Origin of the sequence: Nocardia araoensis NBRC 100135, from assembly GCF_000308435.1 — a bacterium.
GTDB lineage: Bacteria > Actinomycetota > Actinomycetes > Mycobacteriales > Mycobacteriaceae > Nocardia > Nocardia araoensis.
Genome location: NZ_BAFR01000080.1, coordinates 1 through 56698, shown reverse-complemented (window position 1 = coordinate 56698; position 56698 = coordinate 1). Strand labels below are relative to the sequence as shown.

The window sequence follows — 56698 nt, the reverse complement described above, 5'->3', positions numbered from 1 at the left end:
GTTCGCGATCGAACGCGCTCTCGACGAAGGAGCGCGGCGCCTTGATCTCGACCCGGTCGAGATCCGCCGCCGCAACATGCTGCAGCCCCACGAGCTACCCCATTGGACACCAGCCATGCTGTGTCTCGACAGTGGCGACTACCGACAGCTGCTCGACAAAGTTTCCGATCGAATCGACTGGCCGCGCACACGTGCAACGGCCGCCGACGCACGCGCAGGCGGGCGACTGATCGGCGTCGGGATAGCCAGCTACGTCGAGGCAACCAACTTCGGGCCGTCGCTGACATCGGCAATGATGGGAATTTCCAATCCTGGTCATGACCGCGCCGTGGTCCGGATCGACGACTCGGGCCAAGTGACGGTGCTCACCGGACAGATGCCGATGGGGCAGGGCCTCGACCTCGTTCTCATTCAGATCGCTGCCGAAGAAATCGGCGTTCCCGCTGCTCGCGTCTCGCTCGTCTGGGGAGACACCTTGGCCTGCCCATACACCGGCTATGGCAGTGGCGGAAGCCGCGGAGCGGGAGTCGCGGGCTCGGCAGTGATGACGGCCGCGCGTCAGATGCGAAACCGGCTTCGCGCGCTTGCGACACACCTTCTCGGCGTCGAGGATACCGCCGCCGTGCACGACATCGGCGACGGATTCAGGGACGACTCCGGCAATACCCTCAGTATTACGCAGCTTGCGGCCGCCGCTTACCGAGCCACAGATCTGCCTGCAGGCATGGAGCCCGGACTCGAGACTTCCTACAGCTACGATCCGAACGCATTCGCTTTCTCCTATGGAACGGTCGCAGCTGTGGTCGAGGTTTCCACCGACACGGGTGCAGTCGACGTACAACGCCTCGTCTTCGGACACGACTGCGGCCGGCAACTCAACCCAAAGATCGTTGCCGCGCAGATACGCGGCGGCGTAGCGCAAGGTATCGGGGCCACATTATTCGAGCACCTGCCGTACACGGAAGACGGTCACCCCGCCGTCCAGTCTCTGTGGGACTACTTCCCCCCACTGGCCGCCAATGTTCCCGATATCGAACTGGTGCACACAGAAACGCCGTCACCGTTCTCGCTCAATGGTGCGAAAGGAGTCGGCGAGAGTGGCGTGATCCCGATCGCGGCCGTAATCGCCAATGCCATCCGTGACGCACTCGGACACGACAGCCAGGTCACGGACTCGGTGCCGATCACCGCCGAACGACTGCTCGAAGAGCTGGAACGCGATCGGCGGATCACCGATCCGTCGGCAACCATATAACGAGAGGACCATCCGATGAAATATGCGTCTCAAGAGTGGCTGGATCGACAGTGTGAGTTGCAACAAGCATTTACCTCACGCCCCGGTGCCTCTGCGCGAGTGCAGTATCGGCTTCTAGACGCCCCCGGTGGAGGCGAGATCCGATATTACGCCGATGTCCAGGATGGGCGCGCCGTCGAGCAGAAACTTGGAGACGACCCCCACGCGCAATGTACGATGATCTGCTCCTATGACGATTCCGTCGCGATGCTACGCGGCCAGCTTGCGCCGACCACCGCATTCATGGACAAACGAATAAAGGTGACCGGCGACGTGGCGAAGCTGGCTCCACTGATGCCGCTCACGCAAACCCAGGAATACCGCAAGCACTACGAACAGCTCCTCACCGAAACCGAGTTCTGATATGCAGCAATCGGATCCACCCGGGCGTAGGTCGCGATGACATTCTCGATTCTCGCCTACGACCCGATCGCCGGTCAGCTCGGCGTGGCGTCGCAATCGCACTATCCCGGTGTCGGCGCAGTCGTCACATGGGCCGAGGCCGGCGTCGGCGCGGTCGCCACGCAGGCCTTCGCCGATCCCTCGTACGGCCCACGCGCGCTCGCGCTGATGCGCGCCGGGATGGACGCGGGACAAGTTTCAACCCACCTTCTCGGTGCCGACGCGGGGCGCGAGACACGCCAAGTCGGCATCCTAGATGTCGCCGGGAACGTCGCAACGCATACAGGTCGGCTGTGCGTGCCCGCGCTGAGCGAGGCGCACGCGCCATACGCCCTCGCGATTGGTAACACCCTCGACAGCGATACCATCGCCGCCGCGATGGTCCACGGCTACGAAACTACGGACGGCGATCTGACACATCGCCTGCTCGCCGCATTACAGTCCGGTCAAACAGCCGGCGGCGACATCCGCGGGATGCAGTCCGCAGCGCTGCGTGTGGTTCGCACCGAACCGACACAGGACCCGTGGGACGGCGTGATCCGCGACCTTCGCGTGGACGATCACAGCTATCCGATCGCCGAGTTGGGCCGGCTGGCCGACCTGTACGACGTGTTCGATGCCATCTCCGAAGTGGTCTTCGCCCCGCAAGGTGTCGTACTCGGAGCGCGTGAAGTCCATTCTGCACATAGCTATGTCGCGGCGGCCGAGCGGCTGGTCCGCGCGGATCATCTCCTCGGGGCCAACCCGGAAGCAGCGTTCTGGGCTGCGGTTGTACACGCCCGCGCCGGACGATCCGACCTTGCCCGGCGTCTGCTCGACAGTGCTACACGGCGAAACCGCAGGCTTCCCGAGCTGTTCCGCCGACTGGTCGACACAGGCATTCTCACCGAAGCCGACGTCGACGCGTCGATCAGGACTCGGCATTAGCCATGTGCTCGGTCTTCCCAGCTAGGACAGCGATGAGATCGGCCGCCCTCAGCAGCCTGTTCGTCCTGATCTCTGCCCAGTGGCTTCGGGATCGTAGCCACGACGACTCCGTGGACCATCGTCGACCGAGTGTCAACCTCGGCTGGGCTGGTCGTGGCCGCGGTATCGCTGCCACGCGAAACAGTACGCAGAACCGCCCCACTCACCTCAGCGACAAGACCGCCGAGGCCACTCGCCAGCGGATTAGCCGGTGACAGGAGGTCCTAACGAATGCGTGATGTTCTCCCTCAACTTCTCTCCTGGTGGCATGCCGGTGAAGTGGTCGGCGTCGGCACCGTAGTCGCGACCTTCGGCTCCGCTCCTCTTCCGCCAGGAGCCACGATGATCGTCGGACCCGACGGAACCTCGGTCGGGTCGGTGTCGGGCGGCTGCGTCGAGGGAGCGGTCTACGACCTGGCGTCGGCGGCGGTCAACTCTCGAACCCCGGTCCTCGTGCGGTATGGGATCTCTGAGGAAGACGCACTGGCGGTAGGCCTGACCTGCGGTGGCACCCTCGACGTCTTCGTAGACAGAGTCAGCCGCCAGACCTATCCCGAACTCGATACGATTGCCGCCGACATCGAGGTGGGACGCGCGGTCGCGGTCGCGACCGTGATCGAGCACCCGAACCCCGCGAGACTTGGTCGCCGACTCGTCGTACGCCCCTCCGACGGGACAGCCGACCGCGCGAACACCGGGTCGAAGGGAGCCACGCCCGCCCGAACGGTATCAACGCTCGGGTCCACGCGGCTCGACGGCATGGTTCGGGACGATGTGTTGAGTATTCTCGCCGCCGGTCATAACGCGACACTGAGTTACGGGCCAAACGGTGACCGGGGTGGCGAGGGAATGCGTCTCTTTGTCTGGACCTGCGTTTCCCGGCCGCGACTAATCGTGTTCGGCGCCACGGATTTCGCGACCGCGTTGACCAGAGTCGGAGGATTACTCGGGTACCACGTTACCGTCTGCGATGCTCGACCGGTCTTCGCAACGAAGACCCGGTTTCCCCAGGCAGATGAAGTCGTTGTCGACTGGCCTCACCGCTACCTTCGCCGAGAACGCGACGCAGGCCGGATCGATCCCCGAACAGTGATCACAATCCTCACCCACGACCCCAAGTTCGATGTGCCCGTCCTGGCAGAGGCACTACGACTGCCCGAGGTGGCGTACATCGGAGCGATGGGCTCCCGCAAAACAAATACCGACCGCCTGGCTCGACTACGTGAGGCAGGACTAGCCGCCAGCCAGGTTTCGAGGCTTCACAGTCCGATCGGCTTGGACCTAAGAGGCCGCACCCCCGAGGAGACCGCGATCAGCGTCGCGGCAGAGTTCATCGCGACGCGCTGTGGCGGCACCGGCCGGCCCCTGCGCGACCTCACCGGGCCTATTCACTCCCTCGAGACGAATCGTCTCGAATCACCACGGCTGCACAAGTTTCATGAGAACGTCGAGCCTACGTTGTAACTCCAGCTCGGAATCCTACTCGTCGTCTTCCTCCTGAACTACCGCCGAATCCCTGTACCGGTTATCTTTCGGCGTCGGCAGCGGTCCCGCCCCACCCGCCTACCCGAGTTGCGCTGTGCTGACCCGATCAGCGCGCCCCACCTTTCCTCGGAGAGTTTTTTCGGAAAATCGGCACTGTCCTCCGGCAGCGGTCACCGCGGTTCCCATATCGAGCGCGGGCCGTTGGCTTCTTCCAAGATCAGCCACGTCTTGGTCGACCGGACCCCATTCAGAGCATGCAGCCGCTCGAGCACCAAGTTGCGAAGTGCGGTGTTGTCCGGTGCTCGAACCAGAACGAGGACGTCGAAATCACCACCCAGCAATGAAAAATGCTCTACGAACGGCAGAGCACTCAACTGACTGGCAACCCCTTTCCACGAGCCCTGCCGGATTGAGAGCGCAATAAATGCAGACGCGCCGAAGCCTGCTCGCTCGTGGGCGATGCGGGTGGTGAATCCCTCGATCACCCCCACCTTCTGCAGTCGCTCGATTCGTACGTAGGCGTGGGCACGGGAAATGTGCACTTTCTCTGCGAGTGCCCGCACCGAGATTCTGCTGTCGTCAACGAGTTCCTGGATTATCTGCCGGTCAATCGCATCGAGTACATAAGGGTCGTTTGTGTCGGTGGCCATCTGTCCATCTCGGCGTGGTCGCTCACACGGCAGTGAGACATTCTGTCACGTACTCGGACATTGTAGTCCGTTTGCCTTCGTTTTCCGCATAGCGTTGTCGTTTAGCCGCTTGCTTGCGAGGATCGGCAGGACACAATGTATTTGGAGGCAATGTGACGCTCGTGGAGCCTGTCGATGCGCTGCAGTACCGGAAGTTCCTCCCGGCGGATACCGCGGTGCAGTACCTGGATGCGGCGGGTCAGCCGAAACAAAGTGAGGCACGGTATCCGCGCCCGGACGATGACCGGCTCATCGAGATGTATCGGAAAATGGTGCTCGGGAGGCGGTTCGACCAACAGGCGACCGCCCTGACCAAGCAGGGGCGATTGGCCGTGTACCCGTCCTCCCGTGGACAGGAGGCCTGCCAGATCGCGGCAGCGATGAGCCTGCAGCCTTCGGACTGGATGTTCCCCACTTACCGAGACTCCGTCGCCCTGGCCGCCCGCGGGATCGATCCGGTAGAAATCCTCAGCATGTTTGCCGGTGACTGGCACTGCGGCTACGACCCCGCCACTCACCGCACCGCCCCGCAGTGCACCCCTCTGGCAACACAGCTACTGCATGCCGCCGGCCTGGCCTACGGCGAGAACCGCAATGGCAACGACACGATCGCGCTGGCGTTCTGCGGAGACGGCGCCACCAGCGAAGGCGACTTCCATGAAGCTCTGAACTTCGCAGCCGTGTTCAAGGCGCCGGTCGTGTTTCTGATACAGAACAACGGATTCGCGATCAGCGTCCCCCTCGCGCGACAGAGCGTCGCACCCAGTCTCGCGCACAAAGGTGTCGGCTACGGCATCGGCTCCGAGCAGGTCGACGGCAACGACCCTGTCGCGATGCTCGCGGTGATGGACGAGGCAGCACGGTTCGTCCGCGCGGGCAACGGGCCCGTTATCATCGAGGCCCACACCTATCGGATCGACGCGCACACCAATGCCGACGACGCCACCCGGTACCGGGACTCCTCCGAAGTCGAGCAGTGGCTACAGCGCGACCCCCTTGCACGTTTGGAGACCTACCTGCGCGGCAAGGACCTGATGGACGACGCGTTCGCCGCCGCACTCGCTGCCGAGGCCGAAACAGCTGCCGCGGAGCTACGGTCAGGAATGAACATCGACCGTCCCGCCGATCCACTCGACCTGTTCCGGTATGTCTTTGCCGAGCCCACCCCACAGCTGCACGAGCAGCAGGCGCAGGTGCAGGCCGAACTCGCTGCAGAGTCCGAGGAGAACTGACATCGTGCCCACACTCACCATGGCGCAGGCACTCAACGCCGCGCTACGCGACGCCCTGACCGCGGACAAGAACGTCGTAATCTTCGGCGAAGATGTCGGCACACTCGGCGGCGTGTTCCGAGTAACCGACACGCTCGCTCGTGATTTCGGCGACGACCGCTGCTTCGACACCCCGCTGGCCGAGTCCGGCATCATCGGCTTCGCGATCGGCATGGCGATGGCCGGATTCAGGCCCGTGGTCGAGATGCAGTTCGACGCATTCGCCTATCCGGCCTTCGAGCAGATCGTCTCGCATGTGGCGAAGATCCGGAACCGCACCAAGGGCGCTCTGTCTGTCCCGATGGTCATCCGCATTCCCTTTGCCGGAGGTATCGGCGGCGTCGAGCACCACTGCGATTCCAGCGAGGGCTATTACGCCCACACTCCCGGTCTCAAGGTGGTCGCGCCCTCCACTGTCGAGGACGCCTACACCCTCCTGCGACGAGCGATCGACGACCCGGACCCGGTGATCTTCCTCGAGCCCAAGCGCCTGTACTTTTCCCGAGCAGACGTCGATCTCGCCATCGGGTCACCGATCGGGAAGGCTGCCGTGCGCAGGACAGGCAGCGACGCAACTCTGATCGCCTACGGGCCGTCAGTCGTGGTCGCACTCGAAGCCGCCGAGGCCGAAGAAGATCACCATTCTCTCGAGGTGATCGACCTGCGCTCGATCGTCCCGTTCGATGACGAGACGGTAATGGAGTCGGTTCGTAAGACCGGACGTTGCATCGTGCTTCAAGAAGCACAAGGATTCGCCGGGGTGGGTGCCGAGATCGCCGCCCGCGTCCAGGAACGATGCTTCCACCACCTGCAAGCTCCGGTCCTGCGGGTCAGCGGATTCGACATCCCCTACCCCGCCCCGAGATTCGAGAGGTTGCATCTGCCGGGCGTCGACCGAGTCCTCGACACTGTCGACCGGTTGCAGTGGAACGACACTGTCGATACCCGCTGGGCGGTGACCGCATGAGCCACCAAGTATTCCTGCTCCCCGATCTGGGTGAGGGCCTGACCGAAGCCGACATCGCCGAATGGAAAGTCAAGATCGGCGACACCGTCACTATCGACCAGGTGGTCGTCGAGGTCGAGACCGCGAAAGCGGTCGTCGACGTGCCGATCCCGTTCGAGGGCACCGTCGTTGCCCTGCACGGCGACGAAGGCGCCACGCTGCAGGTCGGCACACCTCTAATCACTGTCAGCTCTGTCGGCGACGCCGCAGCAGAAGACGATCTCCGGGCTGGATACAAGCAGTACCGGATCGAGGAGCGCGCCGGATCCGGCAATCTCCTCATCGGCTACGGCACCAGCGAGGACACCCGCAAGCTCCGTCGACGCGCGAGACCGACCGCGAGCCCCCCGGCGACCATCGCACTGGGAGGAGAAACGAAGCCCACAAATTCACCTCCCACATCGATGGCCACCACCTACGCGGTCCGCGTGATCTCGCCCGTCGTGCGAAAGCTCGCCCGCGAGAACAACATCGATCTTGCGCACGTAACGCCCACCGGTCCCGGCGGCACCATTCGTCGCGCCGATCTCGAACTGGTTCCTGCGGGCGCCGACTCCTCGAATGGGTCAGTCGCGCGAGCAAACCGGGGTACCCGGCGGATTCCGCTCAAAGGCCTGCGCAAGGCCGTCGCGGAAAAACTCTCGACCAGCCGCCGAGAGATTCCTGATGCCACCACCTGGGTGGACGCCGATGCCACCAACCTCGTGCAAGCCCGTCACACGATCAACGCATCTCTACCCGAAAACGAGCGAATCAGTCTCTTGGCCTTCCTGGCGCGGTTGACCGTCGCCGCACTGCAGCAATTCCCGGAGCTGAACTCAACCGTCGACCCCGATCGCGAAGAAATCATCCAGTTCGCACACGTACACCTCGGCATCGCGGCCCAGACTCCGCGTGGCCTGGTCGTTCCGGTGATCGAGCACGCCGACTCGTTCACGACCACCCAGCTCACGCGGCTGCTACAGGAGACCACTTCGCTCGCTCGCGACGGCAAACTTCCGCCGGCACAGCTGGCCGGCAGCACATTCACCTTAAACAACTACGGGACCTTCGGAGTTGACGGAAGCACTCCGATCATCAACCACCCAGAAGCCGCGATTCTGGGCGTCGGCCGCATCATCGACAGGCCCTGGGTGCTCGACGGTGAGCTGACCATCCGCAAGATCACCCAGATCTCGCTCAGCTTCGATCACCGCGTCTGCGACGGCGGCACCGCCGGCGGATTCCTCCGGCTGTTCGCGGACTATGTCGAGAACCCCATCGCGGCCTTGGGAAGGCTGTAGATGACCGGCACACACAGCGACGTGCTCATCCTCGGCGGCGGCTCCGGCGGCTATTCCTGCGCGTTCCGCGCCGCCCAGCTCGGGCTGTCCGTCACATTGATTGAGGCCGACAAGGTCGGAGGCACCTGTCTGCACCGCGGCTGTATCCCTACCAAAGCACTGCTCCACGCCGCCGAGATTGCCGACAACATACGAAACAGCAAGTCGTTCGGGATCAGGGCGACGTTCGACGGAGTCGACATCACGGCGGTCCACGAATACAAGAACAGCACCATCGACCGCTTGTACAAGGGATTGCAGGGGTTGGTGGCCCACCACAAGATAACCACCGTAAAAGGCCGCGGCACCTTCATCGGTGACCGGACGATCGCTGTCGATGGCATCCGCTACACCGGTACCTCGATCGTCCTGGCCACCGGGTCCCACGCTCGCACCATTCCGGGCATCGCGATCGGTGAGCGGATCGTCACCAGCGATCACGCGCTCGATCTCGACTTCGTACCCGAGTCGGCGATCGTGCTCGGCGGTGGCGTCATCGGCGTCGAGTTCGCCAGCCTGTGGAACTCGTTCGGCGCCGACGTCACCATCGTGGAAGCACTCCCCCGTCTCGTCCCTGCCGAGGACCCGTGGTGCTCGAAACAACTCGCCCGGGTCCTCCGCAAGAGCGGGATCTCGATCCGTGTCGGAACCAAGATCGCGGCAGCGAAGGAGTCCGCCGACGGTGTCATCGTCGAGCTCGAAGGCGGCGAGACACTCGAAGCGGTTGTATTGCTGATCGCCGTCGGTCGTGAACCTCGCACGGTCGGTAATGGTCTCGCCGAACACGGCATAACCCTCGACCGTGGGTTCGTTGTCGCCGACGAGCGCCTACATACCGGTGTCGACGGGGTATATGCGGCCGGTGACATCGTTGCCGGGCTTCAACTCGCGCACCGGGGGTTCCAACACGGCATCTTCGTGGCCGAAGAGATCGCGGGGCTCGCGCCTGTGCCTGTGGCCGAGCATCTGATTCCAAGGGTGACGTACTCGCATCCCGAGGTCGCATCCGTCGGGCTCACCGAGAACGCGGCGCGTGAGAAGTACGGCGACGTTACCGCCGTGGTCTACGACCTCGCCGGTAACGGTAAAAGCCAGATCCTGAAAACCACAGGTGGTATCAAAGTCGTCCGGGCCGGGGGTGTGGGCACGCCGGGACCGGTAGTAGGGGTGCACATGGTCGGCGATCGTGTCGGTGACATGATCGGCGAGGCTCAGCTCGCGGTCGGGTGGGAGGCACTTCCCACCGACGTCGCGTTGTACATTCATGCCCACCCCACACAGAACGAGGCACTCGGGGAAGCCATGCTTGCCCTCTCAGGGACCCCACTTCACGCGCATGGCTAATTGATAGGAGGTAGTTCAGCTGCAAACCTGCCAGCTCCATGCGAGGACAGCTCACACCCCTGGCCTCGCTCATGGACATCTCTTCTGTCGCTGTTACATTACTGTGGTCGTCGGTCAGACAGCCGGATGTGGGCGTGTCATCTGCGGCCCCGATGTCGCAGACGCTCCCGATTTGGTGGGCCGGGCGCGTTGTCCGCGATATGGCCTTGTTTTGCGCGCACCTGAATGACCACAGGTTGCGGGTCGTGGCCGGCCTCCACCGGGCAGATCGGCAACTTGGGCACTGTTGCCGCGTAGTTGAGTATCACCGTCGACCACGGCGCCTCTATCACCACGCTCGGTCTCGCCGCTCCTCGGTTACCTGCGCTGCACAAGCTGCGGGAAGCATCACGGCAACTGAGAAAACGGCAGCTTGCATGCATTGATGTCCAAATGGCCTCATGGGCACCGGCGGATGCCGAATCAGTAACGGTTCCGCAGGCAGCATCCCCCTTCGATTCCCGACACAACCCAACATCTGCGTGGCGACAACTACGAAAGGCTGATTCATGAGTCTGCACGACACCCTGCGCTGGCAGGGGGAACTGACAGCGACCCGACACGACCCCCAAACCGGGGCATCGTTCGTCATCCGCATCTCCTCCACAAGCCTCGGACCAGCAGCCGGCGGCACGCGGGCGGCTCAGTATGCCTCCTTCGCAGACGCCCTCGCTGATGCCGGCAAACTCGCCGACGCGATGACCTTGAAGATGGCTGTGAGCAATCTGCCCATGGGGGGTGGCAAATCGGTCATTGCCTTGCCTGCCCCGCGCAAGGACATCGATCAGGCCACCTGGAACCGGATCCTAACACTGCACGCGGAGAACATCGACAAGCTCAAGGGCAACTACTGGACCGGACCCGACGTCAATACGAACTCCGCCGACATGGACACTCTCAGCGAAACAACGAAGTTCGTCTTCGGACGCTCCCCTGAGCGCGGGGGCGCCGGGTCGAGCGCGTTCAACACGTCGCTCGGGGTGTTGGCGGCGATGAAGGCAACGGCTGCTTACCGTGGCCTGGGGACCCTTGACGGGCTCCGTGTGCTGATTCAGGGACTGGGGGCAGTCGGCAGTGGAGTGGCCAGGCTTGCGGCGGACGCCGGAGCACGCCTCCTGGTCTCCGACACCGATCCGGCTCGAATGGCATGGGCGCAGCAACGCGGATATACCGTCGTCGGCGTCGACGAGATTCTGCGGACACCATGCGACATCTTTGCGCCTTGCGCCATGGGAGCGGTCATCGGCACCGATGTCGCCGCGGAGCTGCCAGCTTCCGCCGTCGTCGGTGCAGCCAACAATATCCTCGCCGACGACCACGCAGGGGCCATACTCCGTGAGCGCGGCATCCTCTACGCCCCAGACTTCGTCGCCAATGCCGGTGGGGCATTCCATCTTGTCGGCCGGGAGGTGCTCGGGTGGGGCCGCGAGACCGTCGAAGAACACACCCGCGGGATCGGCGACATCTTGACCGAGGTGTACACGTTGGCGGAAAGCAGCGGGATCACAACTGATCTTGCTGCACGCGCCGTGGCTCGCACCCGCCTTGAGACAAGCCGCGCCGAGACTGCCGCTTGAAGCTGGCGCCGCCACCACCCGGCAAGTAGCCATCGCGGTACGAAAGTGTCCACCTGGCTCGGCACTTGACGCTCTCTATCGGCGCACCCCGTCGGGAACCACAGGTACCAGTCGATCGGCACCGGGTCTGTCAGGAACCTTTGGGGATGGAGGTGATGATCCCGAACAGGTGCTGAAGCAGCCTGCCGCCGCTTCTGCGAGGAGGATCACCGTGAACGACAACACAACTCGGTCTGCTAGTGATGGGTTGGATGTTCGGATCGCGCATGAACTGGTAGAGCAGGCCCGCTGCGAGGAGCTGTCGTTGACCGGGCCGCTGGTCTGTTGACGGCTGTGCCCCGCCGCGTCATAGAAGGCCGCTCTGGAAGCGGAGATGCCGAGCATCTCGGATACGCCAAGGGCGATCGTGTAGTGACGGCCGAGATGGAGGCTGACAATCACCGCAATGGCACCAGCCGCACGATCGTCCATACGATATCGGCCCGGTCACCGTGGAGGCGCCCCGGGACCGGGCCGAAGAGTTTGGGCCACGGATGGTGCCCGAGCATGCGCGGCGGGTCACCGGGTTCGACGAGGCGGCGGTCAGCCTGTATGTCAAAGGGTTGACGACTGGGGAAATTCGCACTCATCTAGCCGAGATCTACGGCGCCGACGTCTCACGGGAAACGATCTCGAAGATCACCGACGCCGTGGCCGCCGAGTTGGCCGAATGGCACGCTCGATCGCGCCGACGCCGATTTCAGAATTGCATTGGCGCGCTCGAGTTCTGCGTTCTCACGCCACAACCGCTTCGGCTCCGCGGACTCAGCAGAAGTGACGCCCCGGAAGGCACCGACGTCGATCTCGGCCTGCCACACCCGCGTCCGGACCGTTTCCGGATGCGTGGCTCCCAGCAGTTCCGCGACCGCCCGCATCGCAGACCACTCCGACGAATGCCGGCCATGGACCTCCACGAACATCCGCACCGCCCGCTCACGCCACTCGGCCGGATACTTCTTCCTCGACGACACGGCCAAGATATGCAGTCTCTCTACCTGCCAAGGCGACCCAGACGCACCTCGTAATGCCGGTGCTGGACGACGGCGTCACCGATTGAAGCCACTGGCCGACGTCAGGTCTGCTGTGCGCCTGCTATCAGCGGGGCCAGAGAGTGCGTAAACCGAGTCAGACCCTTGAGGCCCTGCTCGGAACATCAACACAGCCGGGAAGAGCGGACGAGTGCCGAAAATTCTCTGTGGTGAAGCCAGTTCTCAGAGCGAGAAGTCGAGAATCAGCCGCTCCCTCAGACCACCTGCCGCCAGCAAACGATGCGCTTCTGCAGCCTGCTCCGGTGCCATCGCCCGGGTCCGGAGTGGACTCAGTACACCCTTGTCAACCTGTTGCCGAAGACGATCCAGCGCGTCACCATCCGTCAGGCGCAGATCCACCCGAGCCCGCAGCACCGAGATCCCCCGCCCCGGTTCCGGCCCTTCCCACGGACGCACTACCGCCAGTCTGCCACCGGTTCGGATCGCCGGCACCACTGCCTCACCCAGCACCGCCGCATCCACCAGCGCGTCGACGCCGTTCGGTTCGACCTCGCGGATCCTCTCGGCGACCTCGGGCCCCCGGCGAACGACCTCGTCCGCGCCGAAGGAGCGCACTAGCACCTCGTCGTTATCGGCGGCGTCGGCAATTACCCGTAATCTCTCGGCCTTCGCGAGCTGGATGACATATGCACCAACGGCACCGGCAGCACCGATCACCGCGATCGTCGCCCCCGGTTGCAGATCGAGCCGATCGACGATGTCGCGCGCCGTCAAGCCGTTCATCGGCAACGTTGCGGCATCAGTGAAATGCAGGCCGCTCGGTATCGCTGCGGCGGCTTCGGCAGCGACAACCACCCAATCCGCATAGGACCCCCCACCAACCGCCATCGTGCCCTGGGCAGTCGCAACCATCACCCGCACACCGGCACGCCATGACGCGCCGGGGCCTACCTCGTCGATCACCCCAGCGGCATCCATACCAAGTACGTATGGCGGATCCCACTCGGGTCGGCCACGCCGACCCGCACGGATCACGGTGTCTGCGGGGTTCACTCCCGCCGCATGGACTCGGATTCGAATCTGCCCCGGTCCCGGATGTGGTTCGGACAGATCGAGAACCTGCAGTTGCTCCGGACCGCCGAACTCGTAAATACCAACAGCTCTCATGATCTAGGCAACGTTCCGCAGGTGCCGATTAGTCCCCACCCGGACAACCCGCGGGATTCGGTTGTAAAGCAATCACGTATGAACCGCCTTTTCTGCTGTCGCCTGCCAAGGTGATGGGTTCTGGCACAGATAGTGTGATCATTACGAGGGTCGCCGAATTTCGGCAGTCGAGCAGGACAGTTGTGGCTGAGTAGTGCTCGCTTCCGGAGCATGTCCAGGTTTGATCATACAAAGCACTGCTGTTTGAGGGCCTTGACCTTGTTCACGGTGCCCACAGTTGGACCATTGCTTCCAGGGCAGGGTGAGCCCGGCAGTGACTGCGGCGAGATCGTGCTCGAGGCCGGCCGCGAACGAATGCAGCGCGGAAAGGTCGTCGGCGCTGACTGGTCCATCCATTCGGATAGCGGGTCACCGCGCCGGTCACGCATCATGACCGCGAACGCGCCGATGTGGCGGCGGGTGGTCGCGAGTTCCGGACAGCGGGCCAGGATCTGGTTCAGTTGTTCGTTGTCGTCGCCTGTAAGGGTTTCAGGGTCGCGCATGATCCAGGGAGGTGGCAGCGGCAATCACCTCGTCCGGTGAGGCGGCAATGACAAAGCGCCGCACTTCTTTCCGATCGAGGCTGAGTTCCTTGGTCACGGAATCGTTCTTCACGACGTCCAAGACGGAACTCGTGCACATTCGCTCCCGGCCGATGCTGGCCCAGTTTCGGAAAGAGACGTTCGACTGAATCGAGAACTACTACAACACTCAGCGAAGGCACTCTACGCTGAATTATTTGTCACCAGAAGATTATTCGTCAGGGTACAGAGAAATCAGTCAGATTGCGGCTTGGTCCGGTGTCCACGAAACCAGGAACACTTTAGCGGAACTTCCTCCGGATAGGGGTTGCACGATCTACTCGTCGGCGATGATGGTGCGTGTAGTAGCTATACGAACCGTCGAATACCGATTCGTATAGCGGCGTAGCGTTCGGACGAAAGCCTCCTCAATGACTCTGCCCGGCAGCGAACCACTCCGCCGCCGACGGCGCTCCGTTTGTCACGAGGGTGCCCGTTCGCTTGGCTCTACCGATCCTACTTCGGGCGCCTGTCTACAAGCCGTCGCGCTTTACCAACTGACCGCTCGATTGAGTCGGGGGGCAGGACATCAACGACGACACTGACCCCGATTCGCTGCTTGATCAGCTGTTTGAACACTACAGCTGCGGCCGTGCGGTCCTCCGAAGAAGCCTCGGCGCGGCTTTCCACGCGAACGGTCAGGCGGTCCAGGCGTTCGGGGCGGTCGAGGACACACTGGAATTGGGGCGACAGTGCGGGGACCGTCAGGATGAGCTCCTCGATTTGTGAAGGAAACAAATTCACGCCCCGCAGGATGATCATGTCGTCACTGCGGCCGGTGATCTTCTGCATCCGCCGCATGGAGCGGGCGGTGCCAGGCAGCAGCCGGGTCAGGTCCCGGGTTCGATACCGCACTACCGGGAACGCTTCCTTAGTCAGCGAGGTGAAAACCAGCTCGCCCTCGGTACCGTCGGACAGCACCTCGCCGGTCTCTGGAGCGATCACCTCCGGGTAGAAGTGGTCCTCCCAGATGTGCAGGCCGTCTTTGGTCTCCACGCACTCCATCGCCACGCCGGGCCCCATGATCTCGGATAGTCCATAGATGTCGACGGCCTGAATGCCCAGCTTCTGCTCGAGCTCGGTCCGCATGGACTCGGTCCACGGCTCGGCGCCGAAGATGCCGGTGCGCAGGGAGGTGGCGGCCGGGTCGATGCCGTGCTCGATCATGGCGTCGATCATCGTGAGCATGTAGGAGGGGGTAACCATGATGGCGTCGGGCCGGAAGTCCTGAATTACACGGATTTGCCGCTCGGTCATGCCGCCGGACATGGGCACCACCGTGCACCCCAGGCGCTCGGCGCCGTAGTGCGCGCCCAGCCCGCCGGTGAAAAGCCCATAGCCATAGGCGACGTGCACCATGTCGCCGCGGTTCACCCCGGCGGCGCGCAGGCTGCGGGCGATCAGGTCGGCCCAGTTGTCCAGGTCCCGGCGGGTGTAGCCGACCACAGTGGGCCTGCCGGTGGTGCCGGACGAGGCGTGGATGCGGTTCACCTGGTCGCGCGGCACCGCGAACATGCCGAACGGGTAGCTGGCCCGCAGTTCGGCCTTGGTGGTGAACGGGAAACGCGCCAAGTCGGACAGTTCCCGCAGGTCCGACGGGCGCACGCCCGCGGCATCGAAGGCCGCGCGGTAGTGCGGAACATTGGTGTAGGCGTGGTTCAGCGACCAGCGCAGCCGCTCGAGCTGCAGAGCCGCGAGGCGGTCGCGGTCGGCGAACTCGATGTCAGTGTCGGAGAGGTTCTCGGGTGCGGGAGCGGCGGTGCTCATGGCGGAGTCCTTCATGAACGCGGTCAGCAGTCGAAGTCGACCGTGAGGGTGTCAGTGGTCGGATAGGTCTGGCAGGTGAGTACGAAGCCGGAGGCGACCTCGTCGTCGTCCAGTGCATAGTTGCGGCGCATGTTGGCCTCGCCTTCGCAGATCAGCGCACGGCAGGTGCCACAGACACCGCCCTTGCAGGCGAAGGGCAGGTCGGATCGGATCTGCTCGGCCGCGTCCAGGATGGTGCGGTCGCGCGGTAGGTCGGCGGTGGTGGAACGCCCGTCCGAGGTGATGGTGACACGGCTGGTGGGACCGGTCTGCGCGGCCTGCGGGTGCCGGTCCGGTGCTGGCGGCGCCTCGCCTACGTAGAACAGCTCGCGGTGGATTCGTGCCCGGTCGAGACCGAGCTCGGCGAGCACCGTCGTCGCGTCGGTGACCATTCCCAGCGGACCGCACAACCAGGCGTGATCCACGGCGTCGAAGGGAACCAGATCCGTCAGGATGGCACGGATCCGGTCGGCGTCCAGGCGTCCGGAGAACAGCTCCACGTCGCGCGGCTCTCGTGATAGGACGTGGATCACCGACAGTCGGGGACCGTAGCGATCCTTGAGGTCGGCGATCTCATCGGTGAACATCACCGACTGGGTGCGCCGATTGCCGTAAAGCAGGGTGACGCGCGCACCGGGGTCGGTCAGCACCGAGGCCGCGATTGACATCAGCGGTGTGATGCCCGAGCCGGCCCCGATCAGCAGGTGACGAACGCCGCCGACCGGGTCAGCGGTGAAGGTGCCAGCCGGTTCCTGCACTTCCACACGGTCGCCCTGCGAAACTTCGCGTACGAGCCAGCGGGAGAACAACCCGGCCGAGACCTCCCGTACCCCGACACGCGGAGCGTGCCCGACGGGGGCGCAGATCGAGTACGAGCGCCGATGCTCGACGCCGTCGACCTCGCGCCGCAGGGTCAAGAATTGTCCGGGTCGGAAGCGGAACCGCTCGCGCAGCTCATCGGGCACCGCGAAAGTGACGGCCACGGCGTCGTCGCACAGCCGTTCCACCGCCGAGACGGTCAACATGTGGAACGCCGTCGCCCGCTGCTGGGGCGCGGGTCGCTCCGTTGCGGTCGTCATCTCAGATCTCCTTGACGTGGTCAAACGGCTCTTGGCACGTCCGGCACCGGTAGAGCGCCTTACACGCGGTGGCTCCGAACTCGGAGATGCGCTCGGTGTCCGGCGAGTCACAGCGTGGGCAGCGCACCCGCCGTCGGGCGGGGATCAGGGTCAGCGCGACCGGACCCCGGCGCGGCGCCGGGCCCGGTGTCGAGTAGCCGTGCTCGCGTAGCTTGCGGCGGCCGTCCTCGGTGATCCAGTCGCTGCTCCAAGCAGGGGCGAGCACTGTGTCGACCCGCACTTGCGGGTAGCCGCTGCCGCGCAGCGTGCGAGCTATATCGGCGCGGATCTCGGCCATGGCCGGGCATCCGGAGTACGTCGGCGTGATCGTCACGACAATGGTCCCGTCCACGTCGGAGCGCACATCGCGCAGCACACCCAGGTCGGCCAGGGTCAGTATCGGCATCTCCGGGTCCGGCACGGCCGCGGCGAGTTCGCACGCGGTGTCGAGGGTGTCGGCGGCCACGCTCACCACCGCCCTTCAGGATGGGCACGGGCCACGCTCTGCATTTCGGCGAGCAGGGCGGCGAGGTCGCCAGTGTGCTCGCCGATGCGCCCGATCGGCGCGGACGCTGCGGCGGCCGGCAGCGTCAGGTCGGCGGCACCGAGGATGGTGGCGACGCTTCGGTCGAAGTCCGCAGATAGCTCGGCCGGATCGGCAGCGATACCGGCGCCAGTGAGTTCCCGCTCCTCGTCGGTGGTGGCGAACAGTTCCGCGATGTACGGGGCCAGCGCCCACAGCCCGTTCTCGATGCGGCGCCGCGACTCCTCGGTGCCGTTGCCCAGCACCACCACCCAGCGCCCGGCGTAGTCGCGATGATAGGTGAGCTCCTTGAGGCCCTTTTCCGCGACCGCCGACAGTACCGGGTCACCGGATTCGCGGAGCCGGTCGAACAGCAGGGTCCGCCAGGTGATGAACAACAGCATCCGGGTGACAGTGTGGGCGAAGTCCCCGTTGGCGACTTCACACATCCTCACGTTACGGAAGTCCGGCGCGTCACGGAAGAACGCCAACGCATCCTCAGCAGGGACGGGTGAGGTCTGCGAGATCACCGGCACTACAGCGGAATCCGCGGCCGCCGCGCGGGCGAACAGTAGCCGAGCCTGTCCGAGCAGGTCCAGGCCGATGTTGGCGAGGGCGACTTCCTCTTCGAGTTCGGGCGCGTGGGTGCACCACTGGGTGAGCCGCTGGGCGCTGACCAAGGCGTCGTCGGCGAGCATCAGGCAGTAACGCGCCAGGGCGGTGCGGTTCACACCCTCGGGCACCGAGGCGTCGACACCGGCCAGTGGGTCGTCGAAATCGCCGCCGAAGGCCCACCGACCGTGGTCGTCGCCCTCCAGCAGGCCGGAGTAGGCGTTGTCGTGATCGATCATGGCTGCCTCACATATGCGGGACGTTGTCGGGGATCTCGTAGAAGGTCGGATGGCGATAGACCTTGTCCCGGTTCGGGGCGAAGAACGGGTCCTTCTCGCTCGGGCTGGAGGCCGCAATTGCCTCTGAGCGCACCACCCACAGGCTCACGCCCTCGTTGCGCCGGGTGTAGACATCACGGGCGTGCCGCAGCGCCATTTCGTCGTCGGCGGCGTGCAGGGACCCCACATGCACGTGGTTGAGGCCGCGCTTGCCGCGCACGAACACCTCATACAGCGGCCACTCCCCGCGAATCCCGTTGCTGCCGAACATCATCGGGCTCGTTTCGATTCGTGCTGAGCGAACGCGGCCGCGGCCTCACGCACCCAGGCTCCGGCGTCATCGGCCGCCCGGCGCACCGCGATGCGCTCGGCATTGCACGGGCCGTCACCGGAGATGACTTTGGTGAACTCGTCCCAGTCCGGGGTGCCGAAGTCGTGGTGTCCGCGGCTTTCGTTCCACCGCAGCTCGGGGTCGGGCAGGCTAACGCCCAGCGCCTCGGCCTGCGGCACGCTCATGTCCACGAAACGCTGGCGCAGTTCATCATTGGTGTGCCGCTTGATCCGCCACCGCATGGACTGCGCGGTGTTGGGCGAGGCGTCGTCGGGCGGGCCGAACATCATCAGCGCAGGCCACCACCAGCGGTTGACCGCGTCCTGCACCATCTCCCGCTGCTGGGCGGTGCCGCGCATCATGGTCATCAGCAGCTCGAAGCCTTGGCGCTGGTGGAAGGACTCCTCCTTGCAGATACGCACCATGGCCCTCGCGTACGGCCCGAAGGAGCTGCGGCACAATGGGACCTGATTGCAGATCGCGGCGCCGTCGACCAGCCAGCCGATCACACCGACATCGGCGAAGGCAAGGCTCGGGTAGTTGAAGATGGACGAGTACTTCTGCGCGCCTACGATCAGCTTGGCGGTCAGATCACCGCGGTCGGTGCCCAGCGTCTCAGCCGCTGAGTACAGGTAGAGCCCGTGGCCGGCTTCGTCCTGGACCTTGGCCATGAGGATAGCTTTGCGGCGCAGCGAAGGAGCCGAGGTAAGCCAGGCACCCTCCGGCTGCATACCGATGATCTCCGAGTGGGCGTGCTGGGCGATCTGCCGGATCAGGGTGCGGCGGTAGCCCTCGGGCATCCAGTCCCGCGGTTCGACGCGCTGGTCGGCGGCGATGGTGTGGTCGAACTCTGATTGCAGTTTTTCGGTGGACGTCATCGAGGTGTCTCCTCACCGACCCGTGAACACGGGAGTTGTCTTGTTGAGGAACGCCACGACCGCGTTGCGGTGGTCGCTCGTCGCGCCGAGTTCCCGCTGGACGGCGCGCTCGCGCTCCAGCGCGCCGGACAGATCAGGAGGGCCGTTGCGGACGAGATACTTCACCGCGCGGTACGCGGCGGTCGGTCCCGAGGCGAGGCGAACGGCAAGTGCACGCGCGGTATCGTCGAGTTCGGCTGCGGGCACCCGCTCATACACCAGGCCCCACTTCTCGGCCTGCTCGGCGGTGATCTTGTCACCCAGCATCAGCAGCCCGGTAGCATGGCTGACGCCAAGGCTGCGTACCAAAGCGTGGCTCAGCCCTGAGTCGCTTGCAAGACCAATACCGGTGAACGCGGCGGCGAAGGAAGCGTTGTCGGCGGCGACCCGGATATCGGCGGCCAGCGCCATCCCGAAACCCGCGCCGACGCAGGCGCCGTTCACTGCGGCCACCACTGGGATCTCGAGTCCGGCCAACGCGCCGATCAGGGGGTTGTAGTGCTCGGCTATGGTGCACATCGCACGCTCGGGGCTGTCCCGCAGCACCTTCGCGTGTTCGGCGAGATCCTGGCCCACGCAGAAGTGTTTGCCCTCCGCCCGCAGTAGCAAGGCTCGAGCATCCGGGTTCTCGGCCACCCCACGCACTGCGGCCAGCAGTGCTTCCTTCAATGCGGTGTCCAGTGCGTTCGCTGCGTCTGGCCGGGCCAGCGTGAGGGTGACCAGCCCCGCTACGGACTCGACGAGGACGGGTTCGGTTGTGGTGGCACTCATCGTGTCTCCTTGGTGTCCCAGGTGTGGAAACCCCGGCCGGTCTTGCGGCCGAGTTCGCCGCGCGAGACCTTCTCGCGCAACAGCTGCGGCGGCTCGAAGCGCGAACCGAGATCGGTGGCAAGGTGTTCGGCGATCGCCAGTCGCACATCCAGTCCGACGAGGTCGGTGGAACGCAGTGGCCCCATGGCGTGCCGGTAGCCCAGTTCCATGGCGCGGTCGATGGCCTCGGCGTCGGCCACGCCGTCCTCGAGCATTCGAATCGCCTCGAGTCCGAGAGCGACACCGAGCCGACTGGTGCCGAAGCCTGGGAAATCGTTGACGACGATCCCTTCCTTGCCGAGCCCAGCGACCCAGTTGCGCACCGCGGTGACGGTCGCCTCGCCGGTGACGGCCGAGCGCACGATCTCGACCAACCTGGAGACGGGCACTGGATTGAAGAAGTGCATGCCAAGGAACCGAGCCGGATCGGCAAGGGCAGCGCCCAGTTCACCGATCGGCAGCGAGCTGGTGTTGGATGCGATTACCGTGTCCTGGCCAACCGTCTGCTCCACACTGGCCAGCACATCGAGCTTGAGCGCGATATCTTCCGGCACGGCCTCGACCAGGAGGGTGGCATCGGCCGGCAGGTCGGCGATGTCGCCGACCATGCGCACCCGATCCAGCACTTCCTCGGCCATGGTGCCCGGGAGCTTGCCCTTAGCGGCCGCGGCGTCGAGCCCATTCGCGATGCGGGCGTGGGCGGCTGCACGATCACCGGCTTCCGCGACCGTAACGATGCTGCCCAGAGTGGCGAACACCTGCGCGATACCCGCGCCCATACAGCCGCCGCCGACGACGGCGACGATGGCTGGTGCATGCTGTGTCATCGGTTCCTCTTTTCCAGGAATTCGGCCATCCGGTTGTGTTTGTCGGGCGTCTCGAACAGAACGGCCTGGGCGAGGTCGTCGGCGAACGGCCGCGGAGCGGTGGCGTCAATCACGAGTTTGGTGAGCCGCAGCGCCAGTTCGGAGTTACCGGCGAGGCGGTCGATCAACGCGTGGCCGGCCTGCAGGTGGGCGCCGTCGTCGACGATCTCCAGTACTAGTCCGCTGCGCAGCGCTGTCTCGGCGTCCAGGCGAGCGCCAGCCAGCAGCACCTGCTTGGCGAGGGAGTTCCCGACCAAAGCGGGCAACCGGTAGGCGGCGCCGGCCGCGGCCATGATGCCCAGTCTCGGTTCTGGATTCGCGAACACTGTGGTGGGGGTAGCGATGCGGATGTCGCATGCGTAGGCGAGTTCCGCACCGCCGCCGAGGGCATAGCCGTTGACCACCGCGACAGTAGGCAGCGGCAGCCGGGCGATTCGATCGAACAAGTTGCGATTGATCCCCGCGAGCGCCGCGTCCCGGCCCCGATCGCGCAACTCGTTTATGTCGGCACCACCGGCGAAGTGATCACCGCGGCCGGTCAGCAGCAACAGTTTGGGCTCTCGCTCGAGCCTGCCGCACATCCGATGCAGTTCGGCGACCATGGCCCCATTGATGGCGTTGCGCTGCGCGGGCCGGTCCAGGGTGACCGTGATCCGATCGTCGGACTCGGTGACCTCGATGGTGCGGAAGCGCTCTGTCGCGGTCACGGTGTCTCCACCGGCAACGAGACGCCCTGCCCCACACCGACGCATAGAGTCGCCGATCCACGGCTGTGATTGCCCTGCGCGGTCCTGGCCCCGTGGACGAGATACACGTTCTGCACGTCTCAACTCCTGCTGTCGATGTCACGATTATTACCGAACATTCGGTTGGTAATCAACATCTATTTCTAGGTTTTCCACCGGAGCATCAGGTCCTGGGAGGATGTGGACCATGACTTCCGAACGCGCCACTCGCAGGCCGGGCCCCGGACGCCCGGGATACGACCTGGACTCGCTACTTTCCGTCGCAGTGAAGGTCTTTAACGAAAAGGGCTACGACGGCACCAGCATGGAGGTGCTCGCCACGCGTCTCGGGATCACCAAGTCTTCGATTTACCACCACGTGTCCAGCAAGGAGGAACTGCTCGAGCTGGCATTGTCGCGTGCCCTAAACGCGCTCTTCGCCGCGACCACCGAGCCGGAGGCAACTAGTGGAAGTTCGGTATCGCGATTGGAACACCTGGTCCGACGCAGTGTCCAAGTGCTGGTTGCAGAACTTCCCTACGTGACGCTGCTGCTGCGCGTCCGCGGGAACAGTGCGATCGAGCGTCGGGCGCTGACCCGTAGGCGCGAGTTCGACGAGTTCGTCGCGACGCTGGCCCACGACGCCGCAGCCGAGGGCGACCTGCGCCCCGACATCGACCCGGCGTTGATCAGCCGACTGCTGTTCGGCATGGTCAACTCCCTCATCGAGTGGTATCGCCCGCGCAGCGGGGCGGACACCGACCAACTCGCCGACGCCGTGGTCGCGATGACTTTCGACGGTCTGCGCACCCACCCACGCCGGAGGCATTCTTGACAGGATCCGGAACCACGAGGATGGTAATTACCGACCGAACGGACGGTGCGAGGAGACGTGGTGGGCAGACTTCTGCAAAGTTATGTGACAGGGACGTGGTACAGCGCGCCCGACGAGGGTTCGCCCGTGTACAGCGCCGTCGACGGCAGCGAGATCGCCCGGATCTCTGCAACCGGCCTGGACTACAGCGCAGCGGTGCAGTACGCGCGCACCGTCGGCGGCCCCGCCCTCACGTCGCTGACCTTCCACCAGCGCGCGGTCGCGCTGAAACAGTTGGGGCAGACACTGCTGGCGGGCAAACAGGAGTTCTACGAGCTGTCCCGCGCGACCGGTGCGACGGACCAAGATTCCGGCATCGACATCGATGGCGGTATCGGCACCCTACTGAGCTACGCGAGCCGGGCGCGGCGCGAGTTGCCCGACGACACAGTCGTGCTGGACGGTGCAGTGGAGCGGCTGGGCAAGACGGGCTCCTTCCTCGGGCAGCACATCTACACCTCCCGCCGCGGCGTCGCGGTGCAGATCAACGCGTTCAACTTCCCAGTCTGGGGCTTCCTGGAAAAGCTCGCGCCGACGTTCATCGCCGGATTGCCCACTATCGTTAAACCCGCCGGGCAGACCGCCTACCTGACCGAGCTGGTTTTCCGTCGAATCATCGAATCTGGCTTGCTACCAGAAGGTTCGATGCAACTGGTGTGCGGCAGCGGCCAGCCGCTGCTCGAGCACCTCGGCGGACAGGACTCCATCCAGTTCACCGGTTCCGCCGACACCGCGCGTGTCCTGCGCACCAACCCAGCGGTGGTCGCAAGCGGCGTCCGGTTCAGCGCCGAGACCGACTCGCTCAATGCCTCGATCCTAGGCATCGACGTGACCGCCCGATCCGCTGAGTTCGACCTGTTCGTCGAGCAGCTCGTGGTGGAAATGACCGCGAAGGCGGGCCAGAAGTGCACCGCCATCCGCCGCGCCTTCGTACCGAATGTCCTAATGGACGACGTGATCGCAGCGGCGAAAGCCCGACTGCAGAAGATCGTGACCGGCCCCGCCGACGCCCAGAGCATCACCATGGGTGCCCTGGTCAGCGTCGAGCAACGCGACGAGGTGCTCAAGGCGGTACGTGCCCTGACCAAGAGCTGCGAGATCGTTCACGGCTCGGCCGAGCCGCCGACCGGCCCTGGCGCCTACTTGCCACCGATCCTGCTGCGTTGCCACGACTCTGCCGCTGACGAGCCCCACGACATCGAGCCATTCGGGCCAGTGGCCACGGTAATCGGCTACGACGACACCAGCGACGTGATCGAACTCGCCGCACGCGGCCACGGCAGCCTGGTTGCCTCCGTCATCACCGGCGACCCTGAACTGGCACGGGAGATCGTGCTCGGCCTGGCACCGTACCACGGGCGAGTGCTCGTCCTGGACAATGTCGCCGCCAAGGAGTCCACCGGACACGGTTCGCCGCTGCCAGTGCTGGTTCATGGCGGCCCGGGGCGTGCGGGCGGTGGCGAGGAGCTCGGCGGCATCCGTGCCGTGCTGCATCACATGCAACGCACCGCCGTGCAGGGCAGCCCGCAGGTCCTCACCGCGGTGGGTCACCGGTGGGTCACCGGTGCCTCCCGCACCGACGGTGGTGTGCACCCATTCCGCAAGGATCTCGGCGAACTCGCCCTCGGCGACACCATCGTCGGTGGCCCACGCAGGGTCACCCTGGACGACATCACCCATTTCGCCGATTTCACCGGCGACACCTTCTACGCCCACACCGACCCCGCCGCGGCCGCGGCCAATCCGCTCTTCGGCGGCATCGTCGCACACGGCTACCTCGTCGTCTCGCTGGCGGCCGGACTGTTCGTCGACCCAGCTCCCGGTCCGGTCCTGGCCAACTTCGGTGTAGACAACTTGCGCTTCCTCACCCCCGTCAAGGCCGACGACGAACTCACCGTGGTTCTGACCGCCAAGCAGATCACCCCACGCAGCGGCGCGAACTACGGAGAGGTCCGCTGGGACACCGTTGTCACTAACCAGAACCACGAGGCCGTCGCCACCTACGACGTCCTCACGCTGGTCGTCAAACCTCAAGCAGAGTCCGCATGAACCGCCGGATCGCCGTCTGCTACGGCGCCCCACCGACCCTGCCGCGTTCGACGAGCACTACCGCAGCGTGCATATCCCCCTCACACTAAAGGTGCCCGGTTTGAAGGACTTCGCCTGGGCAAAGTGCGCCGCACTCGACAGCTCGACCCGCCCTACTACGCCGTCGCCCATCTCCGCATTGAGACCGAGGAATCGCTGCGGCAGGCGTTGATCTCTCCCGAGATGAGAACCTCCGCCCAGGACGTGCGCCACTCCGCTACCGGCTCGGTGACGAAGTACATCGAACACTACGGAATAAGCGGACATTAGCCCTGTTACAGGCCTCATCCCAGCGGTCACAACCGTCATCACCGACCCAGTTGAGAACAGAACCACCGCTATACCGCGCCGACCCTGGCAGGTTCGCTCCATCCTGTTGCACACACTCCCAGGCCTCGGCTTGGCGGCAAGATCCCACCGAAGTGGTGCAAACGTACGCGATGGCCCGGGCAAGTTTGTCGGTAATTCCACAGGCCGCCGTCCGAAAGATAGGTATACCGGCGGCAGATCGACCGTCGTGGATACCGCGTCGCGCGAAGGAGAATTTACGCACCACAGCAAGCGCTATCAAGCGAGGATTCGGATGTATCTCCCGCGCGAAGATCGCCCGGATGCAGGTGGACACACGCATCCGGGCGACGATGGGCGCCTTATGATTCGACGTTGCACGGCTTGTACGAAATTGCTCGCGCCACTGACCTCGTCCTGCTCGTCGTGTCAATCGACGGATCTGGAGTGGGTGGCTTCGTCCGGCGAAGGGGCGATCGTCTCCTGGAAAATTGTGCAGCGCTCTACGGGCAACCGCCGCGAGGCTACGGAATTGTCGACGATCGCCGTAGTCCAACTCGATGAGGGACCTATGGTCTTCACCACAATACTCGGCGAGATACCGCCGTACTCGAAAGAATCGGTGCGCGTGAAGTTCGCACCCATACCCACAGTGGACAGGTTCCCCGTCTTCACAGTGGACACAACCAGCAGAACAAAACACGACTGGCGGCCTGCCTCCAGAGCATCCGCCCAAGAGTGATCCGGCAGCCAAGCGATCGAGGATTGGCGTGAAGATCGACCGCATCAGATACGATACGAGTTGGGTTCAATCGGCGCTGAAGCAGTGCATTTACTTGGAAACGGTCAAGTCGGTCGACGCTGACGCAAAGTTTGTGATCGAGTTCGCGATTCGATGGGCTCCGTTCGGTGGTGCTAGTGCCGGAGATCTGTTGGTCGCCTTCGGCGCCACTCGGTTGCGATTCTTGCAACTAGTCCGGGAGGCCCTTGACCCTCGCCCAGACGACGACCCGCACGCGCGAGCCCTCAAACGTGATTTGGTGGGCTCGCTATCCTGGGCATGGCTCGTCTGTACCGATTCCGCAGCTCCGTACACCATTGGCTGGCTGTCGCTATGAATGCTTGTCGTTTCGCATGTCGCCAGACCAATGGAACCCGTCGGAGCTAGGGTGAGGTAGCCGTCGGGACTGATCTTGCCGACGTCCCCGGTGCGCAACCAGCCCTCGTCGAACTTCTCCGGATCGATGACTGTGCCGTCGGGCGAATATAGTAAGAGCCGGTGATCCACGGCCCGCGTACCTGCAACTTCCCCAGCGATTCGCCGTCGTTGGGAACCACGCCGTCGTCACCGACCAGACGCGCCTGCACCCCGGCGGGGAAACGGCCCTGGGTGACCCGGTGGGCTCACTTCTGCTCGTCGGTGACCGCGGTCGCAGGCGGGTGCGCCACACTGCCCAGCGGGAGGTTTCGGTCATGCCCCACGCGTGCAGCACCCGCACGCCGTGCTCGATCGCGACGAGCCTGCCGAGCTGGATGGCCTTGCTGGGCGCGATGGCGGCAAATCGCTCGTATTGTCTGGGCTATCCGCTGAGGGACGGCTGGGGCGAAATAGCGCCTCTACGATCGAGAGGCGCGTGGCCCTACAGTATGGCGGCCATGTTGGGGTGCCGTTAAGGACGTGTCAGGAGCGGCGAACGAGGCTGATTGACCAGGTCAGGTTGTTGAAGGACCGTGTCGTTGCCGTCGGCAGGTATCAGCATGGACCGCAACCTTATCGGCGCCCATGTTCACTGACACCTACGAACCGGACACCGGACCCCGGACGTCGGCCCGGCCGGGGTGCCGTTGGGGGTCGGGGAGTATCGGGGAGTAATCGGGAGGTGAGGAGGTCGCCCGTCGAGTTGCCGCAAATAAATTAGTGTGCCGCTATGTGCGGCAAGAGCTAAACCGAGCCGTCGCGTTAGGGCGTGCATGGCGATGTGAAGGCCGGGACCGTTGCCGTGCGTGCCTGAGATGTTCGAAACGGAACCGGGTCTTGCCGGAAATCGAGATTAGGCATTGTTGTTCTCCCCTTGCCTGCGTAGCCAGGAGTCCCATGCCTCGTAGTCGGGATGGTCTGGACCGATCGTGACGAGAGCGTCACCGATTATTTCGTTGGTTTCGGCGCGCATCGGCACCGTCAGGGTTCCGTCGGAGTTGCGTGTTGCCTTCATGTGAATCGTCCCCTTTTAGAGCGGGTGCGGCTCGAGGCGGTGTTGGAGGTTCGAGAAGTAGCTGTCGAGTAGAGTCCCCTGAGCCTGTCTATTTTTTCTGCTTATGTCGAGTGCCTCGGCGATGGCGTTAGCTCGGTAATCGGGTGGCATCTGGCGGTTAAGTGCCCAGGCGGCAAGCCCCTCAGCGAAGGTTTCTTCCCGGCCGGCGTTACCCGGCTGAGCAAAGTAAGGCTCCCTTGTATCCATCTTGTCGTACAGTTTCCTGAACTCTACCGACTCGGACGCGTTGCCGATGGCCCTGTCGAAGGCATGACCAGTCTCATGCACAGCCAGGGAAACACAATCGTGTTTGCCCCTGCCGCCGAGGACCACTCGGCGCGTTGACTTATTGTACAGTCCTGGTACGCCGTCCCAGGTCTTTTTGCGGGGCCATCCGCGTGGTGTTACTCCGCGAAGTTCGGGCAGGACGTCGGTGACCGGGCCGTCGATAATATCGATGCCGCCTTCGGGGTGGCTGGCGAAGTATTCGAGGAGTTTGTTATGGAAGCTGTCCGGGAGACGTTCCAAGTCACGTAGATGCCGTTCCGTAGCGCGCCCATACCCGATAATTCTGAGCCGGTCGCCGTATATGGCGGCTAGGCGGGTGCCAGTGCTGTTTCCGAAGCCGCGACCAGCCTGGCTGGTGCGTTCTTCCGCTGTCATCGACGCGGCTTCACTTCCAAGCACCTGCCTCTCACCCGCCAGGTCGGCGTTTTCCGCCTCCCGCGCAGCCGTCTTTGCCCCCTCACCGATCTCACGCGTGAGCCTCGCACGGTGTTCGGCCGCCTCGCCCGTCCGAAGCATCTTCGGGACTATCCGCTGACGAAATAGATCGGCAATGGCCCTGCTGAACCGCACCCCGTCCCCTACCCGTTCATGGCGGTGTCACCGCAGGCCGCGTGGCGTTGCCGCGTCGGAGGGAGCGGCAGACGGATGTCGCACTTCGGCGATGTCGGTGATGGTGTACTCGCCGGTGGCGTGCATACGCCGCAGCTGCTCGGTGCGCTGCTTGGCTGAGAGCTTGGGCGCCCGGCCACGAAGGCAGCCTTTGGCGCGGGCCACGGCCATGCCCTCGCGGGTGCGCATCCGCAGCGGGTCGACGTCGAACATTGCCGCCCCTGACACGACCCTTAACGGCACCCCATGTTGGTGAGTATGTGGCTGATCTTGCGTTCCGAGTGCAAACTCTATTTGTGTGGGCGGGCGCTGGCGTCGATAATTTTTCACCGGCACCATCCGCCGCAGAATGTAAACTTTGCCCCGCAACTCGAGTCCAATGTGCGATCAGCGGGCCAGCTGTGTGAGGAGGAAGTTGCAAGCTGCGCTGGACGCCTGGTCGAACCGTTCGCCGTACACTGCAAAATGGCCGCCGGGCAGCAGTTCGAGCTGTTTCGGTTCCAACGCATCGGCATAGCTGGTCAGCGCGATGTCCGTCGGTGTCAGCGTGTCGTCGTTGGCGACTATCATCAGCAGTGGCGTCGGTGAAACTCGCCTCAGGAACGCTTCCGGGGCGTATGACTGGAGCTTGTCCACACTGGAGAGGGTGACTTCGTTCCGCCAGGTAGGAATCCGCGGCCCGTTCGCCATCAGCCACTCATAGACCTCGTCGCCCGGCATCGCGACCAAATCGGCGGGATCATCAGAGGCCGACTTGATCATCTGGTGCGGCTTGCCGGCAGCCCGGGCGAGGCGGTCGGCCGCAATGGCGTCATGCACAGCGGGCATGGCGATCGGAGATACCAGCCGAGTGAACGTAGCCCACCCGTGGGTCAGCGGCACCTGGGAGACCACAGCACGAACACGCCGGTCGATGGCCGCGACAACCAACGCGTGCGCGCCGGCGAAGCTGGTGCCCCACACCGCAATACGATCCGGATCGACACCATCCAAGGTCTGCGCAAAGGTGATCGCATCACGATAGCCGTCGATCTGCGCCGTCGGGTCCACCTCGTATCGCGGCTCACCGTCGGAGGCCCCGAACCCGCGGTGGTCATATACAAGGCACGCGAGGCCAGCCTTGCTGAAGACCTCGGCGAACGGCGCCACCCACTCTTTGACCCCGGCAAAGCCGTGTGTCATTACCACCAGTGGCACCCCGGCCACTGCTGCCTGCGGCTTATACAACCACCCGCGCAAGGTCACGCCCCCACTGGTGAATTCCACATCAACGCGCATGACGCCTCCAATCAATTCCATTACGTCATGTAATGGAATTAAAAATAGACGAGCCGAGGATGTGGTGTCAACCACAATCGGCTATACGCGGGTAGCCGACGGCATCCAGCGCAGAGCGGACGGTCAGCTGCACCAACTCTTCGTCGATTGGCCCCAACGTCGGAATCAGCGCACGCATCAGCATCGGTCCGGTGATCAAGTCACAGATCCATTCGGGGTCGGTTCCCGGGACGATCTCACCCCGTTCCACCGCGCGATCCAGGATCGCCGCGGTTGAGACCCGTCGGGGATTCAGGAATTGCTCATGGAAACGACGAGCAAGATCCGGGCTCCGGGACAGGTCCTCCAGCAAGCCCGGCACCGCCATGCGCACGAGGGGGTCGTTGAACAATCCCATCTGGTGGCGCTGGATGGCCAGCATCTCGGATTCGAGTCCGCCTAGATCCTCTGCGCCCGGATCCAGTCCATACCTGTCGATCAGCAGTGCCATGACGAGGGCAGCTCGGTCCGAAAAGCGACGGTACAAGGCCGGACGGCTCGTTGCCGCCACGTCGGCTACCGCTTGCAAGGTGAGTGCGCCGTAGCCGCGCTCAACGACCAACTGTTCCGCAGCGGCCAGTAACGCGGCGTCCAGTCCGCGATCCCGCGGACGGCCCGCCCGACTCTGCATCCTGTCGTACATGCGTTCACCGTACCCAGATGGTTCGCAGTGCTAACATACAGGCGTCAGGGGCTATGCGCCCCGCCCGGCTACGATAGCGCCATCGTCGAACCGCAACTCGGGCATCAAGCGCACAGCGACGAACCGATCCGCGCGATATCCTTGTATAGGCCACCAAACAGGACCGGCGTATGGGCAAGATCGACCCGTTGAAAACTCAGCGCGCCGTGACCCCCGAGATCACGGCGGAGCTGGCAGCAGCCGGATTCACCGACGCACACGACATCGGGCGCGGCGGATTCGGCGTGGTGTATAAGTGCACGGAAAAGGCCCTTGACCGGACCGTCGCGGTCAAAGTTCTAACCGCCGACATCGACGAGGGGAACCAGAAGCGGTTCGTCCGGGAGCAACGGGCGATGGGCCGACTGACCGGACATCCGAACATCGTGGGCGTATTGCAGGTCGGCACCACCACGACCTCCGGTCACCCTTATCTGGTGATGCCCTACTATCCGCAGGATTCCCTCGACACCCGGATCCGTCGTCACGGTCCGCTGTCAGCGCAGGAAACACTGCGGCTGGGAGTGAAGCTGGCCGGGGCACTCGAAACCGCGCACCGGCTCGGCATCCTGCACCGGGACGTCAAACCCGGCAACATCCTGATCACCGACTACGGTGAGCCCGCACTGACCGATTTCGGCATCGCACGAATCCCCGACGGGTTCCGTACCGCCACTGGCACGGTCACGGGTTCGCCGGCGTTCACCGCGCCGGAGATGCTGAAGGGTGAGGCACCCACACCCGCAGCCGATGTCTACGGACTCGGCGCCACGCTGTTCGCCGCGCTCACCGGGCATGCAGCGTTCGAGCGACGCAGCGGCGAGCAAGTGGTCGCCCAGTTCGTGCGGATAGCCACCCAGTCGAGGCCGAATCTTCGCGAGCACGGCGTCGACGAAGACCTTTCGCTGGTGATCGAACATGCCATGGCTCACGCCCCCGAGCAGCGGCCACCTATAGCGACGTTGGGCGAGCAACTGCAGCAGCTGCAGGCCCGACACGGATGGCCTGTCGATCAGATGGCGATCATGACCGAATCAGGGGCCGAGCAGCACAAGAGCGCCCCGGTTTCGTTGATCCCGCTGACTACAGGCCCCTCGCCGGTGTGGGGCTCCTCGCAGTTCGGTTCGGGAATCACAGGAAGAGGGTCCCTTCCTCTCGAACTGACGAGCTTCATCGGCCGCCGCACGGAACTGACCGAGGTCAAGAGCCTGCTGGCGAGCTGCCGACTGGTGACGCTAACTGGGGTCGGCGGGGTAGGCAAGACCCGACTGGCGGCGCGCGCCGCGACCCGTGCACAACGAGACTTCCAGGATGGGGTGTGGCTTGTCGAACTCGGAGAGCTGCACGACGGTGGCCTACTGCCCGGAGTAATCGCCGCCGCTGTGGGGATGCGCCCGCGAGAACAGCCGGTGCTCGATGCGCTGATCGACTACTTGGGGCGGCGGCAACTGCTACTGGTTCTCGACAATTGCGAACAAATCGTGGACGCGGCAGCGAAGGTCGCCGGGAGCTTGCTCCGGACCTGTCCGAACCTGCGGATCCTCGCTACCAGCCGCGAACCGCTGGGCGTCGACGGGGAAGCAGTGCTGCGGGTGCGGCCACTCAAAGTTCCCGATCTGGAACGGCAGCCGTCGCTGCGAAGCGCACCTCGCTACGACGCGGTCACGCTGTTCGTCGAACGGGCCGCCGCCGCCGTACCCGGATTCGCGCTCACCGAGAACAACGTCACCACCGTGACCGAAATCTGCTATCACCTCGACGGACTACCGCTGGCGATCGAGCTGGCGGCAGCCCGCCTGCGGGCGCTCACACCCGAACAGATCCTGCAGCGACTCACCGATCGGTATGCGCTGCTGACCCGCGGCAGCCGCAGCGCGCCGAACCGCCAGCAGACCATGCAGTGGTGCATCGACTGGAGCTACTCACTGTGCACGCCCGCTGAACAATCACTTTGGGCACAGCTGTCGGTCTTCGCCGGGAGCTTCGAACTCGACGCCGCCGAACAGGTGTGCCGGAACGACATCGCAGCAGAAGACCTGCTCGACGTAGTCACCGCCTTGGTCGAGAAATCGATCCTGATCCGGGAGGAATCGGGCTCGGCGGTGCGGTTCCGGCTGCTCGAGACGGTACGCGACTACGGCCGCAACAAACTCGAAGAGGTCGACCAGTATACGGAATTGCGGCGACGGCACCGGGACTGGTATCGGCAACTCGCCGAGTCCGCCGACACCGATGGGATTATCCCCCACCATCTGGACTGGATTGCCCGCCTCAACCGCGAGCAACCAAACTTGCGCGAGGCGCTGGACTTCTGCCTGGCCGACACGGAAGCGGAACCCGACGCCGCATTATCGTTCGCTGCCGCCTTGCAACTGTTCTGGTTCTCCCGCGGCCAGGTCGTTGAGGCACGGCATTGGCTCGACCGCGCCCTCGCCGGCGGACCCGCCACTGCCACGACGGTACGCGCTAAGGCTCTGTGGCGTGCCAACATGGTGGCCGCAGCCCAAGCCGATCCCCGCGGGGCATCCGCACTGGTTATGCAGGCGCAAGCGCTCGCTGAAGGGACCGAGCACCCAGTCGTACACGCGTTCGCGGATCTCACCAGAGCCCTTCACGCGGTCAGCACTGGCGACCCTCCGCGCGCACATGCCCCCCTGGAAGCCGCGCTCAAGTCGTTTACTGCGCAGGGCGACGTCTCTGGGCAGGTCTGGGCCCTGCTCGGCCTCGGATGGGTGCATGCGCTTCAGGAGGACTGCGCCACAGCTCTCTCGTACCACGAAAAGGCCCTCGCGATAATCGAATCCTATGGCTATTCCCTACACCGATCATATGCGCTCTGGGCCACTGCATTTGCCGCGTGGCGCCACGGGGATGGCGACCGGGCTCTGCGGCTTCTCCGGCAGTGGCTACACCTGAGCAGGCAGCAGAAAGACCCGCTCATGGCCGCTATAGCCCTGGAAACGCTGGCGTGGATTGTGGAATCGCAGGGCAACGCGCGACGTGCCACCGTGTTACTCGGGGCCGCCATGGCATTGTCTCAGTCGACGGGCACCTCCACAGTTCCGTTTCCCAACCTGGCGATCCACCATGAGCACTGCGAGCGAAGGGCCCGTCGCACGCTGGGTCTGCGAGCTTTCGAGGCCGCCTACCGCGAAGGCGCATCGCGCGATCTCGATGCCGCGACCGACTACGCCTTGGGAGAGCAGCCACAGGCCGTAACAACCCCCGGTCCAAATCCCCCGACGGCGCTGACCACAAGAGAGCGGGAGGTAGCCGACCTCATCGCTGACGGCCTCACCAACCGGGCCATCGCCGCCCGCCTCAGCATCTCCCAGCGCACCGCTCAAGGACACGTCGAACACATACTGACCAAACTCGGATTCACCTCACGTGCCCAGATCGCTGCCTGGGTCGCCGAGCAGAGCCGAGCCACACAAAGGTGAAGCATCGTTCCGAACTTCACTCGCGGTCCATATCGGCGCGGCACTGCTCGGGCACCTCGACCTCGATACCTTCCGCGGCTACGTCACCGTGTTCGACGAAGACGTGGTGCGGCACTATCAAGCTCACCTCGCCGCCCGGCGGCGCCTGCGCCCGGCCGAGGAATACACCGCGGTTACCGAGGACGAGTGGAGTGAGTTCGAGGAGCACTTCGACCAGCGCAAGGTCGAGCTCGGCGGGTGCGCGCGCCCGTACGGGGCGCCGTGCCAGCATGAGCACGCTTGTATCCGGTGCCCGATGCTGACGATCAACCCGAAAATGCTTGCGCGCCTTGATGATATCAAGGCCGATCTGATCGCGCGGCGCGCCCGAGCCGCGCGTGAGGGCTGGGCCGGGGAGATCGAAGGCATCGACCTGACCCTGACCTACCTGCGGCAGAAGCGTGAACAGACCAGGAGCCTGGCCCGGTTGTCGACCCCGAGCACGACGATGATCACTCTGGACCCGAGGATGCCTCCGCCCCGGTAGTGAAAGTGCAGCGCGCCGGGTCCGGGCTCCCCGGCAGGGGTGTGGTCCCACCTACACGACGTTCTTGCAGGTGCCGGACGCGCGGTTGGCCCGGCATGCGCACTGCTTGCAAGCCGGGCCGCAGTCGACGACGTACTACCTGGCTACGCGAGGTTCTCGATGTAGAAGCTGGTCAGCTTGTCGAACGGGATCAGTTCGGTGCGGTCGTAGAGGTCGACATGTCCGGCGCCGGGCACGATGACCAGTTCCTTGCGGTACCCGGCGAGGCGGAAGGCCTCTTCGCTGAATTCGCGGGAGTGGGCGTTCTCGCCGGTGATGAACAGCATCGGGCGCGGGGAGATGGTCTCGATGTCGTTGAACGGGTAGAAGTTCATGAACTTGGTGTTGCTGGAAAGCGTGGGGTGGGTGGTGGTGTCGGCGGTGGCGCCTTCGGGGGTGACCGCGCCGCGTTGGGTGCGGTAGAAGTCGTAGAACTCGCGCTCGACCGGGGTCGAGTTCGCGGTCAGTTCGTGCACGGTGCCGCCGGTGTATTCGACCGGCCCGCCACGGAATTCGATGTCGCGTTGGGCGGCGGCTTGGGCGATGATCTGCTGGCGCTGGTCGGCGGTGACGGAGTGGCCCAGTCCGTTGCGGTTGGCCGCGCCCATGTCGTACATGCTGACGGTGGCGACGGCTTTGATGCGGGGGTCGATCTTGGCGGCGGAGATGACGAAGCTGCCGCTGCCGCAGATGCCGAGGGCGCCGATGCGTTCGGGGTCGACGGTGTCGAGGGTGCGGAGGTAGTCGACTCCGGCGGAGAAGGTTTCGGTGTAGATGTCGGGAGCGACGGCGTTGCGAGGGTTGCCGTCGCTGCCGCCCCAGAAGGTGGTGTCCAGGGCGAGGGTGACGAAGCCCTGCTCGGCCATCTTGGTGGCGTAGAGGTTGGCCGATTGTTCCTTGACCGCGCCCATGGGGTGTCCGACGACCATGGCAGCGGCGCGGGTGTCGGGGGCGAGGTTCTTCGGGACGAACAGGTTGCCGGTGACGTCCATCTGGTACTGGTTCTTGAACGTCACAGGGGTCGTGGTGACCTGGTCGCTGGTGTAGAAGTTGTCCGCACCATTGGAGAGGTCGCCGGAGGCCAGGCCCGCGATCGGGGTGACCGGCGCGGCGGATGTGGTGGTGTCGGCGCCGGAGCAGGCCGAGGCGGCCAGGACGGCGAGTGTGGCGATACCGGCTCCGGTGATGCGGGCCCAGTGCCGGGGACGTCGGCGCGGTGTGGTGGTCGTGGTGTTCATGGGGTGCTCCTGGTGCGGGTGTTCGGAGAGGTCAGAGGGTGAGCAGGGTTTTGATGGCGCGGCGTTCGTCCATCGCCTTGTAGCCTTCGGCGGCCTGGTCCAGGGGCAGGGCGAGGTCGAAGACCTTGCCGGGGTCGATGCTGCGGTTCCAGATACGGTCGATGAGCCCGGGCAGGAACCGGCACACCGGCGCCGGGCCGCCGAGGAGGTGGACCTCGGCGAAGAACAGCTGGTCGGCGGGCAGGGTGACGCCGTCGTGGGCGACACCGACATAACCGACGTGGCCGCCGGGGCGGGTGGAGTTGATGGCCTGCATCATCGATTCCTGGGTGCCGACGGCTTCGATGACGCCGTGTGCACCGAGCCCGCCGGTGAGGTCCTTGATCGCGGCGACGCCCTCGGTGCCGCGGGTTTCGACGATGTCGGTCGCGCCGAACTCCCGGGCCAGTGTTTGGCGGTCGGCGTGGCGCGACATCGCGATGATGCGTTCGGCACCGAGCTGTTTCGCCGCGAGCACCCCCATCAACCCGACGGCGCCGTCACCGACGACGGCGATCGTCTTGCCGGGCCCGGCGGCTGCGGCATCGGCGGCGAACCAGCCGGTGCCGAGCACGTCGGAGGCCGCCAGCAGCGACGGAATCAGGTCGGGTTCGGGCATGGCCGGGGTGGCGACGAGGGTGCCGCCGGCGAAGGGGATGCGGGCCAGTTCGGACTGGGTGCCGATCGCTCCGGCGACGAACGAGCCGTGCACACAGCGGGATTGGAATCCGGCGCGGCAGATCTCGCAGGTGTTGTCGGAGATGCAGAACGAGCCCACAACGAAGTCCCCGACCGCCAGGGTGCGCACGTCGCCACCGACTTCTTCGACGATGCCGGCGTATTCGTGGCCCATGAGGGTGTGGTCGACCGGTTCGATGCCTCGGTAAGGCCACAGGTCCGACCCGCAGATGCAGGTGGCGGTGAGTCGGATGATCGCGTCGGTGGGCTCGATGATCTTGGGGTCTTCGCGGTCGACGACGCGGACGTCGCCGGGGGCGTACATGACTACTCCACGCATGGGGGTTGTGTCCTCTCGGTGGCTTCGGGGGTGTCAGCGGGCGGTGTAGCCGCCGTCGACGGGCAGGGCCACGCCGACGACGTAGGAGGCGCCGGGGCTACACAGCCACAACACGGCATCGGCCATCTCCTCGGCGGTGCCCAGTCGCCCGATCGGTGCGTCGGCGGCCACTTGGGCAGGGTCGAGGTCACCGGAGTCGAACATCTTGGTGACCATCAGCGTTTCGATGGTGCCGGGGCAGATGGCGTTGATCCGGATCCCGCGCGGCGCGTATTCCAGTGCGGCCGAACGGGTCAGGCCGATGACGCCGTGTTTCGCGCCGTGGTAGGCCGCGCGTCCGGGCAGCCCGACCAGCCCACCGAGGGACGAGCAGTTCACGATCGCACCGGAACCCTGTTCGCGCATCTGGGCGAGTTCGTGTTTCATGCATGCCCAGACGCCGCGCAGGTTGATGCCGGTGACCCGGTCGAACACCTCGCCTGGTTCGTCGGCGGCATCGACGGTCGGGGACTGGATACCGGCGTTGTTGTAGGCGAGGTCCAGACGCCCGAACTCGGTGACGGTCGCGGCGACGGCGGCGGCGACTTGGTCTTCGTCGGAGACATCGCAGTGCACGGTGAGAACCTGGTGTCCGGCCGCGCGCAGCTCGGCACCGGCGGTGGCGAGGGTATCGTCGTTGACATCGGTGAGAGTCACCGCGGCGCCGGCCCGAGCGAAGGCGCGGGCGGTGGCCAGGCCCATGCCGGAGGCGGCGCCGGTGACGAAGGCGACCTGTCCGGTGAAGTCATAGGTGGGGTTCACGACGGGTGTCCTTTCGTTGTCGGGTCAGGCGGCGGTGATGGTGAGGGTGGCTCCGGCGGATTCGGCGGTGATCGCGTCCAGGCCGGTTTCGATTTCGCCGATCATCACGATCCCCGGAGAGGGGACGCGGAAGCCGTCTTCGAGGTAGTAGACGGCCAGGTCGTGACTGGGCGCCCAATAGCCGAGCTGGCCGGCGCGATAGCCGGATTGGCCCTGACCCGCGGCGAGTTCACGAGGCAGGGTTCCTGCCTTCTCTCGGCCGCCGAGGTCATGGACGTCGAGGGTCAGCGGCAGCAGCGACGCGAAGTCGCGGGCGGTTGCGTTGTCGTAGACGCGGGCGGTGACCTCGCCAGCACCGGTGCTCAACCGGATCTGCATGTAGGTGTCCTCCTGGCCGGCTATCGCCACCGACGGCGTGGCGCCGGCGGGTGAATTCGCGGTGGCGGGTGTGGGCGATGGGGATGGGTTCGAGCAGGCAGTGCTCACGACCGCGACCACGAGCAGGCTCGCGACGGCCAGAGTGGTTCGCAGGCGCATAAGACAAGAGCTCCCGTCGGTGAGGAGGCGGTACATGGTTCAGCTCACTCCGGCCAGGACACGGGCGGTGTGCGCTCCGGGTCGCGTCGGAGTGTCGTCGGCAGCCGACCGGGGGCGGATCACGGCGAGCACGCCGATCGGGACCAGAGCGGTCGCGGTGATCGCTGCGCCCAGCACCGCGGGGCCGGTGACACCGAGCGGTGTGGTCAGAGCCGTCGCGGCCAGGGCCGAGCCGGCGGCGGTGCCGAGGTTGAACGCTGCGGTCGCCAGCGAGGACGCCAGCCTCGATCCGTTCCCAGCGAAGCGCATGGTCTGCGCAATCAACACCGGGTTCGCGCCCAGCCCTGAGGCTCCCAGCACCACGACCACGGCAACGACGACCATCGACTGGCTCGCGGTCGCGGCGAGCACGAGCAGCAAGATCGAGGTAGCGGTGATCGCGGTGGCGATGGTGCCCAGCGGCCACCGGTCCCCGACCCGGCCTCCGGCCGCGGTGCCGGCCAGCGCGCCGATGCCGAATCCGACCAGCACCAGCGCCACCAGCGAGGCGGGGATGCCGGCGCGGTCGGTCAGCAACGGGCTGATGAAGCTGTAGGCGCCCAGAAACCCAGCTTGGGCCAGGGTGATCGCGGCCAAGACCGCCCACACCTGCCACGGGCGTACCGCGGCGACCTCAGCACGCACCGACACCGGCGCGCCACTGACACGAGCCGCGGTGGGGGTGAAGCGCAGTACCGCCGCGAAGGCCGGCATAGCGAGCAGCGCGAGCATCCAGAAGGGGCCACGCCAGCCGGTGAATTGCCCCGCGAAGGTACCCAGCGGCACCCCCGCCACAACGGCCAAACTCAACCCGCCCGACATCACCGCCAGCGCCCGCGCACTGGCCCCCGGCCCGGCGACCGCCGCGGCCACGACCGCGCCGGTGGCCCAGAACGTGCCGGTCGCCAGCGCGGTCACCACACGCGAGACCATGACGACGGTGAACGAGTCGCTGAGCGCGGCCACCGCGTGCCCGGCCGCGAACACCGCCAGCGCACCGATCAGCGTCGCGCGGACGGGCAGGCGCAGCGTGGCCAGCGCCATGACCGGCGGCCCGATGATCATCCCCACCGCGAAAGCGGTCACCAGCAGTCCGGCGCGGGCGATGTCGACCCCGAGATCGGCGGCTACATCCGGCAGCAGTCCGGCGATCATGAACTCGGTCGTGCCCATCAGGAAAATCCCGGCAGCCAGCACGTACACCAGCACCGGTAACCGGTGCCGTGCCGCAGGCTGGTCGATGCTCGGCGTGCTCATCTCACCTCGTCGATGTCGAAGAATTTCGGAAGCGGAGCCGTCGAGCTCCGCAACCCATGCAACGCCGCCGACGACGGTCATGGGAGGTGAGGATCAGAGGGGTGCTGACAGCACCCCTCTCACAGAACCTGGCAAACACGCAGGCCAGCCGCCTAGCCTCGACATCATGGAGTCGAGCAACCGCGCCACCGAGATCGGCCAGTTCCTGGCCTCACGCCGCGCCAAGATCACCCCCGACCAGGTCGGGCTCCCGGTCTACGACGCAGGCAAACGCCGCGTCCCCGGCCTGCGCCGCCAAGAAGTCGCCACCCTGGCCGGGCTCTCGGTCGACTACTACATCCAGATCGAACGCGGCAAGGTCAACACCGTCTCCGAATCGGTCCTCGAGGCCATCGCCCGCGCACTCGAACTCGACGACGCCGAACGCTCACACCTGTTCGACCTACACCGCAATGCCCTGACCAGCCCACAACGCCGCCCCCGCCGTACCAGCAAATCGCTCCGACCCGGCGTACGGCAACTCCTCGACACCTACAGCGGGCCCGCGTTCATCCGCAGCGCACGCCATGACCTCGTCGTGGCCAACCGGCTCGGCTACGCCTTCTACAGCCCCCTCTACCCCGACCCGCTGGCGCCGGACGTCGCCAAACCGGTGAACTTCGTACGGTTCTGCTTTCTCGACCCCCGCGCCCGCGACTTCTATCCCGACTGGGACCTCATGGCCGACGGCGCGGTCAACCTGCTGCGCACCGACGCCGGACGCGACCCCTACGACCGCGGAATTTCCGACCTCGTCGGCGAACTATCCACTCGCAGCGAGGAATTCCGGATCCGGTGGGCAAAACACAACGTGCGCCTGCACTACACCGGCACCAAGACCTTCCACCACCCCGTCGTCGGCGACATCACCATCGGCTACGAAACCATGCCCCTACCCGCCGACCCCGGCCTGGTCATCAACTTCTACACCGTGGAACCAGCGACTCCCTCCGCCGACGCGATGACTCTGCTCGGCACCTGGGCCGCGACCAACATCCACTCACCTGCGGCCGCTGACCCCTCCGCCGTAGCGTCCCGCGAGTAGCAATCCAGGCAGCCGACGAAAACTCATCTGGATTGCTGTCTGATCGCCAGACAAGTCGGATGATCGTTTCTCGTTGACGGAATCGTGGGTCAATTTTCACGAGATCGGCGAGTTTGCTTGAAAAGGTGCAGGGAAGCAGACGATCGGCGAAGTAGCCGCAAAACTCGGCGTCGAAGCTCACGTGCTGCGGCACTGGGAACATGTTGGGGCACTCACCGTGGACCGCGATGGAAACGGCCACCGCACCTACAACGACAGCGCTATCGAGCAGGCACGCACGGTGTTGAAACTCCGGCGCGTTGGGCTCTCGCTGCCCGAGGTGATCGCCGCCATGGCGCCGAAGAAGTCAACAGCACAGACGATCGTGAAGGCGAAGATCGCGGCCCTCGAAGATGAGATCGTCCAAAGGCAACAGGCGATCACTTTTCTGCAGCACACCGCCGAGTGTCGCCATCGATATCTCGAGGACTATCCGGACTGTGCGAGCTTCGTCCGCGAATCCTGAGACGCCATCCGCTGGAAGCTCGATCGAGTCCGACGTCGCGCCACGCTGCCGTCATCAACGTCCCGCCCGCAACAGCTAGCCCTGACGAGCGCTTTCGGCACCGACGGGCCGTTGGCGATGAGGGTTCGCGGATCGTGGGCGCGGGCCAGGACAGCGCCGGGCCCGGCGGTGTACTCGCGTTGCGGCGCGGCGTCAGCGAAGATCCACAGCTACCACCACCGGACAGTTGCGGATCTGCCGATCGACGGCCGTCCGGTGGTCGGGCGGGAGCGGGTTCGGCGGCTGGCCTGTCCGACACCGCTGTGCCGCCGAACTTTTCGGGAACAGGTGCCTGGCCTGCTCGAACGCTACCAGCGCCGCACTCCCCGGCTGACCGGTCAGCTGCGGGCGCTCGTGAGAGAACTCACCGGCCGGGCCGCGGTCGGTGTCCTGGCTGCGTTGCCGGTTCGGATGTCTCGTCATACCGCGGCGTGAGTGCTGCTGCGAAATTCCGATCCCGCACCGGCCGATTCCACCGGTCGTCAGCGTGGACGACTTCGCGCTGCGGCGCCGGAACCGCTACGGCACTGCGGTTATCGACGCGGTCACCCACGAGCGGATCGCTGTCCTGGCCGACCGCAAGTCCGACACACTCGAAGCGTGGCTGCGTGACAACCCCGGCGTAGAGGTCGTCGGCGATGGATCAGCCACCTACGCCGAAGCGATCCGGCGCGCACGGCCCGACGCGTTGCAGGGTCAGTGACCGCTGGCACCTCTGGCACGGCCTGGCCCGATCGGTAAGGCAGGTCGTCGCCGCGCATGGCCGATGGCCGGTCCGAAACCGCAAACCCTCACCCGGAGATCAGACACGCCCATCAGACATCAAGTGCCACCCTTGATCGGGAGTTTGGAGCCGTTGGCTGGACCGACCAGCCGCGGTTCACTCGGGTCTCATTGTCGGTTGGGTGCGAGTCCGAGGATGGGCAGGATGGCGTGGTCGATGATGTGGGTCAGTTCGTGGTCGGTGGGTGGCGTGCCGAATTGCAGGTGGTGGAGGGTGGTGACGCCGACGGCGACCTGGACCGGCAGGAGAGTGACGGCAGTTGGGGAGATTTCGCGGCGGGTGGCGGCGCGGCGGAGGGATTCGAGCATGATCTGCTGGCGGGGTTCGATGATCTGGTCGAAGACTGCGGCAGCGACGCCGGGGTGGCGGTGCGCTTCGGCGAGCAGTCCGTTGATGGCCAATCCTGCGGGGGTTGCGGCGAGGGCGGCGATGGCGCGGAGCATGTGCAGGAAGTCGTCGCGGACGTTGTCGGCGAACGGCGGGTTTTCGATGGGTGGCAGTGCTTGGTGGATGGTGTCGATGACGAGTTGTTCCTTGGTCGGCCAGTGGCGGTAGACCGAGGATCTGCTGGTGTGTGCGCGGGTGGCGACGCGTTCAATGGTCAGGCCGCTGTAGCCGTTGTCGACCAGTTCGGCAATCACAGCGTCGAAGATCGCTGCCCGCACAGCGGTGGCCCGGCGGCGGCGTGGTGGGGTGTCCGGCGCGTCGGGTGTCACCGCTGTTGTCCTCCTGTGGTGGTCAGCTCACCGTGTCGTGTGCACATCGTGCCTGGAAGAACGCCACCGACCCGCACCTGGCCACCCGGTAGTCGGTGAATCGGTGGGCCAGCTGACGCTCCAGGTCCTCAAGCGTATCCCCGGTGTTGGCGAACATGCCTTTGCGGTTGAACCAGGCCAGTAGCAGCCGGGCGACGGGGCTGTGTGGTTCGCGGCGACCGAGTACCGTGCTGCCGAAGATCCGGCCTCCGGGTGCGCAGACGGCGGCGGCATGGTCGAACACGACTGCTTTGTCGCGTATGCAGCCGGGCAGGCAGTGCAGCAGGAAACTCAGCCCGATCGAGTCGAATCGGGGTGGATCGATTTCTAAGGGGCGCAAGATGTTTCGCTCGTAGATCTCGGGACGGTGGAGTGCGAGTCGGCGTGCGCTGTAGGTGAGGACTTCGGGGTTGAGATCGGCGAGAGCGAGCCGTTCGGGCGGCCGTCGTCGCAGCGAGTGCTGCAGGAAATATCCCGTGCCAGGGCCCAATTCGAGATGGCGTGCGCCGACGTGCAGGTCGTAGTGATGTTGGGTGCGGGCGCGCGGTGCTCGCCACACGAACCGACTCACCAAGCCGAGGACGACGACGTCGTAGCAGGTAAGGAGTGCTCGGGTGTATGCGCGTGCTCCGCGTTCGACGGCTTCACTGGTGGGTGCGTGGGTGTCGGGATTGGTCATGGTGACCCTTTGCGGTCAGTGGTTGAGCTGAGGGAACAGGTCCAGTGCGTTGCGGCGGTTGATGCCGTGGCGGTGGGTGGCGGTCAGGGCGGGGTCGGTGTCGAGGTCGGAGGCGGCGGTGGTGATGAGGTCGGTGTGGGCGGCGGGCCAGTCGCTGCCGTAGAGGATGTGCGCGGGATCGACTGTCGCCATCAGGGTCGGTGTCGAGGCGGGCGACATCGGGGCGGCGGTGTCGTAGTAGAAGCGATGCAGATAGTCGGTCACCAGTGCGGGATCGACGGGTGGTTGCAGGTAGCTGCCGGCGTCGCCGAACCGGCTGGCGATGTAGGGCAGGAACCCGCCGCCGTGGGGGAGGATGACCGACAGGTTCGGAAAGCGGTCCAGGGTGCGGTGCACGGTCATGGTGACCGCCGCGCGAGTGGTGGCGAGCGGGTAGTCGCACAGGAAGCCGGGCACGCCGGGGACAGCGGGGGTCACTGGTGTGGTACCCGGTAGGTCGGCGGGGTGCAGGTTGATCACCGTGGGGCTGGTGTCGAGCTCAGTGAGCAGCGCATCGAAGGCGGGGTCGCCGAGGTAGCGGCCCGCGGTGTCGTGCGTCATGGCGTTCATCCCGACCGCACCGGCCCGGCGACCGTACCCGGCCGACCACACGGCGATGTCGAGGTCGTCCAGCGGCAGTGGCGCAAAGAACGCGAACCGGCCCGGATATGCGGCGGCGAGATCGGCCATGGCCTGGTACGCGACGGTCAGGCTCTCCCGATGCTGGGCGCGGTTCGCGTAGAACAACACCGGTGTCGCGGCGGTCACCACGGCGGTCTCGATCCCCGCGGAATCCATCGCCGACAGCGCGGCATCGAGATCCCATCGTGTCCACCACGGCAGCGCCTGCGCGATCACCAACCCCCGGGCTTCGGCCCATGTCAGCCACTGCGGCGGCGTGAAGTGGTGATGAATGTCGATGCGCCGACCACCGGGGTCCTGCTCGGCCGGACCGTCGGCGGATGACAGCGCGAGTCCGCAGCTCGCGGTGGTTGCCGCGGCAGCGGCCCCGGCCAGGACACGACGTCTGGACAGTGCTCCCATAGCTCCCTCTCAGTTCTCGTCAGACCATAGTTAAGATACGGTACTGTACCTTTATATCTCAAATTCTTTTGATTTAGAGGCACATATGTTGCTTACAGTGGGGTTGTGAGCGTGCTGCCGAGTGGTGCTTGCGGCACAAGCGGACCGTGTCGCCGGGTTCGCTCGTCGTGCGGGCCATGCTGGTGCCCTGTGCGGCCCTGGCCGATAGTGCCTACCGAGCGGACTACACGGTGCCGTCGACGGATTCGGGGAAGGCGCAGGAGATCCTCGCCTGAGAATTCCCTGGTAGCTCCGGGAATCGGCCACGATCGTGTGGCACGGGACGTCGGGGGCGGAGCGCGACCGCGACGTGCAGCACCGGATCACTGCCCTGCTCGCCGAGGTCGGCGGCCATCCCGCACGTGGCAGCGGTATCGTGCCCGTATCGCCCGGCGCTCCAGGATCGGCGGCAGATATCGCCGCCGACGGCCGCACCGCGAGGGCGGAGGTGCCGTTCGATGCGCCCCGCACCGACTTGACCAAGGATGATGTCCAGCCGATCGTGGACACAGTGGCCGCGACCCGCACGGACCGCCTCGACACGGCGGCAGGTGGCGCGATGATCGAGGTGACCGAACAACCGGCGGCCGGGCTCAGCGAAGCGGTCGGGCTGGCTGACGCCGCCGTCATACAGCTGCTCGTGTTCGGTTCGATGCCCGCGATGACACTGCCGATCATCACCGCAGTCGGGGCACTCGGTGCCGGACTCAGCGTTGTCGTGCTGCAGTCACACCTGTACCCGATCACCGATACCACCCGGCGCTGGGTGCGCTGGTCGGTCCCGGTGTGGGGATCGACTACGCGCCGTTCATCGCCAACCGATACCGGACCGCGCTGCGCGTCGGGAACAGCCCCCTCGACGCCATCGCGGACGCACTCGAACCTCCGGGCGCGCCGTGCTGCTCGCGGGTAGCATGGTCTGTGCCGCCTTGCTCGCAACCATGCTGCTGGGAATCGGATTTCTCGACGGGCTGGCCATTTCCGCCGCACTAATGATGGCGCAGTCGGTGCTCGCCGCGGTCACCGTACTGCCGGCCATGCTCGGCTACTACCGCACCAGCGTCCTAGGCGGCAGAAGAACCGCCCGGCCGACGGACGCTGGCTGCGCATCGCTGCAGCGCCATCCCCGGATGCTGGCCTGCGTGGCGGTCGCGGTCATGGCCGCGCTGAGCCTGCCGGCACTGTCGTTGCATCTGGGGACGGCCGATGCCGGAAATGCTGCAGCCGGGCGAATACACGCAAGGGCTACGAGATGCTGGCGACCGGATTCGGGCCCGGCATCAACGGGCCACTACCCCTGGCCGCCGAGCTCCACACCCCCGCCGATCACACCACACTCACCGCCCTGGCCGACACCGTGAAAACCATTCCCGGCGTTGCCGGCGTGACTCCGCCGGCACTCAACCCCGCGGGCAGCACCGCCCTGATCCAGATCATCCCCGCCACGGCGCCGCAGGATCGCGCCACGATGGCCTGATCGACCGACTGCGGGGACCACACGGCGATCGCGCAGGGCACGACGCTCGAGCCGTATCTCGGTGGGCCACCGCCGCCTTCGCCGACACCCTCGCCGCCAAAATGCCGCCGTTCGTCACCGTCATCGTGCTGATGGGCACGGCACTGCTGCTGGTGGCATTCCGCAGCGTCGCCATCCCTGTCACGGCCGCAGTCATGAATCTGCTCGTCATCGCCGCGTCATTCGGCGTGCTGGCCAGGGTGTTCCAGTACGGTCTCGTGCTCGCAGCCATCGGCGGCTACACCCCGAGGCCGATCGAACCGTTGCCCCGATGATCATGATCGCGGTCTTGTTCCGACTGTCCACGGATATCAGGTGTTCCTGGTCAGCTCCATCCACGAAAGATCGCTGCGCGAGGGTGACAACGCCCTCGCGGTCCGATCGGGACAGTCAGACACCGGCCGGGTCATCGACCCCGCGGCAGCCATCATGATCAGCGTCTTCCTCGCGTTCGTCCTGACCGGCCAGCGCCTGCTCGCCGAGTTCGGCATCGGCTTCACCGCCGCAGTACTCCTCGACGCCTTCATACTCCGCGCCGTCCTCGGCCCCGCCATCATGCTCAGCCCCGCCAACTGGTGGCTCCCACCATGGCTCGACCGGCTCCTGCCGCATATCGCGATCGAACCATCCCGGATCGACGCCCAGAAACCGACCACGACTATTCTCCAGAAGGATCCCCCATGACCAGTACATTCAGCACTCACGGCGGAGGGCCACGGTCTCGCTCGCAGCGGCTGTCGCGGCGTTGACACCGGTGGCGGCGCCGGCAGCGCCGCTGGTGCCCAGCCTGCCGATCGGTGCACCGGCGTACACGGTGAACCGCGACAACCCGAAGATGCCCCCGGCTACATCTACTACTCGACCGGGGTGAGCGCCGCGGCCACGCTGCCGGGGCTCGGGCAAAACCTGTCCAACGTTCCTGCGCTCGCACCGGCCAAGGTTGTGCTGGACAAATCATCCGGGCATGAGGTGTGGCGCTACAATCCCCCAGCTGGCCAGGACGTGCCCAAATTTCGCGCCCAAACCTGCCGGGTGGCCCGGAGGGTTTCACCTCCGGGCTCCCACAGATCGCAGCATGACAGTCTCCCGTCACTGCGCTCGTCTCATCTAGTGCCAGCCGGGGGTGTTGCTCGGGTTGCTGGACACCCGGGAGGATATCCGCCGCAAGTATGTGGAGCTGGAGCGGCTGCGCAACGGCGGATTCACGCCGTCGTCGACGGGGATGCGTAACGCGCTGGGTGCGGGATCTGAATGCGGTGATCCCGGCGTCGGTGGATCTCGCAGGTGTCGGCGCGTCGGCTATCGCTTTGGCATCGTTCATCCACTGCGTGTGCGTTACAAGTATTCGCCCCGGAGGACGGTGAGCTGTCGATGTGGGCTAGGACTCGTCAAGGTCATCTTTGTATACTGGCGAGGAGGGCCTCGAGCATTTCCATTTGGCGCTCTCCAGCAGCCACCTGGGGCAGCAGCACTCCGACGATCTGTGCGCCGGCTAGAAGGGTCAGAATCTGGTCGGCGACCAGTGGCGTGTCCACCGGTGCGATATCCCGTGCGTCGACTGCCTGCTCAAGAAATTCGATCAAGCGGTCGCGCCAGTCCGCCAGCATACGTTCGTTCATCGCCCCGAGATGTTCGTCGTAGATGGCCCGCTGCCACAGGGATATGGCGATGCGGGCCTCCAGCAAAGTCTCCTGGGTGGTCGGCAGGACTTCGCGACAGAAGATGCGCAATGCGTCCAGGCCGGTGGCTTCGCCGAGAGCGGCGGCGATGCGTCGTTCGGTGGCGTCGTAGACGTGCTCGTAGGCGAACCTGAGGATGTCGTCTTTGCCCTTGAAGTAGTGCGACAGTGAGCCGTTCGCGTAACCGGCCTCGCTGGCGATGTCGCGCATGTTCACCGAGTCGAGGCCGCGGCGGGCGATTAGCCGCCATACGGCTGCGGTGATCGCAAGCCTGCGTTCCTCGTGATCTACCAACTTGGGCATGCGCCACCACGGCCTCGCCGGATCATCCACCCAGCATAGTGACGCGCTAGGAAATCATCGGCGCCATGGTCGCTGTCATAACCGAGGATGCCAGCAGATTGACCCGCTCCTTTGCCGGTCGCACCGCAGCACCCGCCGATGAACAGGCAGCGATGACTGCGGCGCCACCCACATCAGCAACGGAGCGTAACCGAGCACGGTCGCGTCGTCGGGTCCTCCGCCGCCGTGGTGGTGCGCAGCGGCGGTCCGGGTCCGGCCTGCGCGCTGCTCCGGACGATCCCCGCGATCGCCAAGAGGTCGATCACGCAATGCACGGCGGCCGAGTCACGGCGACAGGCGGGCGCGACGGTGAACACGCAACCGAATGCGATGGCGGTCACCGGCAATCCCACCCGGCGGCCATGCCCTCATGTGCTGATCCGATCAACGCCGACACCGTTCGGCTCAGCCCGCAGTGTCGGCCGACGCCGCGAGACCGACCGGAGCCGGGTGGGGCCGAATCTTTGCCGAGACCATGCCGAGTAAGAAGACAGCCACGACGATGAAGAGCAGTACGTTCGCCGCCCGTGCACTCCCCACCAGGGTCGTGAAGTTGGCGACGACCGTCACCGCCACCGCCAGCAGGCCGAACGCGCCAAGTACCGGGGCGATTCGCGTGTGCCAAACTCGGCGATCGAGCCGTGTCCGGGCGAAGAAGGTGATCACCGCGATACTGGTCAGGAGCATCAGGATCAGAATTGCGATGGTCGCCAGACCGGACAGCCAGGTGAACAGTTGCAGCACCGGATCGGCGCCCGCCAGTGCGAACGCGCCGACCACCAGTAGCGCCGAGGCGGTCTGGGTGACCGAACCGCGATGCGGCGAGCCGTGCCGCGGGTGCGTCCGGCTCAGCGCACGTGGCCCGTGACCGTCTCGCGCCAGCACGTGGAGATAGCGCGAGATCGCATTGTGGAAGGCCAGCAGCGCGGCGAACAGACTGGTGATCAGCATGATCCGCATGACATCGACCGCGAACGGGCCAAGGAACTTCCCTGCTGCCGTGAAGGCCAGTCCAGAAGGATCGGCGCCCGCCGCCGCGGCCACCTCGTCGCTGCCGAAGGCCAAAACCATCGCCCAGCTCGCAATCGCATAGACCACACCGATCACAAGCACCGCCGCGTAAGTGGACAACGGCACCGTGCGCTTCGGATCGCGGGCTTCTTCGCTGTATATCGCGGTACCTTCGAATCCGACGAAGGAAGCGATGGCGAACATCAGCGCGATCCCGGGCGACCCGCCGAGAAACACCGGGGGTGTAAACGATACCGCGTCGATGCCGTGCGCGCCGCCGCGGATGAACACCGCCGCCGACAGCACGAGGATGATCCCGATCTCCACTACCAGCAGGACGCCGAGCACCTTCGCACCCAGTTCGATGTTGCAGTAACCGAGCACGGCGACGATCGCGATTAGTGCCAGCGCGTACAGGAACCACGGAAGCCGTGGTCCGCCGTAGTCCACGACAAGACCTTGCACAGCCGACGCGGCCAAGCCGTAGATGGCGGCCTGAATCGCGGTATACGCCAGCAGGGCAAGTCCGGCTGCCCCCAGCCCCCATCTTCCGCCGAGGCCCTCCCGTACGTAGGCGTAGAAGGCGCCCGCATCCACCATATGCTTGCTCATCGCCGCGTATCCGACGCTGAATACGAGCAGCACCGCGGCGGCGACCAAGAAAGCGGTCGGCGAACCGGCTCCGTTGCCGAGCGCGATCATCACCGGCAGCGCGCCGCCGATCACCGTCAACGGCGCCGCCGCGGCCACCACCAGGAAGACGATCCCCGTTACGCCCACCGAACCGCGCAGCCCTTGGTTGGCGATGTCATTCATGCGAACCTCCGTGACAAGCAGCGGCTTCACGGCAGTGCGCCGAGGTTGCTGCGGGAACATCGAGCGTGGGATTGCCGTCGAAGAACCCGTGTGGCTTCAGCACGAAGCCGGCATAGTCGACGGGCATGATCGGCCAATCCTCCGGGCGCGGGAAGTGTGTGAGACCGAAGGAATGCCAGACCACAAGATCCTCGTTTTCCAGCGCACGGTCGGCGGCGACATAACCGGGCAGCCCTGCGCCGCCGTGGTGCTGGTTTACGAAATCGCCTGCCGCATAGCGCTCAACTGGTGAGTATCGGGTCACCCATAGGTGTTTGGCGGCGAAAGCTGCTCGGCCGGCGATCGAGGATCCCTCGGCCGCCAACAACGGCTCCTTGCCCTCCGGGTACAGCACGTATGCCACCGGCTGACCGAGCCCGTTGGTGACTTCGGGGTTGACGATGTGCCAGGTGCGCCCGGCTTCGTTGTCCGCGAGCCGCTGTGCCAGCGCCTCACTTGCCAGCGTCGTCCGCCGCAGGGTGAAGGCGTTGCCGTGCGGATTGTCGGGGCCGATCGGAATGCGCTTGGACTCCACCTCATCGACCCGGTTGCGATGCCCGTCGACCATCATGTCCAACCGGGCGTTGAACAGATGCTGATGATACGGGGCACCCAGACCGGGCGCGATCTCGCTGGAGTAGGGGTGGCCGGGTCCGGGATAGGCCGATGTGAAAGGGATCCCAGTGGCCTTGGCCTCGAATTCGATGGTGCCGTCGAGGTACAAGTACCAGAAGAAGCCGTAGTCATAGTTGCCGATGGTGGTGAAAAAGGAGATCACCAGCCTGCGCTGGCGGCGCACCTCATGCGAACCACTCCACAAATCGGTGTGTTTCCACAGCACACCGAAGTCTTCTTCGTGCATGCAGATCGCGTTCCGCAGGATGCGCGGATTGCCTGTCTCGTCGGCGATCACCGCGTCGAAGTAGGTGATGTCGCCGACGCAGTCGCAGCCCAGCTCCAGCGCGTTGGCGTAACGGCCGACCAGGTACTCTCCCGTGTCGAAGTAGTTCTGCCAAGAGCGGATCGGCGACGGGTCGCCATAGGGAACGACCATTTCCGAGATCGACGCACGATGCACAATCGGCCGCAACCGCCCACCGTCGCGGAATCCGATCTGGTGCAGTACGAGCCCCTCGCGGGCGTCGAAACCGACCCGCAACGACCACTTCTCCCACTCGACGAGATTGCCGTCGACAGTGAAGCTCGGGCCTTGCGGCTGGGTGATCTCGATCGGTTTCTGCGTGCTGCGCGCCGGGCCGGTGACCGACGGATCATCGTAGTTGCCGGATGTCGTCGGCACCGGCACCGGTCCGGTGTCGATGATGCGCAACACCTCTCGCGCAGTCACGTCGACGAAGGCAACCAGGCCGTCGATAGGGTGCGCCCACGCGTGGTCCTTCCCGTGATGCTGCAGAAAGGCCAGCCCGCGCAGGATCCTGCGGCCGTGTTCCCCCTCAAACTGGAAGACTCCCGCGGACAAAGGGGCGACGCGCACCTGGGATACATCGAGGCTGCGGTCGGCAAGCGCCCGCAGCCACCCCGGATCGGCGGACAGGATCTGTTCCACCAGACCGAATTCTTCGTCCAGGATCGGCAGTTGGCCGTCGGAGACCGCGTCCAGAGTCCGCTGTGCGATCACTTTCCGGGCGCCGAGAGAAACGACCAAGTCGACAGAGGCGGCGTCGTGCACATCGTGCAACAGCACTCGGAACCGCCGGTCGAGTTCGCCCGGCCGGTCGTACAGCGCGTACTTGTCCGGCTCCTCCAAGCCGACGTAGACGAAACGCGTTGTGTCCGCGATCCACCCGGCTGCAGCGATGATCGACCGCACCTCGGCGATCTCGTCGGCGATCGGTAGCGCCAAGGGATGATCGACCAGTTGAGGAGTGAGGGTCGGCATCGGCACCTCCTTCTTGATACTACGAATGTTGGAAAACAACGGTGTCGCCCGTATGTTGCGGTGCCATCGGCCCGAGGTTACGTTCGGGTGAAGCCAGGCGTCGTCGCGCTCAGCCGTTGACGATGCGCGGCTCCGCGACCGCTTTCAGGCCTTCGATACCCGAACTCGAGCCCGTAGCACGAACTCTTCACACCCCGAACGGAATGCTCGGGTGCGGCGTGTCGTTCGCATTTACCATGCCGTGCTGGCACGCAACCACGCGGCAACCCTCGTGCCGCGGCAAGGTCGCCCGACTACACCGAGGCCCCCAGATCCGCCTCGAGGCGGATCGCGCTCGCGTCCTCCACATCGACGTACGCGATGACAGGCAAGGCTAGGTTCGTCCTGTAAGTCACCGGAGCCAGAGGATGATGGCGGCGATGGTGAGTTCGGCCTGGTAGTAGGCGGCGCGTTTGGCGTAGCGGGTGGCCAGGTCCCGGAACTGCTCGAGTTGGTTGAAGCATCGCTCGACCACGTTGCGTTGTTGTATGCTTTGGCGTCGAACACCGGTGGTCGCCAGAAATTGATGTTCTCGCTGTCGCCGGGCTGATGTGGGACAGCACATCGTCATCGATGCGCCGGCCTTCTCGACGCAGCTACCAATCTTGAGGTGTTTGGCGACCGATATCGGGACAACCACCCTACCCACCTAGATCGAGATCACCGCCGAACTCGAATCAAGCCCCTAACGCCAGTTTTCACAAGATCGTTGGTCACGGGCCGAATATGGCCCCATGCGACGGACGATCTACGCGGCTCGTTATCTGTCGGATCCGGACTATCGGCGTAGGATCTCCCGTCAACTGAATAAGGGCGAGTCGATCTACGCGCTCAAACACGACCTCATCTACGCCCACGAAGGAGCGTTCCGGGCCCGGCACCTGGAAGCCCAGACCGAACCGGCGTGGTGCCTGACCCTAGCTACCAACGGGGTGATCGCGTGGACGACCGAGTATACGGGCTTGCGGTCGAGCCGATCCACCCTCTACCGCGCTCTGGAGCCCCACCTCGCGCAAGCGCCCACCACGTCACGCGGTCACCGACATTCAGCTCATCGGCGGGCACTACAACATGCCGCCGCCCAGGACCTGGCACGGCAGAAACGGCGCATGTGTTAGTGGTCAAGAAAATCTCCCCACTGGCGGCCAGTTGAGTTAACACACGGGCGGACAGCAGATTTCCCACCGAGGTCGGCCAAAGGCTCCCGGGGTAGATGGTCGCGGGGGCGGGAAGTCTGGTGTGGAGATCTACGTGTCGGAGGACGGCCCGTCGGCGAGCGCGCGTACTGCAGAGGACACAGCTGCGCGGAGGCGTTCGGGTGTGTAGTCGGATCCGAGAATCATTCGACGCAACTGCGGCATGGCAAGACTCCAACCGACCAGACCGAGAGTGAAGAACAACAAGGCGCGCGGATCCTCGTCGCTGGTGCGTGCTGCGGTTTCGGCGGCGCTGATTTTGTCGAGGTAGTGCTGGGTGCGCGCCTGTTCGTCGGGAACCGTGTCCTCGCCCATTTCCAGCGCTTCCCACATCAGCAGTCGCAGGGCTTCGGGATGGGCGCGGTGGTAGTCGAACAGCGCTCCGGCATAGGCGCCCAGTTCGGCATCGTCACCAGGTGGCACCGCTTCGGCCAGGTCGGTCATCAACCGCTCCAACACGGCGGCGAACAGTGCTTGCTTGTCGCCGAAGTAGTCGTAGATGGCTCGTTTGTTGGCTTTGGCGGTGGCCGCGATCCGATCCACGCGAGCTCCGGCGACACCGTGTGCAGCGAATTCGGCTGCCGCCGCGGTGAGGATGCGTTCCTTTGTTGCCGCTGAATCGTATGCCACGTCCGAAATTGTAACGAACTGGTTCGTTTGACGGCGTTGCCGTGAACTCCTAGTATCCGAACTAACTAGTTCGATCGTTTAGGGAGATGGTGATGACCACGACCGATGAGCCGACACCCGACCGGCCATCCACCGAGACCGGTATGGCGGTGCGCCCGCTGCTGTTCACGGTGATGGCGATCTGTAGTGGGGTGACGGTGGCCAATGTGTATCTGGCGCAACCGCTGCTGACGTTGTTCGCCCAGGGGTTGAGTGTGGCGCCGTCGTCGGCAGGGGTGGTGGTGATGTGTGCGCAGTTGGGGTACGCGGCGGGGATCCTGTTCCTGGTGCCGTTGGGCGATGTCCGTCGCCGACGCCCGCTGCTGATGGTGATGCTGAGCGCGACGGTGATCGCGCTGTTGCTCGCTGCGGCCGCGCCCGGCCTGTCGCTGCTGGCGGCGGCCGCGGCGCTGGTGGGCGGATTCACCGTCGTCCCCCAGGTATTGGTGCCCTTGGCCGCCGAGTTGGCCCCGCCACAACGGCGTGCCTCGGTCGTGGCGGGAGTCCAGATCGGGCTGATGACCGGCATCATCGGTTCCCGCGTGGTCGGCGGCGCGGTGGGCGAGGTGTTCGGGTGGCGCGCAGTCTACGTGCTGGCTGCCGTACTCACCGCAGCGTCGGGGCTGCTGACCGTGGCCTGGACTCCGCGTGAGCCAGCTCGCGCGACCACGCTGGGCTACGGCCGCCTACTCGCCTCGCTGCCGCGACTGGTGCGGGCAGAACCCGCCCTGCGGCACTCGTGTCTGCTGCATGCGAGCCTGTTCGGCGCCTACAACGCCACCTGGACCTCGCTGGTCCTGGTGCTGACTCACGAGCCTTATCACTTCAGCACCGCCACGGCGGGCTTGTTCGGGGTCCTGGGGCTGGCCGGCGCGTTCGCGGCACCGTGGGCGGGGCGGTTCATCGACCAGCGTGGCCCGTTGCCGATCATCACCGCCGCGCTGTTGCTGACGCTGCTCTCGGCCGGGGCCTACACGCTGGGCCGCACCGTGCTGGGGTTCATGGTGGCGGCGATCGTCGCGGTCAACGTCGCGGTGCAGTGGAGCCAGATCGCCAACCAGGCCCGCATCTTCGCCTATCTGCCCCAGGCGCGCAGCCGCGCCAACACCATCTACATGGTCGCGGTCTTCCTCAGCGGCGCGACCTGCGCCGCCCTGGCCGCAGCCTGCTACGCGGGCTTCGGCTGGCCCGGGGTCTGCGGTCTGCAAGCGGTGCTGGCCATCGCCGGACTCGCGGTGCTGCCCTTCGCACGGCGTTACGACCGTCGACACCGCACGATCGCATCCGCCTGAACCCCTACGACTTCCCGGAACCCTCCATCAACACCCTCATTACAAAGGAGATCACCACAATGACCATGCCCGCGATGCCCGCTGCCGTGATGCAGTTCTTCGCCGCCTCCCAGTCCGGCGACCCTGACGCCTGGGCGAACGCATTCGCCACCGACGGCGTCTTCCATGATCCGGTCGGAGAACCGCCGATCCTGGGCCGCACCGCAATCCGCAAGTTCATCGCCTCGGTGCTACCGAACTTCAGTCCCTTCCTCGGCCTGACTCCGCGCGAAGCCCACACCGTCGGCGATTCCGTTGCGGTCTCCTGGACCGGTGCGGCGGTCACCCGCACCGGAACTCCGGTGAACTGGTCGGGCATCAACATCTACGACCTCGACGAGGACGGCCTCATCCGGGAAGCACGCGCCTACTTCAACCGGGCCATCTTCCAAGCCCAACTCGACTGATAACACCCATCGCGAGCCCACCGCTCGGTCAGCGGCAGCTGTGAAGTCGAACGAGGAGATCATGGAGATTCTGGCTGCCTAGGACCTGACTGGCAGCTACCGCAAAGCGGCCGAGCTGGTGGGCTGCAATCACCACACCGTGCGCCGCTACGTCGAACTACGCCGGGCCGGAACACCCCCCGACGCTCCGGCCCGGCGCGCGAAACTCATCGACGCGTTCATGCCCAAGATCGAAGAACTCGTCGAGGCCTCCGGCGGGCGCATCGGCGCCGACCACGTCCACAAACGCCTGCACGCGCTCGGCTTCGATGGCAGCGAACGCACCACACGCCGCGCGGGCGCCGCCGCGAAGGACTCCTACCAGGCCGGGCACCGACGCGTCCACAGGCCTTGGGTCAGCGAAACCGGGCTCTGGATGCAGTGGGACTGGGGCGAAGGCCCCCGCTTGGGTGAGCGGCGAGTGACGTTGTGGTGCGCGTGGCTGGCCTGGTCGCGGTTCCGGGTGGTGATCCCGGTGCTGGACAAGACCATTCCCACGGTCGCGGCCCGCCTAGACGCCACCTTCCGCGCCGTCGGCGGCGTCCCGACCTACTGCCTGACCGACAACGAGAAGACCGTCACCACCACCCACATCGCCTCGTTGGCGGTCCGCAATCCCGACATCGTCGCCATCGGCCGCCACTACGGCACCACCATCCGCACCTGCCTACCCGCCGACCCGGCCTCCAAGGGCGGCGCGGAGAACACGGTCAAGACGGCTCGTTCGCCGAGAGCGAAGCCGCCTGCGACGAGTTCATGGCCGAAATCAACGCCCGTCCGCATCGAGAAACCCGCAGGGCCCCCATCGAAATGCTGGGTGAGGAACGCTTCCGGCTGCATCCAGTCCCCGCGTCGGCCTACACCGCCGCGTTCGGCACCACCCGCCGCGTCCACGACCGCGACTCCACCATCCGCGTCGACCAGGTCCGCTACTCCGTCCCGCACCAGCACGCCGGACGGGAAGTGTTCGTGCGCTGGCACAGTGACGATCTCATGGTGACCGCGCTGGTCGACGGCGTCGCCACCGAGATCGCCCGCCACCGCCGCTCCACCCCGGGCAGCCCGGTCATCCTCGACGAGCACTACCCGCCCTCGGCGCCCGGGCAGCGCACACCGCGACCGGCCACCGCCGCCGAGGAAGCCTTCCTCACGATTGGGCCCGGCGCGGTGGCCTGGCTCGAAGAAGCTCGGGTCGGCCTCCACCACCAGGCCCGG

At 65.3% G+C, this 56698-nt stretch carries 55 protein-coding genes and 6 pseudogenes (1 of these 61 cut by a window edge); 27 read left to right on the top strand and 34 right to left on the bottom strand.

Features of this window, described 5'->3' with window-relative positions:
* The 4 genes from ON21_RS10780 to ON21_RS10765 form a co-directional block, all read left to right on the top strand.
* A protein-coding gene (locus ON21_RS10780; protein WP_051020667.1) for a xanthine dehydrogenase family protein molybdopterin-binding subunit crosses the window boundary here: on the top strand, window positions 1-1255 show its 3' portion. 1085 nt of this gene lie to the left of the window's left edge; only the last 1255 of its 2340 coding nucleotides appear in the window; its start codon lies off the left edge, out of view; its stop codon occupies window positions 1253-1255.
* Window positions 1256-1270: 15 nt separating this feature from the next.
* A complete protein-coding gene (locus ON21_RS36930) occupies window positions 1271-1657 on the top strand; it encodes an SCP2 sterol-binding domain-containing protein (RefSeq protein ID WP_083880540.1) in 387 nt (128 codons plus the stop codon).
* Between the two features lie 36 nt (window positions 1658-1693).
* Entirely contained in the window at window positions 1694-2623 is a 930-nt protein-coding gene (locus ON21_RS10770; protein ID WP_051020666.1) for a DUF1028 domain-containing protein, read from the top strand.
* A 270-nt stretch (window positions 2624-2893) separates the two neighbouring features.
* A complete protein-coding gene (locus tag ON21_RS10765; RefSeq protein ID WP_039797586.1) occupies window positions 2894-4126 on the top strand; it encodes an XdhC family protein in 1233 nt (410 codons plus the stop codon).
* A gap of 191 nt (window positions 4127-4317) precedes the next feature.
* On the opposite strand, the gene ON21_RS10760 is transcribed toward ON21_RS10765, so the two are convergent.
* The gene (locus tag ON21_RS10760) at window positions 4318-4797 is read right to left on the bottom strand and encodes an Lrp/AsnC family transcriptional regulator (RefSeq protein WP_039797584.1); all 480 of its coding nucleotides are present in this window, start codon (window positions 4795-4797) and stop codon (window positions 4318-4320) included.
* 152 nt (window positions 4798-4949) lie between these two features.
* Here ON21_RS10760 and pdhA point away from each other — a divergent pair, with 152 nt between their 5' ends.
* The 6 genes and pseudogenes from pdhA to ON21_RS40960 form a co-directional block, all read left to right on the top strand.
* Window positions 4950-6068, top strand: a complete 1119-nt coding sequence (gene pdhA, locus ON21_RS10755; protein ID WP_039797582.1) for a pyruvate dehydrogenase (acetyl-transferring) E1 component subunit alpha — start codon at window positions 4950-4952, stop codon at window positions 6066-6068.
* A gap of 4 nt (window positions 6069-6072) precedes the next feature.
* Window positions 6073-7074 (top strand): alpha-ketoacid dehydrogenase subunit beta, encoded by a 1002-nt coding sequence (locus tag ON21_RS10750; protein ID WP_039797581.1) that lies wholly within the window; start codon window positions 6073-6075, stop codon window positions 7072-7074.
* On the top strand, window positions 7071-8396 hold the full coding sequence (locus ON21_RS10745) for a dihydrolipoamide acetyltransferase family protein (protein WP_039797580.1): 1326 nt from the start codon (window positions 7071-7073) through the stop codon (window positions 8394-8396). Before ON21_RS10750 ends, ON21_RS10745 begins: the two co-directional genes overlap by 4 nt.
* A complete protein-coding gene (gene lpdA / locus ON21_RS10740; RefSeq protein ID WP_039797579.1) occupies window positions 8397-9779 on the top strand; it encodes a dihydrolipoyl dehydrogenase in 1383 nt (460 codons plus the stop codon). It abuts the gene before it with no gap.
* Between the two features lie 548 nt (window positions 9780-10327).
* Window positions 10328-11395, top strand: a complete 1068-nt coding sequence (locus tag ON21_RS10735) for a Glu/Leu/Phe/Val dehydrogenase family protein (protein WP_039797578.1) — start codon at window positions 10328-10330, stop codon at window positions 11393-11395.
* A gap of 533 nt (window positions 11396-11928) precedes the next feature.
* Window positions 11929-12072: pseudogene (locus tag ON21_RS40960) on the top strand (transposase); the annotation flags it as partial.
* 48 nt (window positions 12073-12120) lie between these two features.
* On the opposite strand, the pseudogene ON21_RS39975 reads toward ON21_RS40960, so the two are convergent.
* The 12 genes and pseudogenes from ON21_RS39975 to ON21_RS10680 form a co-directional block, all read right to left on the bottom strand.
* Window positions 12121-12354, bottom strand: a pseudogene (locus ON21_RS39975) (IS3-like element IS987 family transposase); the annotation flags it as partial.
* Between the two features lie 291 nt (window positions 12355-12645).
* Complete coding sequence (locus tag ON21_RS10725) at window positions 12646-13590, bottom strand: NADP-dependent oxidoreductase (protein WP_039797577.1); 945 nt, start codon at window positions 13588-13590, stop codon at window positions 12646-12648.
* Window positions 13591-13814: 224 nt separating this feature from the next.
* A complete protein-coding gene (locus ON21_RS38335) occupies window positions 13815-14132 on the bottom strand; it encodes a hypothetical protein (protein WP_157170788.1) in 318 nt (105 codons plus the stop codon).
* A 534-nt stretch (window positions 14133-14666) separates the two neighbouring features.
* Window positions 14667-15977, bottom strand: a complete 1311-nt coding sequence (paaK, locus tag ON21_RS10720; RefSeq protein ID WP_039797606.1) for a phenylacetate--CoA ligase PaaK — start codon at window positions 15975-15977, stop codon at window positions 14667-14669.
* A gap of 23 nt (window positions 15978-16000) precedes the next feature.
* Complete coding sequence (gene paaE, locus ON21_RS10715) at window positions 16001-17095, bottom strand: 1,2-phenylacetyl-CoA epoxidase subunit PaaE (RefSeq protein WP_039797576.1); 1095 nt, start codon at window positions 17093-17095, stop codon at window positions 16001-16003.
* Between the two features lies 1 nt (window position 17096).
* Complete coding sequence (paaD, locus tag ON21_RS10710; protein ID WP_051020665.1) at window positions 17097-17609, bottom strand: 1,2-phenylacetyl-CoA epoxidase subunit PaaD; 513 nt, start codon at window positions 17607-17609, stop codon at window positions 17097-17099.
* Window positions 17603-18508 (bottom strand): 1,2-phenylacetyl-CoA epoxidase subunit PaaC, encoded by a 906-nt coding sequence (gene paaC, locus ON21_RS10705; RefSeq protein WP_039797574.1) that lies wholly within the window; start codon window positions 18506-18508, stop codon window positions 17603-17605. Before paaC ends, paaD begins: the two co-directional genes overlap by 7 nt.
* A 7-nt stretch (window positions 18509-18515) precedes the next feature.
* The gene (gene paaB / locus ON21_RS10700) at window positions 18516-18821 is read right to left on the bottom strand and encodes a 1,2-phenylacetyl-CoA epoxidase subunit PaaB (protein WP_039797573.1); all 306 of its coding nucleotides are present in this window, start codon (window positions 18819-18821) and stop codon (window positions 18516-18518) included.
* Window positions 18818-19756: a 1,2-phenylacetyl-CoA epoxidase subunit PaaA gene (gene paaA / locus ON21_RS10695; RefSeq protein WP_039797572.1), complete on the bottom strand. Its 939-nt coding sequence runs from the start codon at window positions 19754-19756 to the stop codon at window positions 18818-18820. The genes paaB and paaA overlap by 4 nt, the downstream gene beginning before the upstream one ends.
* Before the next feature lie 12 nt (window positions 19757-19768).
* The gene (locus tag ON21_RS10690; protein WP_039797570.1) at window positions 19769-20566 is read right to left on the bottom strand and encodes an enoyl-CoA hydratase-related protein; all 798 of its coding nucleotides are present in this window, start codon (window positions 20564-20566) and stop codon (window positions 19769-19771) included.
* The gene (locus ON21_RS10685) at window positions 20563-21432 is read right to left on the bottom strand and encodes a 3-hydroxyacyl-CoA dehydrogenase family protein (protein WP_039797568.1); all 870 of its coding nucleotides are present in this window, start codon (window positions 21430-21432) and stop codon (window positions 20563-20565) included. Before ON21_RS10685 ends, ON21_RS10690 begins: the two co-directional genes overlap by 4 nt.
* Window positions 21429-22178, bottom strand: coding sequence for an enoyl-CoA hydratase/isomerase family protein (locus ON21_RS10680; protein ID WP_039797567.1), 750 nt, complete (start codon window positions 22176-22178; stop codon window positions 21429-21431). Before ON21_RS10680 ends, ON21_RS10685 begins: the two co-directional genes overlap by 4 nt.
* A gap of 226 nt (window positions 22179-22404) precedes the next feature.
* Here ON21_RS10680 and ON21_RS10675 point away from each other — a divergent pair, with 226 nt between their 5' ends.
* The 3 genes from ON21_RS10675 (at window position 22405) to ON21_RS40955 (ending at window position 25428) form a co-directional block, all read left to right on the top strand.
* The gene (locus tag ON21_RS10675; protein ID WP_039797605.1) at window positions 22405-23031 is read left to right on the top strand and encodes a TetR/AcrR family transcriptional regulator; all 627 of its coding nucleotides are present in this window, start codon (window positions 22405-22407) and stop codon (window positions 23029-23031) included.
* A 60-nt stretch (window positions 23032-23091) separates the two neighbouring features.
* Window positions 23092-25119, top strand: coding sequence for a phenylacetic acid degradation bifunctional protein PaaZ (gene paaZ / locus ON21_RS10670; protein ID WP_039797604.1), 2028 nt, complete (start codon window positions 23092-23094; stop codon window positions 25117-25119).
* Window positions 25120-25242: 123 nt separating this feature from the next.
* Complete coding sequence (locus tag ON21_RS40955; RefSeq protein WP_373281125.1) at window positions 25243-25428, top strand: EthD domain-containing protein; 186 nt, start codon at window positions 25243-25245, stop codon at window positions 25426-25428.
* Between the two features lie 1183 nt (window positions 25429-26611).
* Here the strand turns inward: ON21_RS40955 and ON21_RS39970 are convergent.
* The 6 genes and pseudogenes from ON21_RS39970 to ON21_RS10640 all read right to left on the bottom strand — a co-directional run.
* Window positions 26612-26954: pseudogene (locus ON21_RS39970) on the bottom strand (AMP-binding protein); the annotation flags it as partial.
* 543 nt (window positions 26955-27497) lie between these two features.
* Complete coding sequence (locus ON21_RS38330) at window positions 27498-27659, bottom strand: hypothetical protein (RefSeq protein WP_157170787.1); 162 nt, start codon at window positions 27657-27659, stop codon at window positions 27498-27500.
* Between the two features lie 15 nt (window positions 27660-27674).
* Window positions 27675-28502, bottom strand: coding sequence for an anthrax toxin lethal factor-related metalloendopeptidase (locus ON21_RS10655; RefSeq protein WP_157170786.1), 828 nt, complete (start codon window positions 28500-28502; stop codon window positions 27675-27677).
* 81 nt (window positions 28503-28583) lie between these two features.
* The gene (locus ON21_RS10650; protein ID WP_051020663.1) at window positions 28584-28808 is read right to left on the bottom strand and encodes a hypothetical protein; all 225 of its coding nucleotides are present in this window, start codon (window positions 28806-28808) and stop codon (window positions 28584-28586) included.
* A gap of 174 nt (window positions 28809-28982) precedes the next feature.
* On the bottom strand, window positions 28983-29894 hold the full coding sequence (locus tag ON21_RS10645; RefSeq protein WP_039797565.1) for an alpha/beta fold hydrolase: 912 nt from the start codon (window positions 29892-29894) through the stop codon (window positions 28983-28985).
* A gap of 46 nt (window positions 29895-29940) precedes the next feature.
* Window positions 29941-30555 carry a TetR/AcrR family transcriptional regulator gene (locus ON21_RS10640; protein ID WP_083880537.1) on the bottom strand — a complete coding sequence of 205 codons (615 nt, stop codon included), beginning with the start codon at window positions 30553-30555 and terminating at the stop codon, window positions 29941-29943.
* Window positions 30556-30725: 170 nt separating this feature from the next.
* On the opposite strand from ON21_RS10640, the gene ON21_RS10635 reads away from it, so the two are divergent.
* Complete coding sequence (locus tag ON21_RS10635; RefSeq protein WP_039797564.1) at window positions 30726-34037, top strand: protein kinase domain-containing protein; 3312 nt, start codon at window positions 30726-30728, stop codon at window positions 34035-34037.
* A 16-nt stretch (window positions 34038-34053) separates the two neighbouring features.
* On the opposite strand, the gene ON21_RS39600 is transcribed toward ON21_RS10635, so the two are convergent.
* Window positions 34054-34308 carry a hypothetical protein gene (locus tag ON21_RS39600; RefSeq protein WP_218004060.1) on the bottom strand — a complete coding sequence of 85 codons (255 nt, stop codon included), beginning with the start codon at window positions 34306-34308 and terminating at the stop codon, window positions 34054-34056.
* A 24-nt stretch (window positions 34309-34332) separates the two neighbouring features.
* Between ON21_RS39600 and ON21_RS39595 the strand changes: the two genes are divergently transcribed.
* Window positions 34333-34563, top strand: a complete 231-nt coding sequence (locus tag ON21_RS39595; RefSeq protein ID WP_218004059.1) for a hypothetical protein — start codon at window positions 34333-34335, stop codon at window positions 34561-34563.
* A 143-nt stretch (window positions 34564-34706) separates the two neighbouring features.
* Here ON21_RS39595 and ON21_RS10625 read toward each other — a convergent pair whose 3' ends face one another.
* From ON21_RS10625 to ON21_RS10605, 5 genes are read right to left on the bottom strand one after another with little or no spacing between them, the layout of a single operon-like run.
* The gene (locus tag ON21_RS10625; protein ID WP_039797563.1) at window positions 34707-35840 is read right to left on the bottom strand and encodes an alpha/beta hydrolase; all 1134 of its coding nucleotides are present in this window, start codon (window positions 35838-35840) and stop codon (window positions 34707-34709) included.
* A gap of 31 nt (window positions 35841-35871) precedes the next feature.
* Window positions 35872-36897 carry a zinc-dependent alcohol dehydrogenase family protein gene (locus ON21_RS10620; protein ID WP_039797562.1) on the bottom strand — a complete coding sequence of 342 codons (1026 nt, stop codon included), beginning with the start codon at window positions 36895-36897 and terminating at the stop codon, window positions 35872-35874.
* Between the two features lie 33 nt (window positions 36898-36930).
* Entirely contained in the window at window positions 36931-37698 is a 768-nt protein-coding gene (locus tag ON21_RS10615; protein ID WP_039797561.1) for an SDR family oxidoreductase, read from the bottom strand.
* Between the two features lie 24 nt (window positions 37699-37722).
* Window positions 37723-38235: a cyclophilin-like fold protein gene (locus ON21_RS10610; RefSeq protein WP_039797560.1), complete on the bottom strand. Its 513-nt coding sequence runs from the start codon at window positions 38233-38235 to the stop codon at window positions 37723-37725.
* Window positions 38236-38274: 39 nt separating this feature from the next.
* A complete protein-coding gene (locus tag ON21_RS10605) occupies window positions 38275-39531 on the bottom strand; it encodes an MFS transporter (RefSeq protein WP_051020660.1) in 1257 nt (418 codons plus the stop codon).
* 166 nt (window positions 39532-39697) lie between these two features.
* Here ON21_RS10605 and ON21_RS10600 point away from each other — a divergent pair, with 166 nt between their 5' ends.
* From ON21_RS10600 to ON21_RS37880, 3 genes and pseudogenes are all read left to right on the top strand, one after another.
* Window positions 39698-40615, top strand: coding sequence for a helix-turn-helix transcriptional regulator (locus ON21_RS10600; RefSeq protein WP_039797559.1), 918 nt, complete (start codon window positions 39698-39700; stop codon window positions 40613-40615).
* A 142-nt stretch (window positions 40616-40757) separates the two neighbouring features.
* The gene (locus tag ON21_RS10595) at window positions 40758-41120 is read left to right on the top strand and encodes a MerR family transcriptional regulator (protein WP_039797557.1); all 363 of its coding nucleotides are present in this window, start codon (window positions 40758-40760) and stop codon (window positions 41118-41120) included.
* Between the two features lie 110 nt (window positions 41121-41230).
* Window positions 41231-41920: pseudogene (locus ON21_RS37880) on the top strand (ISL3 family transposase); the annotation flags it as partial.
* 130 nt (window positions 41921-42050) lie between these two features.
* Here ON21_RS37880 and ON21_RS10585 read toward each other — a convergent pair.
* Genes ON21_RS10585 through ON21_RS10575 form a run of 3 tightly spaced genes read right to left on the bottom strand, consistent with a single transcriptional unit; the run spans window position 42051 to window position 44460 of the window.
* Window positions 42051-42659 carry a TetR/AcrR family transcriptional regulator gene (locus ON21_RS10585; protein ID WP_039797555.1) on the bottom strand — a complete coding sequence of 203 codons (609 nt, stop codon included), beginning with the start codon at window positions 42657-42659 and terminating at the stop codon, window positions 42051-42053.
* Between the two features lie 22 nt (window positions 42660-42681).
* A complete protein-coding gene (locus ON21_RS10580) occupies window positions 42682-43377 on the bottom strand; it encodes a class I SAM-dependent methyltransferase (RefSeq protein ID WP_051020656.1) in 696 nt (231 codons plus the stop codon).
* A gap of 15 nt (window positions 43378-43392) precedes the next feature.
* Complete coding sequence (locus tag ON21_RS10575; protein ID WP_083880535.1) at window positions 43393-44460, bottom strand: amidohydrolase family protein; 1068 nt, start codon at window positions 44458-44460, stop codon at window positions 43393-43395.
* Window positions 44461-44606: 146 nt separating this feature from the next.
* Between ON21_RS10575 and ON21_RS40590 the strand changes: the two genes are divergently transcribed.
* The 5 genes from ON21_RS40590 to ON21_RS35730 all read left to right on the top strand — a co-directional run bounded on the left by ON21_RS40590 (window position 44607) and on the right by ON21_RS35730 (window position 46699).
* Window positions 44607-44735 carry a hypothetical protein gene (locus tag ON21_RS40590; RefSeq protein ID WP_281032659.1) on the top strand — a complete coding sequence of 43 codons (129 nt, stop codon included), beginning with the start codon at window positions 44607-44609 and terminating at the stop codon, window positions 44733-44735.
* Window positions 44736-44770: 35 nt separating this feature from the next.
* On the top strand, window positions 44771-45412 hold the full coding sequence (locus ON21_RS35745; protein WP_051020655.1) for an MMPL family transporter: 642 nt from the start codon (window positions 44771-44773) through the stop codon (window positions 45410-45412).
* Between the two features lie 339 nt (window positions 45413-45751).
* Window positions 45752-45976, top strand: coding sequence for a hypothetical protein (locus ON21_RS39240; protein WP_051020654.1), 225 nt, complete (start codon window positions 45752-45754; stop codon window positions 45974-45976).
* Window positions 45977-46077: 101 nt separating this feature from the next.
* Complete coding sequence (locus ON21_RS38320; RefSeq protein WP_051020653.1) at window positions 46078-46290, top strand: hypothetical protein; 213 nt, start codon at window positions 46078-46080, stop codon at window positions 46288-46290.
* Window positions 46291-46330: 40 nt separating this feature from the next.
* Window positions 46331-46699 carry an MMPL family transporter gene (locus ON21_RS35730; protein ID WP_051020652.1) on the top strand — a complete coding sequence of 123 codons (369 nt, stop codon included), beginning with the start codon at window positions 46331-46333 and terminating at the stop codon, window positions 46697-46699.
* A gap of 710 nt (window positions 46700-47409) precedes the next feature.
* Here the strand turns inward: ON21_RS35730 and ON21_RS10565 are convergent.
* The 5 genes from ON21_RS10565 to ON21_RS40585 all read right to left on the bottom strand — a co-directional run bounded on the left by ON21_RS10565 (window position 47410) and on the right by ON21_RS40585 (window position 52316).
* Entirely contained in the window at window positions 47410-47997 is a 588-nt protein-coding gene (locus ON21_RS10565; protein ID WP_039797553.1) for a TetR/AcrR family transcriptional regulator, read from the bottom strand.
* A gap of 173 nt (window positions 47998-48170) precedes the next feature.
* On the bottom strand, window positions 48171-48377 hold the full coding sequence (locus ON21_RS10560) for a hypothetical protein (RefSeq protein WP_157170784.1): 207 nt from the start codon (window positions 48375-48377) through the stop codon (window positions 48171-48173).
* Between the two features lie 64 nt (window positions 48378-48441).
* On the bottom strand, window positions 48442-49863 hold the full coding sequence (locus ON21_RS10555) for an APC family permease (protein ID WP_039797594.1): 1422 nt from the start codon (window positions 49861-49863) through the stop codon (window positions 48442-48444).
* The gene (locus ON21_RS10550) at window positions 49856-51802 is read right to left on the bottom strand and encodes a primary-amine oxidase (RefSeq protein WP_039797548.1); all 1947 of its coding nucleotides are present in this window, start codon (window positions 51800-51802) and stop codon (window positions 49856-49858) included. The genes ON21_RS10555 and ON21_RS10550 overlap by 8 nt, the downstream gene beginning before the upstream one ends.
* A 391-nt stretch (window positions 51803-52193) precedes the next feature.
* Window positions 52194-52316 carry a hypothetical protein gene (locus ON21_RS40585; protein WP_281032658.1) on the bottom strand — a complete coding sequence of 41 codons (123 nt, stop codon included), beginning with the start codon at window positions 52314-52316 and terminating at the stop codon, window positions 52194-52196.
* Window positions 52317-52563: 247 nt separating this feature from the next.
* Between ON21_RS40585 and ON21_RS40800 the strand changes: the two are divergent.
* Window positions 52564-52806, top strand: a pseudogene (locus ON21_RS40800) (Tn3 family transposase); the annotation flags it as partial.
* 282 nt (window positions 52807-53088) lie between these two features.
* On the opposite strand, the gene ON21_RS10540 reads toward ON21_RS40800, so the two are convergent.
* Entirely contained in the window at window positions 53089-53667 is a 579-nt protein-coding gene (locus ON21_RS10540; protein ID WP_039797546.1) for a TetR/AcrR family transcriptional regulator, read from the bottom strand.
* A gap of 92 nt (window positions 53668-53759) precedes the next feature.
* Here ON21_RS10540 and ON21_RS10535 point away from each other — a divergent pair, with 92 nt between their 5' ends.
* The 3 genes and pseudogenes from ON21_RS10535 to ON21_RS36905 form a co-directional block, all read left to right on the top strand.
* The gene (locus tag ON21_RS10535; RefSeq protein WP_157170782.1) at window positions 53760-54998 is read left to right on the top strand and encodes an MFS transporter; all 1239 of its coding nucleotides are present in this window, start codon (window positions 53760-53762) and stop codon (window positions 54996-54998) included.
* Between the two features lie 59 nt (window positions 54999-55057).
* The gene (locus tag ON21_RS10530) at window positions 55058-55444 is read left to right on the top strand and encodes a nuclear transport factor 2 family protein (protein ID WP_039797545.1); all 387 of its coding nucleotides are present in this window, start codon (window positions 55058-55060) and stop codon (window positions 55442-55444) included.
* Between the two features lie 85 nt (window positions 55445-55529).
* Window positions 55530-56698 (top strand): annotated as a pseudogene (locus ON21_RS36905) (Mu transposase domain-containing protein); the annotation flags it as partial.

What these genes read in the sequence shown, in the direction of transcription:
- ON21_RS36930 (WP_083880540.1), top strand. Translation starts at nt 1,271, where the DNA reads ATGAAATATGCGTCTCAAGAGTGGCTGGATCGACAGTGTGAGTTGCAA.
- ON21_RS10770 (WP_051020666.1), top strand. Translation starts at nt 1,694, where the DNA reads ATGACATTCTCGATTCTCGCCTACGACCCGATCGCCGGTCAGCTCGGC.
- ON21_RS10765 (WP_039797586.1), top strand. Translation starts at nt 2,894, where the DNA reads ATGCGTGATGTTCTCCCTCAACTTCTCTCCTGGTGGCATGCCGGTGAA.
- ON21_RS10760 (WP_039797584.1), bottom strand. Translation starts at nt 4,797, where the DNA reads ATGGCCACCGACACAAACGACCCTTATGTACTCGATGCGATTGACCGG.
- ON21_RS10745 (WP_039797580.1), top strand. Translation starts at nt 7,071, where the DNA reads ATGAGCCACCAAGTATTCCTGCTCCCCGATCTGGGTGAGGGCCTGACC.
- lpdA (WP_039797579.1), top strand. Translation starts at nt 8,397, where the DNA reads ATGACCGGCACACACAGCGACGTGCTCATCCTCGGCGGCGGCTCCGGC.
- ON21_RS10735 (WP_039797578.1), top strand. Translation starts at nt 10,328, where the DNA reads ATGAGTCTGCACGACACCCTGCGCTGGCAGGGGGAACTGACAGCGACC.
- ON21_RS10725 (WP_039797577.1), bottom strand. Translation starts at nt 13,590, where the DNA reads ATGAGAGCTGTTGGTATTTACGAGTTCGGCGGTCCGGAGCAACTGCAG.
- ON21_RS38335 (WP_157170788.1), bottom strand. Translation starts at nt 14,132, where the DNA reads ATGCGCGACCCTGAAACCCTTACAGGCGACGACAACGAACAACTGAAC.
- paaK (WP_039797606.1), bottom strand. Translation starts at nt 15,977, where the DNA reads ATGAGCACCGCCGCTCCCGCACCCGAGAACCTCTCCGACACTGACATC.
- paaE (WP_039797576.1), bottom strand. Translation starts at nt 17,095, where the DNA reads ATGACGACCGCAACGGAGCGACCCGCGCCCCAGCAGCGGGCGACGGCG.
- paaC (WP_039797574.1), bottom strand. Translation starts at nt 18,508, where the DNA reads ATGATCGATCACGACAACGCCTACTCCGGCCTGCTGGAGGGCGACGAC.
- paaB (WP_039797573.1), bottom strand. Translation starts at nt 18,821, where the DNA reads ATGATGTTCGGCAGCAACGGGATTCGCGGGGAGTGGCCGCTGTATGAG.
- paaA (WP_039797572.1), bottom strand. Translation starts at nt 19,756, where the DNA reads ATGACGTCCACCGAAAAACTGCAATCAGAGTTCGACCACACCATCGCC.
- ON21_RS10690 (WP_039797570.1), bottom strand. Translation starts at nt 20,566, where the DNA reads ATGAGTGCCACCACAACCGAACCCGTCCTCGTCGAGTCCGTAGCGGGG.
- ON21_RS10685 (WP_039797568.1), bottom strand. Translation starts at nt 21,432, where the DNA reads ATGACACAGCATGCACCAGCCATCGTCGCCGTCGTCGGCGGCGGCTGT.
- ON21_RS10675 (WP_039797605.1), top strand. Translation starts at nt 22,405, where the DNA reads ATGACTTCCGAACGCGCCACTCGCAGGCCGGGCCCCGGACGCCCGGGA.
- ON21_RS38330 (WP_157170787.1), bottom strand. Translation starts at nt 27,659, where the DNA reads ATGAAGGCAACACGCAACTCCGACGGAACCCTGACGGTGCCGATGCGC.
- ON21_RS10655 (WP_157170786.1), bottom strand. Translation starts at nt 28,502, where the DNA reads ATGCTTCGGACGGGCGAGGCGGCCGAACACCGTGCGAGGCTCACGCGT.
- ON21_RS10650 (WP_051020663.1), bottom strand. Translation starts at nt 28,808, where the DNA reads ATGTTCGACGTCGACCCGCTGCGGATGCGCACCCGCGAGGGCATGGCC.
- ON21_RS10645 (WP_039797565.1), bottom strand. Translation starts at nt 29,894, where the DNA reads ATGGAATTGATTGGAGGCGTCATGCGCGTTGATGTGGAATTCACCAGT.
- ON21_RS10640 (WP_083880537.1), bottom strand. Translation starts at nt 30,555, where the DNA reads ATGTACGACAGGATGCAGAGTCGGGCGGGCCGTCCGCGGGATCGCGGA.
- ON21_RS10635 (WP_039797564.1), top strand. Translation starts at nt 30,726, where the DNA reads ATGGGCAAGATCGACCCGTTGAAAACTCAGCGCGCCGTGACCCCCGAG.
- ON21_RS39600 (WP_218004060.1), bottom strand. Translation starts at nt 34,308, where the DNA reads ATGCTGGCACGGCGCCCCGTACGGGCGCGCGCACCCGCCGAGCTCGAC.
- ON21_RS39595 (WP_218004059.1), top strand. Translation starts at nt 34,333, where the DNA reads ATGCTGACGATCAACCCGAAAATGCTTGCGCGCCTTGATGATATCAAG.
- ON21_RS10625 (WP_039797563.1), bottom strand. Translation starts at nt 35,840, where the DNA reads ATGAACACCACGACCACCACACCGCGCCGACGTCCCCGGCACTGGGCC.
- ON21_RS10620 (WP_039797562.1), bottom strand. Translation starts at nt 36,897, where the DNA reads ATGCGTGGAGTAGTCATGTACGCCCCCGGCGACGTCCGCGTCGTCGAC.
- ON21_RS10610 (WP_039797560.1), bottom strand. Translation starts at nt 38,235, where the DNA reads ATGCGCCTGCGAACCACTCTGGCCGTCGCGAGCCTGCTCGTGGTCGCG.
- ON21_RS10605 (WP_051020660.1), bottom strand. Translation starts at nt 39,531, where the DNA reads ATGAGCACGCCGAGCATCGACCAGCCTGCGGCACGGCACCGGTTACCG.
- ON21_RS10600 (WP_039797559.1), top strand. Translation starts at nt 39,698, where the DNA reads ATGGAGTCGAGCAACCGCGCCACCGAGATCGGCCAGTTCCTGGCCTCA.
- ON21_RS10580 (WP_051020656.1), bottom strand. Translation starts at nt 43,377, where the DNA reads ATGACCAATCCCGACACCCACGCACCCACCAGTGAAGCCGTCGAACGC.
- ON21_RS10575 (WP_083880535.1), bottom strand. Translation starts at nt 44,460, where the DNA reads ATGGGAGCACTGTCCAGACGTCGTGTCCTGGCCGGGGCCGCTGCCGCG.
- ON21_RS39240 (WP_051020654.1), top strand. Translation starts at nt 45,752, where the DNA reads ATGCTGGCGACCGGATTCGGGCCCGGCATCAACGGGCCACTACCCCTG.
- ON21_RS38320 (WP_051020653.1), top strand. Translation starts at nt 46,078, where the DNA reads ATGCCGCCGTTCGTCACCGTCATCGTGCTGATGGGCACGGCACTGCTG.
- ON21_RS10565 (WP_039797553.1), bottom strand. Translation starts at nt 47,997, where the DNA reads ATGCCCAAGTTGGTAGATCACGAGGAACGCAGGCTTGCGATCACCGCA.
- ON21_RS10555 (WP_039797594.1), bottom strand. Translation starts at nt 49,863, where the DNA reads ATGAATGACATCGCCAACCAAGGGCTGCGCGGTTCGGTGGGCGTAACG.
- ON21_RS10550 (WP_039797548.1), bottom strand. Translation starts at nt 51,802, where the DNA reads ATGCCGACCCTCACTCCTCAACTGGTCGATCATCCCTTGGCGCTACCG.
- ON21_RS10535 (WP_157170782.1), top strand. Translation starts at nt 53,760, where the DNA reads ATGACCACGACCGATGAGCCGACACCCGACCGGCCATCCACCGAGACC.
- ON21_RS10530 (WP_039797545.1), top strand. Translation starts at nt 55,058, where the DNA reads ATGACCATGCCCGCGATGCCCGCTGCCGTGATGCAGTTCTTCGCCGCC.